The organism is Vibrio sp. S457-15 (genome assembly GCF_000960545.1).
Classification (GTDB): domain Bacteria; phylum Pseudomonadota; class Gammaproteobacteria; order Enterobacterales; family Vibrionaceae; genus Vibrio; species Vibrio parahaemolyticus.
In genome coordinates this window covers 230,686-288,356 of record NZ_JYOQ01000180.1, presented here as the reverse complement: position 1 = coordinate 288,356, position 57,671 = coordinate 230,686, and the positions used below count along the sequence as shown (strand labels likewise).

At 45.6% G+C, this 57,671-nt stretch carries 36 protein-coding genes and 1 pseudogene (2 of these 37 only partly in view); 18 read left to right on the top strand and 19 right to left on the bottom strand.

Annotated elements, in window-relative coordinates; genetic code table 11:
• Window positions 1-861: the 5' portion of a tripartite tricarboxylate transporter substrate binding protein gene (locus UF05_RS23240; protein ID WP_005464323.1), read on the bottom strand. Its footprint begins 111 nt before the window's first position; only the first 861 of its 972 coding nucleotides appear in the window; its start codon is at window positions 859-861; its stop codon lies beyond the left edge, outside the window.
• A 267-nt stretch (window positions 862-1,128) separates the two neighbouring features.
• Here UF05_RS23240 and UF05_RS23235 point away from each other — a divergent pair, with 267 nt between their 5' ends.
• The 10 genes from UF05_RS23235 (at window position 1,129) to UF05_RS23190 (ending at window position 14,845) form a co-directional block, all read left to right on the top strand.
• Window positions 1,129-1,527 carry a GFA family protein gene (locus UF05_RS23235; RefSeq protein WP_025623050.1) on the top strand — a complete coding sequence of 133 codons (399 nt, stop codon included), beginning with the start codon at window positions 1,129-1,131 and terminating at the stop codon, window positions 1,525-1,527.
• A 264-nt stretch (window positions 1,528-1,791) separates the two neighbouring features.
• Complete coding sequence (locus UF05_RS23230; RefSeq protein WP_005464619.1) at window positions 1,792-2,505, top strand: GntR family transcriptional regulator; 714 nt, start codon at window positions 1,792-1,794, stop codon at window positions 2,503-2,505.
• A gap of 12 nt (window positions 2,506-2,517) precedes the next feature.
• A complete protein-coding gene (gene prpB / locus UF05_RS23225; protein WP_045545181.1) occupies window positions 2,518-3,414 on the top strand; it encodes a methylisocitrate lyase in 897 nt (298 codons plus the stop codon).
• Window positions 3,415-3,544: 130 nt separating this feature from the next.
• Entirely contained in the window at window positions 3,545-4,687 is a 1,143-nt protein-coding gene (gene prpC / locus UF05_RS23220; RefSeq protein WP_005500536.1) for a bifunctional 2-methylcitrate synthase/citrate synthase, read from the top strand.
• Between the two features lie 227 nt (window positions 4,688-4,914).
• Window positions 4,915-7,506, top strand: coding sequence for a Fe/S-dependent 2-methylisocitrate dehydratase AcnD (acnD, locus tag UF05_RS23215; protein ID WP_045545180.1), 2,592 nt, complete (start codon window positions 4,915-4,917; stop codon window positions 7,504-7,506).
• Between the two features lie 9 nt (window positions 7,507-7,515).
• The gene (gene prpF / locus UF05_RS23210) at window positions 7,516-8,712 is read left to right on the top strand and encodes a 2-methylaconitate cis-trans isomerase PrpF (RefSeq protein ID WP_045545179.1); all 1,197 of its coding nucleotides are present in this window, start codon (window positions 7,516-7,518) and stop codon (window positions 8,710-8,712) included.
• 57 nt (window positions 8,713-8,769) lie between these two features.
• Window positions 8,770-10,647, top strand: a complete 1,878-nt coding sequence (locus UF05_RS23205) for a propionyl-CoA synthetase (RefSeq protein WP_031818022.1) — start codon at window positions 8,770-8,772, stop codon at window positions 10,645-10,647.
• Between the two features lie 195 nt (window positions 10,648-10,842).
• Window positions 10,843-11,325 (top strand): GNAT family N-acetyltransferase, encoded by a 483-nt coding sequence (locus UF05_RS23200; RefSeq protein WP_005477859.1) that lies wholly within the window; start codon window positions 10,843-10,845, stop codon window positions 11,323-11,325.
• A 199-nt stretch (window positions 11,326-11,524) separates the two neighbouring features.
• On the top strand, window positions 11,525-13,075 hold the full coding sequence (locus tag UF05_RS23195) for a trypsin-like serine protease (protein ID WP_031818024.1): 1,551 nt from the start codon (window positions 11,525-11,527) through the stop codon (window positions 13,073-13,075).
• Between the two features lie 363 nt (window positions 13,076-13,438).
• Window positions 13,439-14,845: a bifunctional NUDIX hydrolase/phosphatase PAP2 family protein gene (locus UF05_RS23190; RefSeq protein ID WP_231583844.1), complete on the top strand. Its 1,407-nt coding sequence runs from the start codon at window positions 13,439-13,441 to the stop codon at window positions 14,843-14,845.
• 95 nt (window positions 14,846-14,940) lie between these two features.
• Here the strand turns inward: UF05_RS23190 and UF05_RS23185 are convergent, their stop codons facing one another.
• Window positions 14,941-15,750: a Cof-type HAD-IIB family hydrolase gene (locus UF05_RS23185; RefSeq protein ID WP_025500785.1), complete on the bottom strand. Its 810-nt coding sequence runs from the start codon at window positions 15,748-15,750 to the stop codon at window positions 14,941-14,943.
• Window positions 15,751-15,915: 165 nt separating this feature from the next.
• Between UF05_RS23185 and queE the strand changes: the two genes are divergently transcribed.
• Together queE and queC are read left to right on the top strand one after the other, a co-directional pair.
• Window positions 15,916-16,566 (top strand): 7-carboxy-7-deazaguanine synthase QueE, encoded by a 651-nt coding sequence (queE, locus tag UF05_RS23180; RefSeq protein ID WP_023623584.1) that lies wholly within the window; start codon window positions 15,916-15,918, stop codon window positions 16,564-16,566.
• Window positions 16,567-16,580: 14 nt separating this feature from the next.
• Entirely contained in the window at window positions 16,581-17,279 is a 699-nt protein-coding gene (gene queC / locus UF05_RS23175) for a 7-cyano-7-deazaguanine synthase QueC (RefSeq protein ID WP_017448988.1), read from the top strand.
• Window positions 17,280-17,287: 8 nt separating this feature from the next.
• Here queC and UF05_RS23170 read toward each other — a convergent pair whose 3' ends face one another.
• From UF05_RS23170 to UF05_RS23155, 4 genes are all read right to left on the bottom strand, one after another.
• Window positions 17,288-19,264 carry a tetratricopeptide repeat-containing diguanylate cyclase gene (locus UF05_RS23170; protein ID WP_025631286.1) on the bottom strand — a complete coding sequence of 659 codons (1,977 nt, stop codon included), beginning with the start codon at window positions 19,262-19,264 and terminating at the stop codon, window positions 17,288-17,290.
• 188 nt (window positions 19,265-19,452) lie between these two features.
• A complete protein-coding gene (locus UF05_RS23165) occupies window positions 19,453-19,806 on the bottom strand; it encodes a DUF2750 domain-containing protein (protein WP_025631287.1) in 354 nt (117 codons plus the stop codon).
• 150 nt (window positions 19,807-19,956) lie between these two features.
• The gene (locus tag UF05_RS23160; protein WP_025631288.1) at window positions 19,957-20,577 is read right to left on the bottom strand and encodes an OmpA family protein; all 621 of its coding nucleotides are present in this window, start codon (window positions 20,575-20,577) and stop codon (window positions 19,957-19,959) included.
• A gap of 2 nt (window positions 20,578-20,579) precedes the next feature.
• Entirely contained in the window at window positions 20,580-21,890 is a 1,311-nt protein-coding gene (locus UF05_RS23155) for a TolC family outer membrane protein (protein ID WP_005464216.1), read from the bottom strand.
• Between the two features lie 511 nt (window positions 21,891-22,401).
• Between UF05_RS23155 and UF05_RS23150 the strand changes: the two genes are divergently transcribed.
• Window positions 22,402-32,823: a tandem-95 repeat protein gene (locus tag UF05_RS23150; RefSeq protein ID WP_082064095.1), complete on the top strand. Its 10,422-nt coding sequence runs from the start codon at window positions 22,402-22,404 to the stop codon at window positions 32,821-32,823.
• Between the two features lie 65 nt (window positions 32,824-32,888).
• On the opposite strand, the gene UF05_RS23145 is transcribed toward UF05_RS23150, so the two are convergent.
• Window positions 32,889-33,506: an OmpA family protein gene (locus UF05_RS23145; RefSeq protein ID WP_005477806.1), complete on the bottom strand. Its 618-nt coding sequence runs from the start codon at window positions 33,504-33,506 to the stop codon at window positions 32,889-32,891.
• A gap of 2 nt (window positions 33,507-33,508) precedes the next feature.
• Window positions 33,509-34,825, bottom strand: a complete 1,317-nt coding sequence (locus UF05_RS23140; RefSeq protein WP_024103885.1) for a TolC family outer membrane protein — start codon at window positions 34,823-34,825, stop codon at window positions 33,509-33,511.
• A 402-nt stretch (window positions 34,826-35,227) separates the two neighbouring features.
• Between UF05_RS23140 and UF05_RS25340 the strand changes: the two genes are divergently transcribed.
• Window positions 35,228-43,321, top strand: coding sequence for a VWA domain-containing protein (locus tag UF05_RS25340; protein WP_048852687.1), 8,094 nt, complete (start codon window positions 35,228-35,230; stop codon window positions 43,319-43,321).
• Between the two features lie 52 nt (window positions 43,322-43,373).
• Here UF05_RS25340 and UF05_RS23130 read toward each other — a convergent pair whose 3' ends face one another.
• Together UF05_RS23130 and UF05_RS23125 are read right to left on the bottom strand one after the other, a co-directional pair.
• A complete protein-coding gene (locus tag UF05_RS23130; RefSeq protein WP_045545175.1) occupies window positions 43,374-44,567 on the bottom strand; it encodes a class I SAM-dependent methyltransferase in 1,194 nt (397 codons plus the stop codon).
• A gap of 184 nt (window positions 44,568-44,751) precedes the next feature.
• Window positions 44,752-46,155 carry a methyl-accepting chemotaxis protein gene (locus UF05_RS23125; RefSeq protein ID WP_005490568.1) on the bottom strand — a complete coding sequence of 468 codons (1,404 nt, stop codon included), beginning with the start codon at window positions 46,153-46,155 and terminating at the stop codon, window positions 44,752-44,754.
• A gap of 91 nt (window positions 46,156-46,246) precedes the next feature.
• Between UF05_RS23125 and yccX the strand changes: the two genes are divergently transcribed.
• Window positions 46,247-46,519 carry an acylphosphatase gene (gene yccX, locus UF05_RS23120; protein WP_005494922.1) on the top strand — a complete coding sequence of 91 codons (273 nt, stop codon included), beginning with the start codon at window positions 46,247-46,249 and terminating at the stop codon, window positions 46,517-46,519.
• A gap of 2 nt (window positions 46,520-46,521) precedes the next feature.
• Here the strand turns inward: yccX and UF05_RS23115 are convergent, their stop codons facing one another.
• Window positions 46,522-46,851: a TusE/DsrC/DsvC family sulfur relay protein gene (locus tag UF05_RS23115; protein WP_005377396.1), complete on the bottom strand. Its 330-nt coding sequence runs from the start codon at window positions 46,849-46,851 to the stop codon at window positions 46,522-46,524.
• 408 nt (window positions 46,852-47,259) lie between these two features.
• Here UF05_RS23115 and UF05_RS26780 point away from each other — a divergent pair.
• A pseudogene (locus UF05_RS26780) lies at window positions 47,260-47,651 on the top strand (chromosome partitioning protein ParB).
• 76 nt (window positions 47,652-47,727) lie between these two features.
• Here the strand turns inward: UF05_RS26780 and UF05_RS23105 are convergent.
• The 5 genes from UF05_RS23105 to UF05_RS23085 form a co-directional block, all read right to left on the bottom strand.
• Entirely contained in the window at window positions 47,728-48,396 is a 669-nt protein-coding gene (locus tag UF05_RS23105) for a Bax inhibitor-1/YccA family protein (RefSeq protein WP_005494926.1), read from the bottom strand.
• Window positions 48,397-48,647: 251 nt separating this feature from the next.
• Window positions 48,648-49,397, bottom strand: coding sequence for an amino acid ABC transporter ATP-binding protein (locus UF05_RS23100; RefSeq protein WP_005457131.1), 750 nt, complete (start codon window positions 49,395-49,397; stop codon window positions 48,648-48,650).
• 23 nt (window positions 49,398-49,420) lie between these two features.
• Window positions 49,421-50,518, bottom strand: coding sequence for an amino acid ABC transporter permease (locus UF05_RS23095; protein ID WP_021448566.1), 1,098 nt, complete (start codon window positions 50,516-50,518; stop codon window positions 49,421-49,423).
• 1 nt (window position 50,519) lies between these two features.
• The gene (locus UF05_RS23090) at window positions 50,520-51,725 is read right to left on the bottom strand and encodes an amino acid ABC transporter permease (RefSeq protein WP_005457120.1); all 1,206 of its coding nucleotides are present in this window, start codon (window positions 51,723-51,725) and stop codon (window positions 50,520-50,522) included.
• Between the two features lie 257 nt (window positions 51,726-51,982).
• Entirely contained in the window at window positions 51,983-53,011 is a 1,029-nt protein-coding gene (locus UF05_RS23085; protein WP_005457119.1) for an amino acid ABC transporter substrate-binding protein, read from the bottom strand.
• Window positions 53,012-53,472: 461 nt separating this feature from the next.
• Here UF05_RS23085 and UF05_RS23080 point away from each other — a divergent pair, with 461 nt between their 5' ends.
• Entirely contained in the window at window positions 53,473-54,393 is a 921-nt protein-coding gene (locus UF05_RS23080; protein WP_015296766.1) for a precorrin-2 dehydrogenase/sirohydrochlorin ferrochelatase family protein, read from the top strand.
• A 127-nt stretch (window positions 54,394-54,520) separates the two neighbouring features.
• On the opposite strand, the gene UF05_RS23075 is transcribed toward UF05_RS23080, so the two are convergent.
• Both UF05_RS23075 and UF05_RS23070 read right to left on the bottom strand, forming a co-directional pair.
• Complete coding sequence (locus tag UF05_RS23075; protein ID WP_005457116.1) at window positions 54,521-55,003, bottom strand: YajQ family cyclic di-GMP-binding protein; 483 nt, start codon at window positions 55,001-55,003, stop codon at window positions 54,521-54,523.
• Between the two features lie 34 nt (window positions 55,004-55,037).
• Window positions 55,038-56,090: a 3-deoxy-7-phosphoheptulonate synthase gene (locus UF05_RS23070; RefSeq protein ID WP_005457114.1), complete on the bottom strand. Its 1,053-nt coding sequence runs from the start codon at window positions 56,088-56,090 to the stop codon at window positions 55,038-55,040.
• Window positions 56,091-56,472: 382 nt separating this feature from the next.
• Between UF05_RS23070 and UF05_RS23065 the strand changes: the two genes are divergently transcribed.
• Window positions 56,473-56,970 carry a DUF4442 domain-containing protein gene (locus tag UF05_RS23065; protein WP_005457113.1) on the top strand — a complete coding sequence of 166 codons (498 nt, stop codon included), beginning with the start codon at window positions 56,473-56,475 and terminating at the stop codon, window positions 56,968-56,970.
• A 17-nt stretch (window positions 56,971-56,987) separates the two neighbouring features.
• Here UF05_RS23065 and UF05_RS23060 read toward each other — a convergent pair whose 3' ends face one another.
• On the bottom strand, window positions 56,988-57,671 hold the 3' portion of the coding sequence (locus UF05_RS23060; RefSeq protein WP_005457111.1) for a hypothetical protein. It continues 669 nt past the right edge of the window; 684 of the gene's 1,353 nt are visible here — the last part of the coding sequence; its start codon lies beyond the right edge, outside the window; its stop codon occupies window positions 56,988-56,990.

Below are 57,671 nucleotides of genomic sequence, written 5' to 3'. Positions count from 1 at the left end.
GTCACGAACGACTTGCCACTCGTCAGTGTTGTACATCTTAGTGAATGCGGCATTCCATTCGTCGATTTTCTTTTGGCTAACGCCCGGTGCAGCAAAGAATCCACGCCAGTTCGCAAATACCGTTTCGTTGCCGTATTCCGTTAAAGTTGGAATGTTCGGCGCGGCTTCTAGGCGTTTTGGCGCAGTGATAGCAAGTACTTTCACTTGGCCAGATTTGGACATTTCCAGTACTTCACCTAAACCTGTTGAAAGTAATTGAGTTTCGCCAGAAAGCAGGGCCGCCATTGCTTTACCACCCGCATCATAGCCAATGTAACGGACTTTACGCGCATCAAAGCCTTCGCCTTTAAATGCCGCCGCAATGACAAGGTGATCCATAGAGCCGCGCGCTGAGCCACCAGCAATCTTCACTTTGCGAGGATCGGCTTCAAACGCTTTTACAGCATCTTCCCATGTGTTGTATGGCGAGTCCGCAGAGGCAACAATCGCGCCGTAGTCTGCAACAGTTGCAGCAACAGGCGTTAAGTCACGGAAGGATTGAGGAAAAATACCGCTAAGAGAACGCACAACGATTGGTGTTGAGTTCACCATGAGCGTGTCTTCTTGGCGATCTGCCGTTTCAATTAAGTGAGCGATGGCTTTACCACCGCCGCCACCTGATAGGTTTTGAAACGACACGTTTTCTACGATGTCTGATTTTACTAACACATCACCCGTACCACGGGCGGTCATATCCCAACCGCCGCCAGCGCCACCTGGGATCAAGAAGTGCATTTTTTCAATATCCGCAGCAAAAGCGTTGAATGAGAATGAAGCTGCGATGATTGAAGCGGCGAGCGTTGGTTTGATTACCTTTAACATGTTCACGTTCCTTATGTTGGCGACTCTATTTTTTGATGAGCCTTATTATTTTGCTCCGTCTTAATGCCGTGTAAGCGTTAAGGCTGAACTTTGTGTAAAGGTTAATTAACTGTTAAATGTCTGTCTTTAAAACGGAGATAAAGAGAATATTGAGCATTGCGGCTATTTTGTTCATAAAGTTCACGACGAGAAACAGGGGATAGGTCACGCGGATTTGCTTATCGGTAGGCCATAATAGGGCGACAACAAATGAATAAGGAAAGAGGAATGAAAGGAACATGTTTGTGCGGTGTAATCGAAGTTATCGCAGAACCCAAGAATGAAGTGAGTCTGTGTCACTGCTCAATGTGTCGAAAATGGTCGAGTGGGGCACTTCATGCCGTGCATTGTGGCCCAGAAGTCACATTTAAAGGTGCAGAGCCAAAACGTTATCAGTCTTCAGATTGGGCTGTACGAGGTTTTTGTGGCGAGTGTGGGACGAACTTGTTTTACCATCTCTTGCCAACCAACGAATACATCCTTTCTGCTGGCTTATTCGATAATCCTGATTTTAAGTTGACGCTAGAAATCTTTACTGATGAAAAGCCGGGTTACTACGAGCTCAATCCTCACTCTAAAAAGATGACAGCGCAGGAAGTCTACGACCAATTTGTGCCAAAAGAGTAGCGGCTCTCGATTTTTTGCTCGGCAATTATACGTCTTTCTTTAATTATCAATAAATTAGAGTGTTTATGGTTGTCGACAATTGTTTCTTTCCATTACAAAAATCTTCTGTAAATCATTAAATCTTCCCAAATTTGTCCATTTCAAACTACGACCTTAGTCTAAATTGTCGACAATTTACTTGATTGTCGACACTTTGATCGTCTATTTTAAATTCAGGTTAAGAAATTGTAGACACTTTGATGTCGATTAAGTGAGTGCCTGAATATGAACTCTGAGTTGAAAGCTCGTTACAAAGTACTGGGTTCTGAGAAAGAACACACCAAGTCCGAAACGCTGACAGAAACACTGATCGAAGTGATCGTAAATGGTGATGTGGAACCGGGTAGCAAAATCTCGGAGCCTGAGCTAGCAAGGAAATACCAAGTCAGCCGTGGTCCGCTACGCGAAGCATTAATGCGTTTGGAAGGGCTTGGGTTGATTGAGCGTATTCCTCATGTTGGTGCAAGAGTCACGACCTTCTCTCCAGCCAAACTGATTGAACTGTATTCGGTGCGCGAAGCTCTGGAAGGCATGGCAGCACGACTTGCAGCACGACACATTACGCAAGAAGAGTTATTAAGCTTGGAAATGCTGTTGTCGACACATTCAAAGCACATCGATCAAGTGGAAGGCGCCTCTTACTTCCATCAGCATGGTGATTTTGATTTTCACTATCGCATCATCCAAGCAAGCCGAAACAGCAAGCTGATTTCTCTGTTGTGCGACGAGCTTTACCACTTGCTGCGCATGTACCGCTATCAGTCACCGCGCGCGCAATCTCGTCCAAATGAAGCGCTGACTGAACATAAATTCATTCTGGAAGCCATTCGCAATCGCGATGAAGAACTTGCAGAAATGTTGATGAGACGACACATCTCAGGAAGTCGAAAGCTCATCCAATCGCAAATTATACATACAGAAAGTTTAGACAAAGACTAGAAGGAATTCGTCATGAGCTTAACACCGGGGGCGAAGTTCAGACTCGCCGTAGAACAAAATAATCCGCTGCAAATTGTCGGCACCATTAACCCGTACTGCGCCATGATGGCGAAGAACTTGGGGCATCAAGCGATTTACTTGTCTGGTGGCGGTATTGCTAACGCTTCATACGGATTGCCTGATCTAGGCATTACAACATTGAACGACGTACTGGTTGACGTTGACCGCATCACCAACGCGTGTGATTTGCCGCTCTTGGTTGACATCGACACCGGTTTTGGCGGCGCATTCAACATCGCTCGCACCATTAAGCAAATGGAAAAAGCGGGCGCGGCAGCGGTGCACATGGAAGACCAAGTTGCGCAAAAACGTTGTGGTCATCGTCCGAACAAAGCAATTGTGAGCCAGCAAGAGATGGTTGACCGCGTGAAAGCGGCGGTGGATGCGCGTAATGACGAAAGTTTCGTGATTATGGCACGCACAGATGCACTTGCTGTAGAAGGCATGGACAGCGCGATTGAACGTGCCATTGCGTGTGTAGAAGCTGGTGCAGACATGATCTTCCCTGAAGCGATGAACAAGTTGGATCAGTACCTTCAGTTCTCAAATGCGCTAGAGCAAGCAACTGGAAAGCACGTGCCTATTCTGGCCAACATTACTGAATTTGGCGCAACACCACTGTATGGCTGTGACGAATTAGCAAAAGCGAAAGTGGACATGGCGCTTTACCCATTAAGTGCGTTCCGTGCCATGAACAAGGCCGCTGAAACGGTTTACAAACACTTACTAGAAGTAGGTAATCAGGAAGCGCTGGTTGATTCGATGCAAACACGCAAAGAGCTGTATCAACACCTGAACTACCACGACTACGAAGACAAACTTGACCAGCTATTCTCTGAAGGGAAATAGCGGGGAAAGAAAAGATAGACGGAAGCCCAAGAAAAGATAATCGGAATTTATCTAATCCAATAACGTGAAATTCGTCTGGCTAAAAACGCTCCGAAAGAGGGCAAAGCCAGACAGAAAAGGAGTTCAAACAATGCCTCAAACTGTAGCAAAGAAAGCAGAGTTAGGTGGCGCTGGCCTGCGTGGTCAAAGCGCTGGAAGCACAGCTTTATGTACTGTCGGTAAAACGGGGACCGGTCTGACTTATCGCGGTTACGATATTACTGACCTTGCCAATAATGCTCAATTTGAAGAAGTTGCACATCTTCTGTTACGCGGTCACTTACCGAACCAACAAGAACTTGATGCGTACAAGACACACCTACTGAGCCTTCGCGGTTTGCCGACCGAGCTAAAGCAAGCTTTAGAACTGATCCCTGCAAGCGCGCACCCAATGGACGTCATGCGTACGGGTTGTTCTGTATTGGGTAACTTAGAGCAGGAAATGAGCTTTGATGAGCAACTGCAAGCGACTGAGCGCATGTTAGCCTTGTTCCCAGCCATCATCTGTTACTGGTACCGTTTTAGTCACGATGGCGTTCGTATCGACACAGAAGATCAAACCGAAGATTGCATCGGCGGTTATTTCTTGCGCTTGCTTACAGATAAAGAGCCATCAGCGCTACACAAGCAAGTGATGCACTGTTCATTAATCCTTTACGCTGAGCATGAGTTTAACGCATCAACCTTCGCAGCACGCGTTTGTGCATCAACATTGTCAGACATTCATTCTTGTATCACGGCTGCAATCGGTACGCTTCGTGGCCCTCTTCACGGCGGTGCAAACGAAGCAGCGATGGAGATGATTGAAGACTGGCAGACGCCGGATGAAGCCGAAGCCAACATCATGCAAATGCTGGCGAATAAAGACAAGATCATGGGCTTTGGTCATGCGATTTATCGAGAAAGCGACCCTCGCAACGCACTGATCAAACGTTGGTCTGAAGAATTGTCGAAGCATGTGGGTGACACGCATTTATACGCAGTATCTGAGCGTGTTGAATCGGTCATGAAGCGTGAGAAAGGCTTGTTCTGTAATGCTGACTTCTTCCATGCATCGGCGTACCACTTCATGGACATTCCGACCAAACTGTTCACACCGATTTTCGTGATGAGCCGTTTAACAGGTTGGGCAGCACACGTGTATGAACAACGCGCAAATAACCGCATTATTCGTCCAAGCGCAGATTACACAGGTCCAGATCATCAAGAGTGGGTGCCTATTGAGAATCGCTAGCGCGAAAGCCAGTCAAAGTCATTACATGCTTTGATTGGTTTATCTCCTCCTTCTTCTGTTTTCACTCTCTCTTGGCAGAAGAAGGAGGACTTCTCGTCACAGACATTACTAGAGCGACTACATCTCAAAAAGTTCTCCAATCAAGTTCTCCAAACTGCTTTGCTAGAGTAGCGTTTCTAGAGTGATGGGGAGAAGGCCAAGATGTACAGATTGAATGGAAGCAAACCATGAGCACAAATATTAATACCCAATTCCGTAAGTCGCTTCCGGGGACTCAACTTGATTACTTTGATGCCCGCGAAGCCGTAAACTCTATCTCTCCTGGAGCCTATGAAACGCTCCCTTATACCTCTCGCGTTCTTGCCGAACAGCTCGTACGCCGCTGCGATCCAAGCGTATTAACAGACAGCCTGAAGCAGCTCATCGAACGCAAACGTGATCTTGATTTTCCATGGTATCCAGCACGTGTTGTTTGTCATGACATTCTAGGTCAGACAGCGCTTGTTGACTTAGCCGGTTTACGTGATGCGATTGCCGATCAGGGCGGTGACCCGTCTAAAGTGAATCCAGTGGTTGAAACCCAGCTTATCGTTGACCACTCGCTTGCGGTAGAACACGCAGGTTTTGATCCAGACGCATTCGAGAAAAACCGTGCGATTGAAGAGCGCCGCAACGAAGACCGATTCCACTTTATAGAGTGGTGTAAAACGGCTTTTGAAAACGTCAGCGTGATTCCTGCGGGTAACGGCATCATGCACCAAATCAACCTGGAGAAAATGTCTCCGGTTGTACAGGCGAAGCAGGGTATTGCTTACCCAGATACTTGCGTTGGTACCGATAGTCATACGCCTCATGTCGATGCACTTGGCGTTATAGCAATTGGCGTTGGTGGTCTGGAAGCTGAAACCGTGATGCTTGGCCGCCCGTCAATGATGCGTTTGCCAGACATCGTGGGTGTGAAACTGACTGGTAAACGTCAGCCGGGTATTACCGCAACGGATATTGTTCTGGCGATTACCGAGTTCTTACGTAATGAGCGTGTTGTTTCTTCATATCTTGAATTCTTTGGTGAAGGTGCAAGAGACCTGACTATCGGTGACCGCGCAACCATCTCCAACATGACGCCAGAATACGGTGCAACAGCGGGTATGTTCTACATTGACGAACAGACCATCAACTACTTGAAACTGACTGGCCGTGATGAACAGCAAGTCGAGTTAGTTGAGAAATACGCGAAACAAACTGGCCTTTGGGCAGATGATCTTGATACTGCGGTTTACGAGCGCGTACTTGAGTTCGATTTGTCATCAGTCAGCCGTAACATGGCAGGTCCTTCAAACCCGCACCGCCGTTTGCCAACTTCTGAACTGGCACAACGTGGTATTTCTGGTGCATGGGAAGAAAAAGAAGGCGAGTTGCCAGATGGTGCAGTTATCATTGCAGCTATCACATCATGTACAAACACCAGTAACCCAAGGAACGTGGTTGCGGCTGGTCTTGTAGCGAAGAAAGCTAATGAGCTCGGCCTTGTACGCAAACCTTGGGTGAAATCGTCTTTTGCTCCGGGCTCTAAGGTTGCGCGTCTTTACCTGGAAGAAGCGGGCTTGCTACCAGAGCTAGAAAAACTAGGCTTTGGTATCGTCGGTTATGCATGTACGACTTGTAACGGTATGAGTGGCGCGTTGGATCCGAAAATCCAACAAGAGATCATTGACCGCGACCTGTACGCTACAGCCGTACTGTCTGGTAACCGTAACTTTGATGGCCGAATTCATCCTTACGCAAAGCAAGCCTTTTTAGCGTCTCCACCATTGGTTGTGGCTTATGCACTTGCAGGGACGATTCGTTTTGATATCGAGCGTGATGCTTTGGGTACTGACCAAAACGGTAAACCAATTTACCTCAATGATTTGTGGCCTAGCGACGAAGAGATTGATGCCGTTGTAGGCAAACACGTTAAACCAGAGCAGTTTAACCAAGTTTATATCCAGATGTTTAAGCTCGATGATGCAGAGAAAAGCGCCAACCCGCTTTACGACTGGCGTCCGATGAGTACCTACATTCGCCGTCCTCCTTACTGGGAGGGAGCGCTTGCAGGTGAAAGAACCCTGTCTGGTATGCGTCCATTAGCGGTTCTTGGTGACAACATCACAACAGACCACTTATCACCATCCAACGCGATCATGGCGAGCAGTGCGGCGGGTGAATACCTTGCCAAAATGGGCGTTCCTGAAGAGGACTTCAACTCTTATGCGACTCACCGTGGCGATCACTTAACGGCGCAACGTGCGACCTTTGCTAACCCGAAACTATTTAACGAAATGGTGAAAGAGAACGGTGAAGTGGTTCAGGGTTCTCTGGCGCGAATCGAACCAGAAGGTCAGGTTGTACGCATGTGGGAAGCGATTGAAACCTACATGAATCGTAAACAACCACTGATTGTTGTCGCGGGTGCAGATTATGGTCAGGGTTCATCTCGTGACTGGGCAGCAAAAGGCGTTCGACTGGCTGGTGTAGAAGCCATTGTTGCAGAAGGCTTTGAGCGTATTCACCGTACTAACTTGGTTGGCATGGGCGTGTTACCACTGCAATTTAAGCCGGGTGTTAACCGCAATACATTAGAACTGGATGGTACTGAACTGTATGACGTGGTTGGTGAAATCAAGCCGGGTGCAGATTTAGCCTTGGTTATTACACGTAGCAACGGTGAGAAAGTCGACGTTCCGGTTACTTGTCGCTTAGATACCGCTGACGAAGTGCACGTGTATAACGCAGGTGGTGTTTTACAACGCTTTGCTCAAGATTTCTTGGCGCAATAAGGAGTGGCTATGGAAAACAATACTCCGAATCAAATGAGCCAAATCAAAGTGCCGGCGACGTACATGCGTGGCGGCACGAGTAAAGGTGTCTTTTTCAATCTTGACGATTTGCCAGCAGAGGCTCAAGTGGCGGGTGCAGCGCGTGACAAACTGTTGTTGCGAGTTATCGGCAGCCCGGACCCTTACGCTAAACAAATCGACGGAATGGGCGGCGCCACTTCTAGCACCAGTAAAACGGTAATTGTTTCGCGCAGCAGCCGAGACGACCACGATGTCGACTACCTGTTCGGACAAGTGTCGATAGATAAGCCATTCGTCGATTGGAGTGGGAACTGCGGGAACTTGTCTGCCGCAATTGGGCCTTTTGCGATTCATGCTGGTCTGATCCCGCAAGATCGACTTCCAGAAAATGGCATTGTGACTGTACGTGTCTGGCAGGTAAACATCAGCAAAACTATTTTAGTTCATGTGCCGATTGTAAACGGATTCGTACAAGAGACCGGAGAATTTGAACTTGATGGCGTGACGTTCCCGGCCGCTGAGATTCAAGTGGACTTTGTTGACCCGGCAGATGGGGAAGGCAGTATGTTCCCAACTGGCAACTTAGTCGATAATTTGGTGGTGCCTGATGTGGGTACGTTTAACGCTACCTTCATCAATGCGGGTATTCCAACCATCTTCATTGATGCTGAGTCGATTGGTTACCAAGGCACGGAGCTGCAAGATGACATCAACAATGATGATGCGGCATTAGCGATGTTTGAATCCATCCGTGCGCATGGTGCGTTGAAGATGGGGTTGATTTCTGAACTTGAAGAAGCTCAAACACGCCAGCATACACCAAAGGTTGCGTTTATATCCAAGCCAAAAAGTTACCAGTCCTCAAGCGGTAAAGCTGTCAATGAGTCGGAAATTGATGTGTTGGTTCGTGCGTTGTCGATGGGCAAACTTCACCATGCAATGATGGGAACCGCAGCCGTTGCGATTGCTTCGGCGGCGTGTGTACCGGGAACGTTAGTCAATCTGGCTGCTGGTGGAGGCGAAAAAGAGTCAGTGACTTTTGGTCATCCGTCAGGGACGCTAAAAGTTGGAGCACAAGCGAAGCAAACTGAACAGGGCTGGGTGGTACAAAAAGCCATCATGAGCCGAAGTGCAAGAATACTAATGGAGGGATTTGTGCGTGTACCCTCTGATGTCTTTGAGTGAAAAGAACGGTCTTTGAATAGAACGAGAGCAATGTCAGGACATACTGGAGGAAGCAATATGTCTTCATACGAAAAAGAATATTTATGGGCGAAAAACGAACCGGAGAGTTTTTGGCGCGCTCAAGCGGAGAATATCGACTGGTTTGAATCTCCTAAAACCATCTTGAAATCTGATGAGAACGGCATCGAACGTTGGTTCTCAGATGGGGTGATGAATACGTCTTGGTTGGCACTGGATTACCATTGCGAACAAGGACGTGGTGATAATACTGCGCTAATTTATGACTCACCAGTAACGGGAAATAAAAAGACTTACACTTACCGAGAGCTACGCGATCAAGTTGCGAAAATTGCCGGTATGCTGTCTGCCCAAGGTGTTGAAAAAGGCGACCGAGTTGTTGTTTACATGCCGATGATCCCAGAAGCGGCGATGGCGATGCTTGCTTGTGCACGTTTGGGTGCGATTCACTCAGTTGTGTTTGGTGGTTTTGCGCCTAATGAGCTGGCGGTACGTATTGAAGATGCAGAGCCAAAAGTCATTATGACGGCATCGTGTGGCATTGAAATCAGCAAAATCATTCCGTACAAACCTTTGGTTGACAAAGCGATCATGGACAGTCGTTGGAAGCCAGAGAAAGTGTTTGTTTTCCAGCGTCCAGAATGTGAAGCCGAGCTAAACCAAGAGAGAGATCTGGACTGGCAGCAAGAGTACAGCCAAGCACTTCCACACGCTTGTGTACCAGTACTGGCGACAGATCCGCTATATATCCTTTACACCTCGGGTACGACAGGTAAACCAAAAGGCGTAGTGCGTGATAACGGTGGTCATGCCGTGGCACTGAAGTACTCAATGAGCGCAATCTACAACATCCCGCAAGGTGGTGTGTTCTGGGCGGCATCCGACGTGGGCTGGGTAGTGGGTCACTCGTATATTGTTTACGCGCCATTAATTCACGGTTGCACCACAATACTGTTTGAAGGTAAGCCAGTCAAAACTCCGAATCCGGGGGCATTCTGGCGTGTGTGTGATGAGTATAAAGTGGATGCTTTGTTCTCGGCGCCAACGGCTTTCCGTGCGATTAAGAAAGAAGACCCGGAAGGCGAGTTCTTAAAGCAGTATGACTTGTCTAACCTGAAAACCATCTTTATGGCTGGTGAGCGTTTAGATCCTCCTACGCTGGAGTGGGTACAGAGCAAAACTGACAAACCGGTAATCGATCACTGGTGGCAAACAGAGACAGGTTGGGCGATTGCGGGGAACCCAACGGGCATTGAAATGATGCCAGTAAAAGCGGGTTCTTCAACTAAGCCTATTCCGGGTTATCAAGTAGAAATCCTCGATGAGCTGGGTGAACCAGTAAAACCTAATCAACAAGGTTTCGTTGCGCTAAAACGTCCACTGCCGCCAAGCTGCTTACCAACGGTATGGCGAAACCATGATCGTTTTGAAACGGGCTACCTAAGCCAATTCCCTAGCTACTATGTGTCGGGTGACGGTGGTTATCTCGACGAAGACGGTTACCTATTCATCATGGGGCGTATTGACGATGTGATTAACGTCGCTGGTCACCGCCTGTCTACTGGTGAGATGGAGGAGATCGTTGGTGGTCACCCAGCCATTGCAGAATGTGCGGTTGTGGGCATTCACGATGATCTGAAAGGGCAGCTACCACTTGGTTTTGTTGTGCTGAAAGATGGCGTGAAGGTTGATGAGTTAGCGCTAGAAGGCGAACTTGTGGGCAAGGTGAGAAATGAGATTGGCGCGGTTGCATGCTTCAAACACGCACTTGTTGTAGATCGCTTACCGAAAACTCGCTCGGGTAAAATTCTGCGTCGAACCATCCGCCAAATTGCTGATGGTGAGCAATACACCGTGCCATCGACGATTGATGATCCAACGAGCCTGAATGAAATAGAGCGAGTGTTACGACGCTAACATTTTATCGTCGTGCTCAAATGAAACCCTGATCCTCGAACTCCGTAGTTTGGTTCTGCCTCTGTATGCTGATTTGTACAGGGGCTTTTTTGCGTTGGTGCTCCAGAAAACAATCGTGAGTAGGCGCTTTTGTGGCTTGCCAAGCCTGTGTTTTCGCAACACACTATACGGACTCAAATTTTGGTAACCCTTAGTATGTCTGCATTTGTAATCAAAGCTGCGAGTTTTGATGATTTAGAAGTGCTCAACGATCTTATGTTCGATTTGCACGATGAGCACCATGTTCAATCCCCTGAATTGTTTAAAACTGCCGAAGAAATCGAGCAAGAGAAAAGCATTGCTCGTTACATCGATAATCCCGAGTGTTTGGTATATGTAGCGAAAGTCGGTGATGAAGTTATCGGTTTTGTCTCTGGTCACTTTTGTGAGTTAACTTCCGTTGTCAGCCAGCCTGTGATGATGGGCAGTGTGGATGAGTTGTATGTGATGCCGGAATATCGAAAGCAAGGAACGGCTCAAGCTTTGCTCGATAAGATAGAGGCTACCTTTATCGATTACGGCGCGACCCAAATGTTTGTTGAGGTTTGGAGTTTTAACCGCCAAGCACTCGCATTGTATGAAAAACAAGGGTTTGGGCATCATATTCATTGTTTGCGAAAGCCCTTAAATCCATCGTAATTAATACGTCTCGTTGACGGTAATTCAGTGACAGAAACCATGTGGAATTGAAATCATTCAGTTCATCAATAGACTTTTGCGTTTAAGTGGCTCGCAAGCTATGAATTTGCTACTCAACTTACATTGGTAACATTGAATTTGTCTGCTTGTTTTATGAGTAGCACGAGGATCGTGCTTACAAAAACAAGAGGATAATACTTTGAAACTATCAAAATCGTTACTTGCTTTGGCAGTCTTGCCAATGTTTGCAAGTGCTGATGATTTATCACAGACGCAAAACCACATCATTCAACCGAAAATCGTGGGCGGCATTACCGCCGATCCAACTGAATGGAAGTTCTACACACAAATTGTAAGTCGCTACAGCAACCGCTCCTATTGTGGTGCCAGTTACATCGGCAATGGCTATGTCTTGACGGCGGCCCACTGTGTGGAAGGCGATTCACCGAGTCAAATCGCCGTGAAAATTGGTGGCGTCGTTTACAACGGCACTGATGGAGTAAGAGCGAATGTGAGTGAAATCCACATGCATCCGTCTTATCGCCGCGCTACACTCTCCTATGATATTGCGGTTCTAAAGCTAGATTCTGTCCCACAAGGTGTATCCGCAGTTGAAATTGCCGACGGCAGCTTAGCGCAATACGCTAGTATTGGAGATTGGCTAACCGTTGCAGGTTTGGGGCGAACGTCAGAAGGCGGTAGTTCGCCAACAAGATTGCAAGAAGTCGATGTGCCGTTAATCTCTGATACGACGTGTCGTCAGGCCGGAGGGAATTACACAACCGTAGGGGATGTGGCATTTTGTGCAGGCGTCCCGCAAGGTGGGATAGATTCATGTCAGGGTGACAGCGGTGGCCCTATCGTCATCAATCGTGGCGGGGTGGTAACGCAACTCGGTGTAGTGAGTTGGGGAATAGGATGTGCACGTCCTGGCAAGTACGGTGTTTACAGTGACATCGCGGCATTACGTAGTTTCGTTGATGGTGTAATAGGTAATACAACGCCTCCTAAGGAAAACGTTTCTGTAGGTTATACTGCGAATCAGACGTTAACCTCGTTTAATGTCGGTGAGCTCAAACAGCATCGGTTTGTGATTAGCAACTCAGGCAATACTTCCTTCACTGTCGAAAATGTACGCATTGGCGGCTCAGGAGTGACTGATGCAGCACTGATTGCCAACGATCAATGTTCTCAAACAACGTTAGCTGCCAATACGAGCTGTCGTGTGGATGTGGAGTTCGGCGCATCACAAGCAGGTGAAGCTAGAGTGACGTTGAACTTTGGCGTTGATAAAACCAGTACGTTATATCAAGCGGTTGTGTCTGCAACAGCCAAATCGGTAACGTCGCCACCAACAGGAAGCTGTGCAAACGAATGGCAAGCCTCATCTGTTTACAATAAAGGCGATACGGTCACGTGGAATGGAAAAGTGTGGCAAGCACAATGGTGGACTCAAGGCGATAACCCAGCAGAATCGGGTTCCTGGGGCGTTTGGCAAGCAGTGAGCGATGCAAACTGTACGTCACATCAAGATCAGGTCATCCCGCCGACTGAACCGCCAGTTGTGTCTGTTCCTTCAAATAACATCTATCAAGCGGGAGCTCAATACCTCGCTGGCGATGTTGTGACTAATCAGGGCTCGTCTTATCAATGTTTACCGTGGCCAAATAGTCTTTGGTGTGGTTCGACGCCAAGCGCTTATGAGCCGGGCGTAGGTTCTGGATGGACTCATGCGTGGATAAAGCTATAAAGTCATACTAATCATAAAGGGGGTTTATTGTTTTCGAATAATAAGCCCATTTTTGTTGTTTTAAATATGAGAACCCACAAAATACCTATGACTTTATCCTGACATTCTGCTTATATAACTGGCAGAATTGCGATCAATATTTCACGTTTTGTCTGATTTTTGTCAGATTTACATTAAGAATTTTCTCCGATGACTTTTTTGACTTGTGCATCATATGCATAACTCGTTACTTAATTTATGTCGAAAAATATTGGTAATACTGCCATCATGCATTGGTCATTATTCTCTTCATTAAAGGTTTATCTTGTGCTGAGACAGTTGTTTTTTCTCACTCTCTTTTCTGCTTTGTTTTCTACGTCTTCGATGACAATGGCAAAATCGGTATCCGGTGCGTCATTGAATGGAATTAAAGGCGCGCTCTGTGTTGTTCGAGCCGACGATAAGCTTGTACTGGTTCATGAAATTCTCACTAACAAAATCTCCTTGCCGGGAGGTACTATTATTGAAGGTGAATCTCCAGAAATTGCCGCGCAACGAGAAACGTGGGAAGAAACGGGGCTTGCAGTAACTGTCGGTAATGAGTTGGGTAGAACCTCAACTGCGATCTTGTTCGACTGCGTATCTGATTCTGAAGTTATCGCTTTTTCTATGAATAACTCATTGGGTGGAAACGAGCTGCCTTCTTGGTTTGCGCCTCATTACGGTGTGGAAGTGGCTTCTGCCATGCTGCTTAACCCAAGTGAACTTACGGCATCTCAATATCGCTATCCGGCTCAATGGCCAGAAGTTGTTAACCTTTTTGCTAATGCAACAAACCAGCCGGTTTCTTACGTTACACAGCTAATTGAGTCTGCACCTACATTCCGTCAGGTCGAGCTCTCTTGGGTGATGGAACTACAAGGTTGGATTGGTGAGCTTTCAGACAACAGTTACAAAGCCGCGTACGACTTTGCAAGCGTAGTGATGGAGCTGACGACGCCGACTATTTTGCTGTTTTTATTCCCGTTCGTCATGATGCGCTTTGATAGTCGCTTTGTGTACCGACTGTTCTTCGCCATTACCGCGACATCTTTAATGGTTTTGGTGGCACAGCAGGGATTTTCTCTACCAAGGCCGCATGTGTACGTGCCTATGGCGGAACTTCCAAACAGTTACGGCTTTAGTTTTCCAAGCTTGCCTATTGCGGTTTGGTTCTGTGTGTTGACATTTTTGTTCCAAAGAACGCACAGCTTTGGATTTAACAGTACCACGGTGTTGATGGCCGCTATTACGCTAATAGTCATGCTGTGCAAGTTCTTCCTAGGTTCTGCGTTTATTCTTGATATGTTATTGGGCGCCTTGTTGGGCATCTTGGTTGCTTGGCACGTATTACGTTTGGAAACGAATCCAGAGGTCAATGTTGATCAACTCCTCAGCTCAAAAGGAGTGTGGTTTACGTTGACTGCTGTGACAGCCGTTATTTCGGTGATTTGGCCGTTACCTGTGTTTGGCAACTGGTTAGCGATGTTGATCACGGCTTCTGCACTCGTACTTACGTTTAAGGAGTCTCAGGTGAGATTAAACAGTAAGCAGATGATTTTTGTCACTTTGGCGTTGATATTGACTCAGCAGGTGTATTTGTTTGCAGCGACGAGCGTCTCTTCCAGCGGTTTTTGGTCATTGGTGTTTATGACGTTCCACTATCCGATATTGATGCTGTTGTTCATCTTTATGGCAAGAAGATTGACTCATCAAAATCAGTACCAAGAAGAGCTCAATCTGTCAGAATAATAAGTACTTCGGTATCAAGTAAAAAGCCTCGCAATCGCGAGGCTTTTTGTGTTTTAGGTGCTTACTTCTGTAAAGCTACTTTTATAAAGCGAGAGCTAAGCGTTAAGAACAAATTTCTCAATTGCTTTCGCTACGCCGTGGTCGTCGTTACTTTCAGTGATGTAATCTGCGATTTTCTTGGTTTCTTCCATCGCATTTGCCATCGCGATACCAAGGCCTGCGTACTTCAGCATGTGGTGGTCATTTTCAGCATCACCCATACAGATCACTTCTTCTGGTTGAATTCCTAAGTACTCAGCAATCGCTGCAACTCCGATGCCTTTGTTGCTCGCTGGGTTAAGAAACTCTAGGAAGAATGGGGCACTTTGAACAACAGTAAACTCTTCACGCATTTCAGGCGGAAGCGCAGCGATGACCTCGGTGAGTTTACTTGGCTCGGCAACCATCATTGCTTTGATGATTGGATGATCATCTTCTAGCGATTCAAAATTCATCTCTGTCACGTCTAAGCCATTAATGTTGGCTTCGATGTCAGTGTATGGGTTGTTCTCATTAGTGATCAAGCCGTGCACTTGGCTGAATGCGTGCACATAAGCGCCTAATTCTTTCGCTTTACGAGCGACTAATTTAGCAGCTTTACCATCAATGATTTGCTGGTGGATAATTTCGTTTGTACCTACGTTTTTAACCATAGAACCATTGTAGAAAAGGACAAAATCTTTATCGGAATGAATATTCAGCTCATCCAATTTTGCCTGCATGCCTTCAAGTGGGCGGCCAGAAGCCAAAACGACAGTAACGCCAGCTTCACGAGCTTTCGCGATAGCGTGTTTGTTTTCTTCTGAAATCGCTTTGTCGCTGTTTAATAACGTGCCGTCCATGTCTAGGGCGATCAGTTTGTACATCTTTACTTACCTTAAAATAATGGGAACCTGAGTATGAAACTACAAAATGGGCTATTTTAACAATTAATTTTTGGTTTGAATTGACCTAGACACGCCTCTCCATTAAGGTCTTCGCCTCGAAGTTTTATGAGTTAAGTGAGTTCTGCGTTGTATAAGCTAAATGAGATGTTTGAAACCATCCAAGGGGAAGGGATCTTTACTGGTGTTCCTGCCGTTTTCGTTCGCTTGCAAGAGTGCCCAGTGGGGTGCAGTTGGTGTGATACAAAACAAACGTGGGATGCCGAAGAAAAGGATCTGCGTCCTATTGGTGATATTTTGGTGAAGACGGAAGATTCTCCGACTTGGTGCACGGCATCGGCTGAAGACATCGTAGAACAATACAAACAGCAAGGCTTCAATGCGAAGCATATTGTTATCACTGGTGGTGAGCCGTGTATTTACGATTTGCGTCCGTTGAGCAAAGCGTTTGAAGATATGGGCTGTCAGTGCCAGATTGAAACCAGTGGGACATCAGAAGTCGTCACGTCTGAAAAAACGTGGGTGACAGTGTCACCGAAAGTGGCGATGAAAGGTAAATTGCCTGTACTGAAAAGTGCGTTGGAGCGTGCTAATGAAATCAAGCACCCAGTCGGTACGCAAAAAGACATCGATCATCTTGATGAATTACTTGCAAACGCTGATATAAAGACAGAAACGGTGATCGCTTTACAACCAATCAGCCAGAAGCCTCGCGCAACTCAGTTGTGTATCGAAACGTGCATCTCGCGCAATTGGCGTCTATCTATTCAAACTCATAAATACCTAAGTATTGCTTAAGCTCGGAGAGTAAAATGAAAAAAGCTGTTGTTGTTTTCAGTGGCGGGCAAGACTCGACAACCTGTCTCGTGCAAGCCCTCAAAGAGTTTGATGAAGTGCATGCAATCACTTTTGATTATGGCCAACGTCATAAACTGGAGATCGAAGTTGCGCAAAAGATCGCCAAAGATCTTGGTGTAAAAGCGCATAAAGTGATGGATGTTGGTTTACTGAATGAACTTGCTATCAGCTCTCTGACGCGTGATGACATTCCTGTTTCTCACGAATTACAAGAGAATGGCTTGCCGAACTCGTTTGTGCCTGGCCGTAATATTTTGTTCTTAACTCTTGCTGGCATTTACGCTTACCAAATCGGTGCCGATACGGTGATTACTGGCGTGTGTGAAACGGACTTTAGTGGCTACCCAGATTGCCGAGACGATTTTGTGAAATCAATGAACACGGCGTTGGTGAAAGGTATGGATCGAGCTTTGACGATCAAAACACCGCTGATGTGGCTCAACAAGGCAGAAACATGGGCGTTAGCGGATCAATACAATGCGTTGCAACTGGTTCGTGAAAACACGCTAACTTGCTACAACGGCATCATCGGTGATGGTTGTGGCGATTGCCCATCATGTGATTTACGCAAAGCCGGGCTCGATGATTACTTGAATAACAAAGATGCAGTTATGAAATCTTTGGTTCAAAAGCAGGAATCAGAAGGTCTGTAAACAGACCTTCACGAATTTGCAAATTCTGAACTCAGGTTAATTGGCTCATTGTACGCATCAACAACCGCGTTTTTGCCATTTCTCTTCGCCTGATATAAAGCTTGGTCTAATATCGAGTACAGCTCATCGAAGTTGGTGAGTGGCATTGATGTCGATAGATAGGCCAAGCTTGCCGTTACACGAAGGTCTTCATTTCTTTCCGTTTTGATTTGCTTTTCCGAAATGGTTTTATGCAAGCTTTGAACTCGGAAAGGTACATCAATTTCATCAACGTTTTTGAGTAAAAGAACAAATTCCTCTCCACCTAAACGCCCGATGTATTCACCTTTGTTGAGTTTTACGCGGATGCTTTGACAAACGTGTTTCAAAACCAAATCGCCTGTAGGGTGGCCGTAGGTATCATTGATGGCTTTAAAGTTATCTAAGTCAATTAAAGCCAGAACATATCGCATCTCTTGATGAGTTTTCGAGGTTTGACTTTTGATGGTTTCAATGATCGCGGTTCTGTTTAAGGCGCACGTTAAACTGTCTATCCGTGCTTTGTTTCGAGTTTGTCGCTGAGCCATTATTGCCAACACCAAAAGAAGCACTAAGCAGGCAACCACGAAATTGTACGCGCGTTTTTGATCTGTAAGCTTTTCAAACTCGCTCTGCTTTAAATTCCGCTCGTTCGCAAGTTTGATCAGTTGCAGTTCGTATTCGTACTCATTTTTGGTGAGGTCGAGAGCTTCCATTGCCTTGATGTTGCTAGTATCTCGGTTATCTAGTTCTAATGTAGAATACGCTTCATAGTGACTTAGCGCCGCTTTGTAATCCCCAAGCTCTTGGTAGGCATTGGACAGCAACAGTTGTGCTCTCGCTTGTAGCAATGGCCTTGAGTTTTCCATTGCTAGTGTGAACGCTTCTTTACCGTGCTCGATCGCCTTTTCTGGCGCGTCATTTTTCAGATAAGCAAAACCAGCGGCTAAATGCCCCTCGGTTTGCAAATGGTTGTTTTCGTATCGCTCGCCCAAACCGAGTGCTTTGTTAATGTATTTGACGGCTTGTTCAAGGTTGCCAATTTCAGCAATAGCGGAAGCAAGCCCCAAATACGCCAAGCCTTGTCCATACGGATAGTGCAGCTCTTCCAAGATTTTCAATGAGTTCTGGTAGTGGTTAATGGCCTTATCGAAATCTTTCGATTTGTTATACATCCGAGCTAGGCTGTGTTCGACTTGCGCCACTTTGAGTGGGGCCTCCTCAAGTTGACGCGCAAGCAAGGATTGGATGAGGTATTGCTCCGATTGCTCAAACTGTCCTAATTCGGCGAGTAAATTGCCGACATCGTTATAAATACCAGATGGGTCGCTTTGATAAGACATATTGGCAAGCAGGCGGCGGTACAGGCTCAGAGCCTTTTCGTAGTCGCCACGATAATTGTAGTTGTTCGCTACGACTCGCAACGCCAAGTCTGCAGGAAAGACCTCTGCGTGCTTATCGTCTAAATGGCTTTCGAGAGATGAGCAAAAGAAGTTTGCTTTGTGGTAACGGCCTTGCTGGTTTAGCGTGTAGCAAAGCTGGTAATTCATCAACGCTTTACCTTCCACGTCACCATTTTGTTTCATCTTTTGCCTTAACGAGTTGAAACTGGCAACAGAAGCGTCATAACTGCCATGTTTACGTTCGTTTAAAGCGAGAATGTACTCAGACTCTAACTTCGCGAAATCATTGTTTAAGATTTGGCTACTTCCGTAATAAGGCTGCTTGATGTTAGCCATGTACTCATAAATCAACCCACTGACGTAAAGTCTCTCGCTGTCAGATACGGAAGTATGATAACGGTCTTGAAGCATGCTAAGAGCAGAAGCCGCATCGTTGTGTAACGTTGTTTGATAGACAGCGTGCCATTGCGTAAAGTTTTGGGTGTGTTCAATCTCGGTAGAGTCACTTGCGTATATTTGACTGCAAAAAAGCAGTGACGCAAGCAAAGGAGACAGCGCGCGCATAAGGAAGTAGCCTTGTGTTTTTCTTATATAATCTTTTCAGTATGTTATACCCATTATCTTATAGGCGATGTGACCACGTGAAGTGAATAAACAATACTGAATGGAAAAACTATGAAGTGGGTCGATATTTGTGTTGAGAACTAGGGGAGGGAATAGAAACCCCGGCACACGTGCCGAGGTCAACGCGATTAGTCTACGTATAGCTTCGCTAGATCTTGAGGCTCCATTTCTTTGCCTTCTAGCTGAGCATTCCAGTTTGTACCAACAAGAACGCCGTCTTCAGCAAGAGTCAGAAGCCAATCTTCTACAAAGATATCTAGTGGAATTTCAAGAACAGTAAAATCTGCCCACTCTTCAACGTTGTGCGCTTCAGCATCTTCTTTTGAAGACCAGAAAGGCATTACTTCGCTATTTTCGAACTCAGTTGAATCGCAAGACAACCAACCTTCTTCATTGCGTAGACCCCAAACGAGTTGGCTTTCTTTCGTTTCTGCTACGAAAAGATCAAGGTTTGCTTGGATATCTGATGTAAGTTTGCTCATTTCAAAACTCTCATTGTTATGACGCCGCTAGATTACCACTAAAGCGCCGATTCCTAAAGCATAATACGGCTTCAAGCCACTATGAAAAGAAAAGGAGCCGAAGCTCCTTTTGTCAAATCTGAGTGCGATGTGAGAGTGTAAAAGTTTAGATTAGCTTTCTGCTTGAGGAAGCGTCGTAAAGATCGTCCACTCTTTTTTAACTTTACCTTTGTAACCAACAACAGATGCGGTCACTCGGCGGTTAAGTGCGTGGCTTACCTGATCGGTGCCTTGCTCTGCTAGATGTGTGTCACCAAAACCAATGATGCGAACACGATTTGGTTCAATACCGTAACTTAGTAGCGCGTCACGCACGTTTTTCGCTCGTCGTTCAGAGAGATCTTGATTGTGTTTTGAACCACCTGTTTTACTCGCGTAACCTTGTAGTTCAATCGAGGTCGTTGGGTAATCCTTCAAGAAGTCAGACAACTCACGAATTTGACGACGAAATACCGGATTGATCTCATCAGAATCGTTGGCAAATAGCACACGAACCTGCATTTTCTCAGATGCTTTGATGTATTCGCCACAGCCATCATTGTCAACTTCAGAGCCAGCTGGCGTCCCCGGACATAGGTCGCGAGCGTTAATCACACCGTCGTTATCTTCGTCTTGTAAGTCAGCAATTTGCTCTGCGGTAGGGAATGCACGGTAATCGTACTCATCTTCAGCGATTGCTTGTTGCGTAACGGCGATAATGCTTAATGCCAATAGCAGTTTCATCGGTTTCATGATTAGTACTCCACCTTCTGGTTCCATTCTGTTGGTACATCAACACGCAAGGCATTCAACAGTTGACCCGTAGCATTCATCACTCGGTACTTCGCGTATTGTTCCGCGTATTTAGCGTCTAAATAGTTCTTTCTTGCTTCGAACAGTTCGTTTTCAGTGTTTAAAAGGTCAAGTAGAGTACGCTTACCAATGCGATATTGCTTTTCGTAAGCAATGACCGTTTCAGAAGCTGAGTCTACGTGGTCAGCTAAGAACTCTTTTTGTTGCAGAGTTAAATCTAACGCACTCCAAGACAAGCGAAGTCCTTCTTCGACATTTCGGTATGCACGCTCTCGTAGATCTTTCGCTTTGTTTAACTGATATGCAAAGCTTTCTGCGTTCGCAACATCACTACCACCGTTGAACAAGTTGTAACGCATTCGAAGCATTGCTGTCGTTTCATCGCTGCTGCCTTCAATACCGCCGGCATCGTTGCGCCATGTTTGTGCTGCTTCTACAGAAATGGTCGGGTAGTAAGTTCCTTTCGATTGTTTGTACTGGAACTTCGCAGAATCCACATCTGCAACCGAGATTTTGATGACAGGGTGAGATTCAAATGCCAAGTCAATCGCCTCATCGATTGTGTATGGGATGAAGTTTTGATCCGCGCGTGGGAAGATCAATCCTTGTGGCGATTGTCCGACAAGACGCGTAAACATCGTTTGGCTATCAAACAGGTTATTTTGAGCCGCAACTAAGTTACCGTGCGCTTTTGCTAAACGCGCCTCAACTTGAGTCAGGTCTGCGGTCGAGCCGATACCTGAGTTGACACGTTTTTTAATGTCTTCATAAATTTTCTTATGAACTTTCAGGTTGTTCTCTGAAAGAGAAAGAATTTCATACGCTTTAACGGAATCTAAGTACACCTTAGTCACTTCCAACGCAGTGTCTTGCGCATCCGCAAGTAGTTGGTATCGCACAGATTCTGCATCTGCAGCAGTACGGTCCATATCATTAAGAGTGGCAGAGCCATCCCAAATCAATTGCGTTAAAGTGATAGTGGCTTCTTTACGAGTCAGATCGGTTGAGTCTCGTCCTGATTCTGCAGGATTTATACCTTCGTAACCGATACCTGCGTCAAGATCGACGGAAGGGAGGTAAGCACCGCCAGATGCTTCATTCACATACTGCTTGCTAACGAATTCATTGAACGCGCTTTTAATATCGGGATTTGTTTTTAGCGTATTTTCTACGGCTTGCTCTAGTGTTTGCCCAAAAGCATGACTAGCGGCGAATACACCAATACAAAAGGCGTTGGCACGAGTCCACTTCACTGTGATTCTCCTAGATGGTTATGTAATTTCTCGAGGCGAGAGGGCTTATAAGTGGAATACCTATAAGGGCGTCAATAATTTAGCGCACAATACCACTAATAATCGACGATGTAACCAATCGCTTTGTTTAGAATGTGTTTCAAAAGTGATACGAAAATACGCCTAACTGGGGCTTAACTTCGAACTAATATCACCTTTATTTGGTTTTGTTACATTTTATAGTTGCTTATACAAAGATCTCAATCACCCACCAACTGAAAATCGACAATATGGAAAAATTGTGACTTATAAGTTGAAAATAGGCATCAAATTACTGTTATTGCAGTATATATTCGGGCAATATATAGCAAATTAGTATCATTAGTCAAAAAGTTGACAGTAATTTGGGGTGAAGTTTTATATGGATCGTACAGCGTTAGTTTCACTCGGCAATCAAGTCGTTGTAATAGGATTAGATGGGAAGCTGAGAGTACTAACGGAGGGACAACAGCCACTACCAGGAGAAGTGGTTGTGACATCAACAGATGTTGGCCCTCTGGATTTAAACGTGCAATTGACTCAAGAGCAGGGTTCTAAAGATGTCACTGATGATGTTTTACAAATTATTAGTGCAATCGAACAAGGACAAGACCCTTCTGCTGTAGATGAAGAGTTTGCGCCAGCAGCTGGTGAGAACGGCGGCTCTAGTCTGCAAACCAGTGCGACAATTGTTCGCGATGGTACTGAACTCTTGGCATCCACCAGTTTTGAAACCATTGGTATTGAGTCTCTAGGACTATCGCAAACACAAGTTCTAGCACTGAACGATCTATTCCGAAGTAATCTTCAAACGAGTGCTGACAGCACTGATAAACCTTTGGCAACAACGCCAGTTACTCTAGATGCGATTGAAGAGGATGGTGGTTCAATCATCATTACGACGGAAGAGTTACTGTCAAATGTTGATGATGAAGACAAAGACACATTATCTGTTGAGAACCTCATTATCGATAAAGGGAATGGCACTCTTGTCGACAATGGTGATGGAACGTGGACTTTCACTCCTCAAATCGATGACGACACAGAAGTCTCTTTCACTTTCGACATTATTGATGACGAAGACCAAGTGGTATCTGGTTCTGCAAATCTCGATATTCTGCCTATCAATGATGCGCCAAACGCAGAAAACGATGTAATTACGACAGAAGAAGACACCTCTGTTACGATTGATGTTTTAGTCGATGATAGTGATGTTGAAGGTGACGCACTCAGCATTCAATCAGCATCAGTTCCTTCAGAGCAAGGCTCAGTTGACATTGTCGACGGCAAACTGGTGTTCACGCCAGCTGAGAACTTCAATGGTGAAGCGACCATCACTTACATCGTAACTGATGGCGATTTGACGGACGAAGCGAAAGTAACTGTTACGGTTACGCCTGTAAATGACAGTCCTGTTGCAGTTGATGACACCACATCTATACAAGAAGACACCGCGGTTACTATCGATGTTCTGCCAAACGATACTGATGTGGATGGCGATAAGTTGTCGATCCAATCTGCGTCTGTTCCTGAAGCACAAGGCAAAGTCGAGATCGTTGATGGCAAATTGGTGTTCACACCGGCAGAAAACTTCAATGGCGACGCTGAAATTGCCTACATCGTAACGGACGGTCAATTGAACGACGAAGCGAAAGTGACTGTTACCGTTAACCCAGTGGACGATGCGCCAACCATCAAGGTTGATGCAGTAGAGAGCATCACTGAAGATGCAGTGAGCACTGATACGGTAGTCGCAACCTTAACGGTTCGCGATACTGACACGCCAGAAGACCAACTAACCGTTTCTTTAGAAAATAACTCAAACGGCTACTTCGTGTTGGTTGGCAATGAAGTCAAGTTGACTCAAGCGGGTGTTGACGCGGTTAACAACGATGAACTCAACCTTAAAGACCTGGCTATCAGCGCGTCAGTGTCGGATGGTGTAAATCCAACGGCTAGCGACAGTGACAGTTTGGTTGTGAATCGTGTTAACGATGCACCGACTGTTGAAAATGCCATTGCAGACCAAGTGTTATCGGAAGATTTCGATGCATACACGATCGACTTGAATGAAGTATTCAAAGATTCTGATTCCTCGCTAGAATTCTCAGTGTCTGGCAACAGCAACGTGTTGGTTTCGATTGAAAATGGCATCGTGACCATTAGCCCAACGGCAGACTGGAACGGCTCAGAAATCCTAACGTTTAAAGCTACCGATCCAAGCGGCGAAAGCATTAGCCAAACCGTAAACTTCACGGTTGCGCCTGTGGCGGACATCGTGGCAGACAAAGCGACGGTTGTAGAAGACACGCCAACCATCATCAAGGTCTTAGGTAACGACACGTTCGAAGGCGACGGTAAAGTGGTGTCGCTAGATACCAATAACGGCCCAGCCAACGGCACGGTCTCGGTCAATCCTGACGGCAGCGTGACTTACACACCAAATGATAACTACGTCGGTAAAGATACTTTCACTTATGTCGTGACATCAGGCGGTGTGTCTGAATCCACCGCCGTTGAAGTCAATGTGACACCGGTCAACGATGCGCCAGTGGCGAAAGATGACATCGCTACGACACAAGAAGACACCGCAGTTACTATCGATGTTCTGCCAAACGATACTGATGTGGATGGCGATAAATTGTCGATCCAATCTGCGTCTGTTCCTGAAGCACAAGGTAAAGTTGAGATCGTTGATGGCAAACTTGTTTTCACTCCGGCCGAGAACTTCAATGGCCACGCTGAAATCATCTACACCGTAACGGACGGTGAATTGACCGACGAAGCGAAAGTAACTGTTACAGTAAATCCAGTGAACGATGCGCCAACCATCAAGGTTGATGCAGTAGAAAGCATCACTGAAGATGCAGTGAACACTGATACGGTAGTCGCAACCTTAACGGTTCGCGATACTGACACGCCTGAAGAGCAATTAACCGTTTCTTTAGAAAACAACTCAAACGGCTACTTCGTGTTGGTTGGCAATGAAGTCAAGCTGACTCAAGCAGGCGTTGATGCAGTTAATAATGATGAACTTAACCTTAAAGACCTAACTATTAGCGCGTCAGTATCGGATGGTGTTAATCCAACGGCTAGCGACAGTGATAGTTTGATTGTGAATCGTGTTAACGATGCACCGACTGTTGAAAATGCCATTGCAGACCAAGTGTTATCGGAAGATTTCGCGAGCTACACGATTGATTTAAACGACGCATTTAAAGATAGCGACTCCGCGCTGAACTTCTCTGTGTCTGGTAACAGCAACGTGTTGGTTTCGATTGAAAATGGTATCGCGACCATTTCACCAACAGCAGACTGGAACGGCTCAGAGACCCTAACCTTTACTGCCACTGATCCAAGCGGCGAAAGCGTTAGCCAAACGGTGAACTTCACGGTTGCGCCTGTGGCGGACATTGTGGCAGACAAAACGACGGTTGTTGAAGACACGCCAACCATCATCAAGGTCTTAGGTAACGACACGTTCGAAGGCGACGATAAAGTGGTGTCGCTAGATACCAATAACGGCCCAGCCAACGGCACGGTCTCAGTCAATCCTGACGGCAGCGTGACTTACACGCCAAACGACAACTACCACGGTGCAGACAGCTTCACCTACATCGTCACTTCCGGTGGCGTCAGTGAGTCCACCACGGTGAACGTCGATGTGACGCCTGTGAACGATGCGCCAGTGGCGAAAGATGACATCGCTACGACACAAGAAGACACCGCGGTTACTATTGATGTTCTGCCAAACGATACTGACATCGATGGTGATACGTTACGCATTGACTCGGCGTCTGTACCTAAAGAGCAGGGTACGGTTGAAGTGGTGAATGGCAAACTTGTTTTCACTCCGGCCGAGAACTTCAATGGCGACGCTGAGATCACTTACACCGTCACCGACGGCGCACTGACTGACCAAGCAACGGTCAAAGTCACCGTGAATGCTGTAAACGACACGCCTGTGGTTGAAAGCAACATCGCAGATCAAGCCTTGGCAGAAGACTTCACGCCATACACCATCGATCTAAATACCGCTTTCAGCGATGTGGATAACGTTGATGGCGAGTTAACGTTTAGCGTCTCTGGCAACAGCAACATCCAAGTGGCGATCGTCAATGGCATTGCCACGATCACTCCAACGGCAGACTGGAACGGCTCAGAAACCCTAACGTTTACTGCTACTGATCCAAGCGGTGAAAGCATTAGCCAAACCGTAAACTTCACAGTTGCGCCTGTAGCGGACATTGTGGCAGACAAAGCGACGGTCGTTGAAGACACGCCAACCATCATCAAGGTCTTAGGTAACGACACGTTCGAAGGCGACGGTAAAGTGGTGTCGCTCGATGCCAATAACGGCCCAGCCAACGGCACGGTCTCGGTCAATCCTGACGGCAGCGTGACTTACACACCAAACGACAACTACCACGGTGCAGACAGCTTCACCTACATCGTCACTTCCGGTGGCGTCAGTGAGTCCACCACGGTGAACGTCGATGTGACGCCTGTGAACGATGCGCCAGTGGCGAAAGATGACATCGCTACGACACAAGAAGACACCGCGGTTACTATTGATGTTCTGCCAAACGACACCGATGTAGATGGCGATAAGTTGTCGATCCAATCTGCGTCTGCTCCTGAAGCACAAGGTAAAGTCGAGATCGTTGATGGCAAACTCGTCTTCACTCCGGCCGAAAACTTCAATGGTGACGCTGAAATTACCTACACCGTAACGGACGGTCAATTGACCGACGAAGCGAAAGTAACTGTTACAGTAAATCCAGTAAACGATGCGCCAACCATCAAGGTTGATGCTGTAGAAAGCATCACTGAAGACGCGGTGAGTACCGATACGGTAGTTGCAACGTTGGAAGTCGCTGATACTGATACGCCAGAAGACCAATTAACCGTTTCTTTAGAAAACAACTCAAACGGTTATTTTGTGTTAGTTGGCGATGAAGTCAAGCTGACTCAAGCGGGTGTTGACGCGGTTAACAACGACGAACTCAACCTTAAAGATCTGACTATCAGTGCGTCAGTATCGGATGGTGTTAATCCAACAGCTAACGACAGTGACAGTTTGGTTGTGAATCGTGTTAACGATGCACCGACTGTTGAAAATGCCATTGCAGATCAAGAGTTATCGGAAGATTTCGATGTATACACGATCGACTTGAATGAAGTATTCAAAGACTCTGATTCCTCGCTAAAATTCTCAGTTTCTGGCAACGATAACATCCAAATCTCTATTGTGAATGGCGTCGCCACTATCACTCCGACAGCGGATTGGAATGGCAAAGAGACAATTACGTTTACAGCTAAAGACCCAAGCGGTGAAAGCGTTAACCAAACGGTGGACTTTACGGTTGCACCAGTAGTCGACATCGAGGCTGATAGCGCGGATGTAGTCGAAGACACACCAACCATCATTAACGTCTTAGGTAACGACACGTTTGAAAGCACTGATAAACTGGTGTCACTGGACGCTGAGAATGGTCCTAAAAATGGCACCGTCATCGTAAACAACGATGGTACGGTGACCTACACACCAGATGATAACTACGTAGGTAAAGATACTTTCACTTACGTCGTGACATCAGGTGGAGTGTCAGAATCCACCACCGTTGAAGTCAATGTAACACCGGTCAACGATGCACCAGTGGCAAAAGATGACACGGCGATTACTGACGAAGACACACCAGTGACGATTGATGTCCTGCCAAACGACAACGACATCGATGGCGATAAGTTGTCGATCCAATCAGCGTCTGTTCCTGAAGCACAAGGTAAAGTCGAGATCGTTGATGGCAAACTCGTCTTCACTCCGGCAGAAAACTTCAATGGCCAGGCTGAAATCACCTACACCGTAACGGACGGTCAATTGACCGACGAAGCGAAAGTAACTGTTACAGTAAATCCAGTGAACGATGCGCCAACCATCAAGGTTGATGCAGTAGAAAGCATCACTGAAGATGCAGTGAACACTGATACGGTAGTCGCAACCTTAACGGTTCGCGATACTGACACGCCTGAAGACCAATTAACCGTTTCTTTAGAAAATAACTCAAACGGCTACTTCGTGTTGGTAGGCAATGAGGTCAAGCTGACTCAAGCGGGCGTCGATGCAGTTAACAACGATGAGCTCAACCTTAAAGACCTAACTATTAGCGCGTCAGTATCGGATGGTGTTAATCCAACAGCTAACGACAGTGACAGTTTGATTGTGAATCGTGTTAACGATGCACCGACTGTTGAAAATGCCATTGCAGATCAAGAGTTATCGGAAGACTTTGCGACCTACACGATTGATTTAAACGACGCATTTAAAGATAGCGACTCAGCGCTAAACTTCTCAGTGTCTGGCAATAGCAACGTGTTGGTTTCGATTGAAAATGGCATCGCGACCATTTCACCAACAGCAGACTGGAACGGCTCAGAGACCTTAACGTTTACTGCTACCGACCCAAGTGGTGAAAGTGTTAGCCAAACGGTGGACTTTACGGTTGCACCAGTAGTCGACATCAAGGCTGACAGCACAAATGTAGTCGAAGACACACCAACTATCATTAACGTCTTAGGTAACGACACGTTTGAAGGCAAAGATAAAGTGGTGTCTCTGGACGCAGAGAATGGTCCTAAAAATGGTACCGTCATCGTAAACAACGATGGCACGGTGACCTACACACCAGATGATAACTACGTCGGTAAAGATACTTTCACTTATGTCGTGACATCAGGCGGTGTGTCTGAATCCACCACCGTCACGGTCAATGTGACACCAGTAAACGACAAGCCTGAAAGTGAAGACTTTACGCATGTCGCCGATGATCAGCTTACGCAAGTTGTGTTTGATACCGATACGAAACCTTTGGGTAGCGGTGACTCTAAGGATCATATCGCGGATGTTGAAGACGACTTAAAAGGCAATGATCTACATGTCCGGATTACTGAACTGCCAACATCAGGTACGTTGTTCTTTAAAGATAGTGACGGTGAGTTGCACGAAATTAAAGAAGTAAGCGATACGCTTTATGACAAAGACAGTCTTTACTATGAAGCTGATAATGTTGGCTTCTTATTAGGTATCAAAGATCGTCCAAATACGCCTAATGGCTCAGAATCTACATCAGATTTCAATAACTGGGGATTAAGTGAGGATGGTGGACCATCACATTCCCGTATTGAGCATTTAGCAAATGGAGCCTCTATCACGATTTCCTCTGATAGCGGTGAACTTGCGCAATACAACCGTCAGGTGTCACATATCGGCAATGGTATCGCTGACAATGACGGGCAGGGTATTGAGAAGGGTGAAACGATTACGGTCGATTTGTCTAATAATCCTGTGGGCTCCGTAAACCTTGGTCTAGATGGATTAGGTGGATTGTTTGATTACGGTGATGACAACGCAGCGCTTATTACGGTTACATACTTAGATTCAAATAATGTCCAACAGACTCAAACGTTCGAGTTTTTGAAGCCTGAAGGCAACTTCATGCTATTCCAAGAAACAAGCGTTGGTTATGGGAAAGATCTAGCTCTTCCTGAAGGTTCGGTCATTACTCAGTTAGATTTTTCTACGAAAAATGAAGGTAACTGGGAGTTACGTTATGTAGAAGGTGTTCCTGCCGAAGACAGCTTTGGATATGTGGCAGTCGACTCTGAAAGTGGCGTTAGCGATCCATCTACAGTCAATATCGTTAACGAAATGCTAGATGGTAATGTTGCGGAAAATGGACCTGCGGTGCAGAGCATTACAGGTGTTACTGTTGTTGAAGGTGACGATGTCACGTTTTCTGTTTCTCTAAATAACGCAACAGATCAGACCGTTAAGTATCAAGTGGATTTCTCTGCAGAGGGTTCTAGTACGAGCTCTCAAGACATTGATTTGTCGAACGCAACTTTTACTAATGGCGTGAAGTATTTGGGCGGATACCTTATTGTTCCAGCCGGTGTGAATGGCTTTGAGATTACCATTCCAAGCATTGATGATCAGTTGGTTGAATCAACAGAAAGCCTTGTGATTAAAGTCGGAGATGTATCTGGCGTTGGCTATATTGATGATAATGATGTTCCGCCAACGGTTCAAAGCAACGAAATTTCCGGATTAGAAGACGAAGCGATTGTTATCACACTAGAACATTTAGGAGTCGTTGACAGTGGGGTAAGTGTTGAGTTTGACACTTCTGCTCTAAATGGCTCACTACAAGTGAAGGGTTCTGATGGTTGGGAAGCGGTTTCTGGCAGTGTACTCGCTTCTGATATCGAAAATGGTCTTGTTCGCTATGTTCCTGCTGAACATGAATCTGGTGCAGATGTTTTCGATAAAGACGGTGTTGGGAACGGCTTGGATACTTACGAGCAGATTCATTTCACTGTTAGTGATGGCAATTCTTCTGCTTCAGGTACGTTGAGTATCGACATAGAGCCTGTCGCGGACCCAATTAAGATTGACCTTACTTTCGGTCCAGTAACGTCTGTACCTGTGACATTAGGCGGAAGCTGGTCTACAGACGAAGAACTTAAAGATCTGCTTGAGGCAAGTAATTTACCAGGGCTTGACTTTGAACATGTGGTGACACAAGCGTTTAATAATGGTCATGCTGGTAACGACTTAATGTTAAGCGGAGACACTGAATCACCACTGAGTTTTGTAGGTGATCAACAAGCAGGTGCCAACGTTGATGCTCAAGGCAGTGATATCTTTGTGACTGGAGGAGGTAATGATTCTATCTATGGCGGTATTGGTTCATTAGATGATCAAGCTGAGACTGACACAGTTGTTTACTCTGGTAAGTTGTCTGATTACGACTTCAGCTATTACCCAGCATCTGACCACTCAGAAGTCCCGTATTGGATTGTCGAAGATAGTCGATTTATTGATACAAAAGATGTTGTTTCGAGCACTCATAAAGAGTCGGGTGACCACCTTTATGAAATTGAACAGCTTATCTTCCAAGATGCCATTATCAAGCTAGATAACAACACAGGAGAGTATGTTGTTCTTACAGAGCAACAAGTCTCTTTTGAGCTGAACCTTGATCTTATCGATGTGGATGGCAGTGAGTCATTCATTAACGATAGCGTCACCTTAACGGGAATCCCTTCAGGGCTAACATTAGAGGTGAATGGCAAAACGGTTACTGAAAACAGCGATGGTTCTTACACGGTTGACCTTTCAAGTGAACCAAATCAAACCAGCCATCAACTAAGCGGTACGATTACTGTACCAGCAGATTACAATGGCTCGTTAGATTTTGATGTAACAGCGACGGCAGGAAGTGTTGAAGTTAATAACAATACTCAAATGGGAGCGGACACGGCTTCTGTTTCAGTCCGTGATTATGAGTTTGTTTCTGGTACGCATGGCGATAACAACATAGTTGGGTCCGATGATAACGACGTGATCGTTGGTGATGTTCAAGGGTTACAAATTGTCGAAGGTCAGGATTACAACATTGCCTTTATGCTCGATACGTCTGGCAGTATGGGTTACGACGTTGGCCGTGCGGTAACTGAACTAAAAACAGTGCTGAATACTCTGATCGAAAGTGCAAGTGGACCTCATTCGGGCAAAGTGAACGTTTTATTAACCACTTTTTCCACTGAGAGCAAACAGGTGCTCGAATTGGATTTGAGCTCTGACAACGCTAAGTCTCAAGTAGAATCAATATTGGACGCAATTGTGAAGCTCGGTGACGGTAACACAAACTATGAAGCAGGCTTCCAATCAGCATTGAACTGGTTTGAGAATGCTGATAGTGGCGCAACGAATTTAAGCTATTTCATTTCTGATGGTCGTCCAAACCAAGCTACTGTGAATGATGCAAATAACATAAACCAAATGGATAGCATTGTTCTTGGAGTGGAAAACAACAAACTGGTAACGTTAGCTGATGTGTTGCCAGCGGATTACAAAACTGGTGATGTAGTAACTTACGACAATAAGACGGTGATAGATAGTAACTCACTCGTTTATTCGCTTTCGACAGGTGAGTTGTTAGGGAAGATGACAAGTAATCATAGTTATTACGATTATGAAACGTATGTACTTCATCAAGCAAATAACGCATATCAGGCATTGGAAGAACTTAGTGAGGTTCGATCGATCGGTCTTGGTCATGACTTAGATGAAGATTCGTTGAAACACTTTGACTCTGATGGTGTTGTAAGAACTAACATCGATGTTAATCAACTTGCAGAAGTGATTCTTGGCAAAGAAGTGTCATTAATGCAAGGCAAGGATGAGATTAGTAGCCTTGATGGAAACGACATCATTTTTGGTGATGCGATTCGTTTTGATATCAATGGAGAGCAAGGTGTTTCTGCGCTACAAAACTATGTAGCTTCTCAACTGGGGAAAGATGTTGCTCTGGTAACGAAGGAGGAAGTTCATCACTACATTACTGAAAACCAAGCTGAGTTTGAGCAATCTCGTTATTATGACCAAGCGGACACCATTTATGGTGGTGCAGGAAATGACATCTTGTTTGGGCAAGGTGGAAACGACAAGCTGTTCGGTGGCGCAGATAATGACATTTTGATTGGTGGTTTAGGCAGCGACATTCTGACTGGCGGTGATGGTGAGGACATCTTCAAATGGATCGATGTGGCCAACGAACGCGACACTGTCACAGATTTTTCTAGCAGTGAAGACTCTCTAGACTTCTCCGATCTGTTTGATGATTTATCGAAAGATGAAGTAGGCGATCTGTTAAGTGATTTACAATCAGGTAGTCATACAGGAGACGCTGGCGGCTATCATGTTGAAGTAAGTCAAGATGGCAGCGCAGATACGAATTTGAGTATTACTAAAGGTAGCTCAACATTAGATATCCACTTCAATAGCGCAAGCGTGGATGATATCACACAGCATTTGATTGCGAGTCTCGATTCTCAATACAAAGACATGTAGTGACAAATCAGCCTCTAATAAAAAGGTCTAGCAATTGCTAGACCTTTTTTGATGTTCTTGAATAGTTAGCTTTTTGGAAGTGTGGTGAAAATGGTCCATTCTTTTTTCACTTCACCTTTATGTCCTACTACTGTTGCGGTCACACGTCGGTTCAAAGCATGGCTTACTTCGTCTGTTCCGGTTGTTGCTAAAACCGTATCGCCGTAGCCAACAATAGTAACTCGATCAGGAGTAATACCGTTCTGTAGCAGTGCCTTTCTTACGTTCTCTGCTCGGCGTTTGGAGAGATCTAAATTGTGCTCAGATCCACCTGTACGGCTCGCGTAACCTTGCAACTCAATGGATGTGCTTGGGTATTCTTTCAAGAAATCTGAGAGTTCTCGAATCTGCTTCGCGAAAACCGGGTTGATTTCATCTGAATCATTTGCAAATAACACTCGAATTTGCATTTGTTGTGATGAGTTTGCGTAAGATCCGCAGCCATCATTATCAATTTCCGCACCTAATGGTGTGCCCGGGCATAAATCGCGCTGGTTAATGACGCCGTCGCTGTCGTCATCTTGGTGGTCGGCCCATTGATCTGCAATAGGAGTGTCGATGTAATCGTATTCGTCGCCTCGATCACTCGAAGAGCTACATGCAGCAACAACTAATGACAGTGCAATAATAGTTATGTTTTTCATAATTAATACTCCACTTTTTCTAGCCATTCTTTCGGCATTTCGACTCTTAACGCACTCAACAATTGGCCAGTTGCGTTCATCACACGATATTTGGCATATTGCTCTGCATATTTTGAATCAAGGTAATCTTTACGCGCTTCAAACAACTCGTTTTCAGTGTTCAGAACGTCTAGTAAGGTTCGTTTACCGATTCGATATTGCTTTTCATACGCGATGACCGTCTCAGCTGCCGAATCAACGTGGTCTGCTAAAAATTCTTTTTGTTGCAGCGTTAAGTCCAGAGCACTCCAAGATAAGCGAAGTCCTTCCTCAACATTACGGTACGCGCCTTCACGTAAGTCTTTCGCTTTGTTGAGTTGGTATGCGAAGTTTTCTGAATTTGCCGCATCGCTACCGCCGTTGAACAAGTTATAGCGTAAACGCAACATGGCGAGAGTTTCATCGCTTCGACCTTTTAAGCCATCCGCATCGTCTTTCCAAGTTTGAGAAGCTTCAATCGAGATCGTCGGGTAGTTAACGCCTTTCGATTGTTTGTATTGGAACTTGGCAGAGTCCACATCCGCCAATGCGATTTGAATTACGGGGTGTAATTCAAATGCCAAACCAACCGCTTCATCGACGGTGTAGGGGATAAAGTTCTGATCAGCTCTTGGAAAAATTAACCCTTGTGGCGTTTGCCCCACCAAGCGGGTAAACATTGTGTGGGAGTCGTAAAGGTTGTTTTGTGCAGCTGCCAGATTACCATGCGCTTTCGCTAAACGTGCTTCAACCTGTGTTAAGTCCGCAGTAGAGCCGATGCCGGAAGTGACGCGTTTTTTGATGTCCGTATAGATGTCTTTGTGAACGGCAAGGTTGTTCTCAGACAGCTTTAAGACTTCATAAGCCTTTACCGCATCTAAGTAGACTTTAGTGACTTCTAATGCCTTGTCTGAAGCATCAGCTAACAGTTGGAATCGCACCGATTCTGCATCAGCAGCGGTACGGTCAATATCGTTTAATGTCGCGCTTCCATCCCAAATTAATTGGGTTAGGGTGATAGACGCTTCTTTTCTCGTATAGTCAGTGTTGCCTCGTCCGACTTCATCAGATGGGTCGAGGCCTTCGTAACCAATGCCCGCATCAAGATCGAGAGAAGGCAAATAGGCGCCTGTTGACGCCTCATTGATGTACCTTCGGCTCTCAAATTCATTAAATGCGCTTTTGATATCTGGGTTATTTTTTAACGTTAATGCCACGGCTTGCTCTAAAGTTTGACCGAAAACGGGTATAGACACTATTAAGCTACAGCAGCAAGCAATACTTAGTCGGTTCCATTTCACGGTGTTTCTCCTAAAAAATCGTGTTGCTTTTTGCTGTTTCATCTCACATTTGAGATAAAACATCACAAATAACAGTGTTTGAGTAAGTAAATTATCAACCTACTGTTAAACCTAGGCTTTTGTTTAGAATATCCAGAAGTTCGCCTGATTAAACCTTAGCACATGTGCAAAATGTTGCTTGGCAACCGTTTGTGTTTAAGCAAGAGAAAAGCTTGATTTCTTAATATCATAGCATTCCACGACCTGTGCAATTCCTTGCTGCACCTGTAACCCCGCCCCTTGAGTTAATCAGCACATCGCCCCTTGCACATACAACGAAAATATGAAGATTTTGACTAAACTATAGACGTAAATATTGGGGTGACAAACTTTTGACTTAGTTCAAAGTGGGGCGAGGTAGATATGGAACGAGTAACTTTTGGCTCATTGATGAGTAATATTGTAGTTATCGGTCTCGATGGGGAAATTAGAACCCTCGAACAAGGACAGTTGCCTAAACCAGGGGAACTAATTATTAACGAAGTTTCAGACACTTCAGAACTGGTCATTGAGCAAGTGACACCGCAAGGCAGTTCCATCAATGTAACTGGTGATATTACAGCGTTGATAGAAGCTATTGCAGCGGGACAAGACCCGACCCAACTAGGTCAAGAGTTTGAAACCGCAGCGGGCGAAGCAAATGGGTCTAGTCCTCAGACAACAGGGAATGTTGCGCGAACAGGGACAGAATTGCTCGCCAGTACCAACTTTGAGACAGTTGGCACTGAAGGAGCGGGGTTTTCAACCACTCAGATTCTAACTTTATTGGACATTCTCCCTCCAACTCAGGCACCAGCTCCGACAGGAATTCCGATTCCAGTAACAATTACGGTGCAAGATATTTCTAGCCCTGCAGTAGATGAAGGGCAGCAAGTCTCTTTCGACGTTACCCTTAATCAACCAACGGAAGAAGAAACTACCATAGAGTTTACCCTTAATGATGGTTCTGCTGTAGGCGGGGCGGCGAGCGATGTTGGTGCAGATTATGTAAATACAACGGTTTTAATTACATTATCCGACGGAACCACCCAAGAAATTCAGGTGAATGATGATGGATCGTTCACTGTTTCTCTTCCGATCGGGGAAGAGTCTTTTACGGTTAGCTTGGATACCATCGATGATAATTTAGCGGAAGGATCGGAAACCTTCAGTTTGTCTGGGTCAACGCCAGATCAGCCTACTCCAGTTACGGGTGTTGCAACGATTACAGATGAGGCAGAGCAAGGGCCAGAAGATACTGTAACCGTTAATATGACCGGCCCGAATAGCGTTTCGGAAGGTGAAACTACTTCCGAATACACCGTGACACTGAGCGATCCGGCGCCCGTCGGTAGTATCGTGACCTTAGCTTATAGCTACACTACTGCATCCGGTGATGACATCACGGAAACCACCCAAGCGATTATTGGGGCGGATGGCGTAACTGCCACGTTTACCATTGATACGGTGGACGATGTGTATGCGGAAGGCGATGAAGTATTCCGTGTTAGCGTGTCAGGCATTGTCGACAGCGACAGCAATCCTATATTTGAAGCACTGAATTTAGACAATGCCTTTGTCGACACCACCATCAGCGATGAAACCGACCCGGGTCCGGAAGATACGGTCACCGTGACCATGACCGGTCCAGCGAATGTGGTGGAAGGCGATACCACCACGGATTACACCGTGACACTGAGCGATCCGGCGCCAGTGGGTAGCATTGTCACGTTAGCTTACAGCTACACCACCGCATCCGGTGATGACATCACCGAAACCACCCAAGCGATTATTGGGGCGGATGGCGTAACTGCCACGTTTACCATTGATACGGTGGACGATGTGTATGCGGAAGGCGATGAAGTATTCCGTGTTAGCGTGTCAGGCATTGTCGACAGCGACAGCAATCCTATATTTGAAGCACTGAATTTAGACAATGCCTTTGTCGACACCACCATCAGCGATGAAACCGACCCGGGTCCGGAAGATACGGTCACCGTGACCATGACCGGTCCAGCGAATGTGGTGGAAGGCGATACCACCACGGATTACACCGTGACACTGAGCGATCCGGCGCCAGTGGGTAGCATTGTCACGTTAGCTTACAGCTACACCACCGCATCCGGTGATGACATCACCGAAACCACCCAAGCGATTATTGGTGCGGATGGTGTGACCGCCACGTTTACCATCGATACGGTGGACGATGTGTATGCCGAAGGCGATGAAGTGTTCCGTGTCAGCGTGTCAGGCATCGTCGATAGCGACAGCAACCCGATTTTTGAGGCGTTAGATGTTTCAAATGCCTTTGTCGACACCACCATCAGCGATGAAACCGATCCGGGTCCGGAAGATACGGTCACCGTCACCATGACAGGTCCAGCGAGTGTTGTAGAAGGCGACACCACCACGGATTACACCGTGACACTGAGCGATCCAGCGCCAGTCGGTAGCATCGTGACGCTCGCTTATAGCTACACCACCGCGTCAGGTGATGATATCACCGAAACCACCCAAGCGATTATTGGTGCCGATGGTGTGACCGCTACGTTTACCATTGATACCGTGGATGACGTTTACGCTGAAGGCGATGAAGTGTTCCGTGTCAGCGTGTCGGGTATTGTCGATAGCGACAGCAATCCTATCTTCGAAGCGTTGAATCTAGACAATGCGTTCGTCGACACCACCATCAGTGATGAAACCGACCCAGGGCCAGAAGATACCGTTACGGTCACCATGACGGGTCCAGCGAATGTCGTAGAAGGCGATACCACCACAGAGTACACCGTGACGCTGAGCGATCCGGCACCTGTGGGTAGCATTGTGACCTTAGCTTATAGCTACACCACTGCGTCAGGTGACGACATCACTGAAACCACCCAAGCAGTGGTTGGTGCCGATGGTGTGACCGCCACGTTTACCATCGATACAGTGGACGATGTTTACGCGGAAGGTGATGAAGTGTTCCGTGTCAGCGTGTCAGGCATCGTCGATAGCGACAGTAATCCAATCTTTGAAGCACTGAATTTAGACAATGCGTTCGTCGACACCACCATCAGTGATGAAACCGACCCAGGTCCAGAAGATACGGTTACGGTAACTATGACCGGTCCAGCGAATGTCGTAGAAGGTGACACCACCACAGAGTACACCGTGACACTGAGCGATCCGGCTCCTGTGGGTAGTATCGTCACGTTAGCTTACAGCTACACCACGGCATCGGGTGATGACATCACTGAAACCACTCAAGCCATTATCGGTGCCGATGGTGTGACCGCCACGTTTACCATCGATACAGTGGACGATGTTTACGCGGAAGGTGATGAAGTGTTCCGTGTCAGCGTGTCAGGCATCGTCGATAGCGACAGTAATCCAATCTTTGAAGCACTGAATTTAGACAATGCGTTCGTCGACACCACCATCAGTGATGAAACCGACCCAGGTCCAGAAGATACGGTTACGGTAACTATGACCGGTCCAGCGAATGTCGTAGAAGGTGACACCACCACAGAGTACACCGTGACACTGAGCGATCCGGCTCCTGTGGGTAGTATCGTCACGTTAGCTTACAGCTACACCACGGCATCGGGTGATGACATCACTGAAACCACTCAAGCCATTATCGGTGCCGACGGTGTGACCGCCACGTTTACCATTGATACGGTGGACGATGTGTATGCCGAAGGCGATGAAGTATTCCGTGTTAGCGTGTCAGGCATCGTCGATAGCGACAGCAACCCAATCTTCGAAGCACTGAATTTAGACAATGCGTTCGTCGACACCACCATCAGCGATGAAACTGACCCTGGTCCAGAAGATACCGTTACGGTAACCATGACTGGTCCAGCGAATGTTGTAGAAGGTGACACCACCACGGACTACACCGTGACACTGAGCGATCCAGCACCCGTCGGTAGCATCGTCACGCTCGCTTACAGTTATACTACTGCATCGGGTGATGACATCACTGAAACCACCCAAGCGATTATTGGGGCGGATGGTGTAACTGCCACGTTTACCATTGATACGGTGGACGATGTGTATGCCGAAGGCGATGAAGTATTCCGTGTTAGCGTGTCAGGCATCGTCGATAGCGACAGCAACCCAATCTTCGAAGCACTGAATTTAGACAATGCGTTCGTCGACACCACCATCAGCGATGAAACTGACCCTGGTCCAGAAGATACCGTTACGGTAACCATGACTGGTCCAGCGAATGTTGTAGAAGGTGATACCACCACAGACTACACCGTGACGCTGAGCGATCCGGCACCTGTGGGTAGCATCGTGACCTTAGCTTACAGCTACACCACTGCATCGGGTGATGACATCACTGAAACGACTCAAGCGATTATTGGTGCCGACGGCATAACTGCCACGTTTACCATCGATACGGTAGATGATGTTTACGCGGAAGGCGATGAAGTGTTCCGTGTTCGCGTATCGGGTATTGTCGATAGCGACAGCAATCCTATCTTCGAAGCACTGAACCTCGATAATGCGTTCGTCGACACCACCATCAGCGATGAAACGGACCCAGGGCCAGAAGATACCGTTACGGTCACCATGACGGGTCCAGCGAATGTCGTAGAAGGCGATACCACCACGGATTACACCGTGACACTGAGCGATCCGGCACCTGTGGGTAGCATCGTGACCTTAGCTTACAGCTACACCACTGCATCGGGTGATGACATCACTGAAACGACTCAAGCGATTATTGGTGCCGACGGCATAACTGCCACGTTTACCATCGATACGGTAGATGATGTTTACGCGGAAGGCGATGAAGTGTTCCGCGTCAGCGTGTCGGGCATTGTAGATGGTGACAGCAATCCGATTTTTGAGGCATTAGATGTTTCAAATGCCTTTGTTGACACCACCATCAGTGATGAAACCGACCCAGGGCCAGAAGATACGGTCACCGTCACCATGACAGGTCCAGCGAATGTCGTAGAAGGTGACACCACCACAGAGTACACCGTAACACTGAGCGATCCGGCTCCTGTGGGTAGCATTGTCACGTTAGCTTACAGCTATACTACTGCGTCAGGTGATGACATCACCGAAACCACTCAAGCAGTGATTGGTGCGGATGGCGTAACAGCGACGTTTACCATCGATACGGTGGACGATGTGTATGCCGAAGGCGATGAAGTGTTCCGCGTCAGCGTGTCGGGTATTGTCGATAGCGACAGCAATCCGATTTTTGAAGCACTGAATCTAGACAATGCGTTTGTGAACACAAGTATTACTGATAACGACGCTCCTCCTTCTATTTCAAATGTTGTGAATGCAGTTGTTTCGGAAGAAGGTTTAGCTAATGGTATCCCTGATAATACCGGATCACCTTCAGACACCACTAACTCCGCAAGTTTCTCAGGAACATTCACAGTTGCCGATCCAGACACGGCGAATGTTTCAGTGGTATTGGCCGGCCCTAACAACCTAACATCAGGAGGGGAGCCTATATCGTGGACGTGGGACAACAGTACTCAAACGCTGACTGCGAAAACCGCTCACCTGAGCGTTGTTGCTACTGTTGTGCTGAGCGAGCCTTCAGCCTCAGGTCAAGGCTCTTGGGACTATACTATTACTCTGTTTGAGCCACTTGATCATCCTGTTAATGATGTGGAAGACATCATCAACTTTGATTTACAGATTTCTGTAAGTGATGGACAAACAACGACATCTCAAAGCTTAAATGTGGTCGTTGAAGACGATTGCCCATACGTGCCTGTGGTTGTTCAACCCGTTGATGTGTCGCTTACTGATGCACCAATCGTTCTGACAGGGCGTATAGATTTTGCAGGAAGTGAGGCAGATGCAACCAGTCGAACATTTGGGGACGTTGTTGTGACTGCAAACGGTTTTGTGTCTGACGAATCTGCGATGCTGGGAACAGCTGAAATCAATCAATCATCAGAAGGGATTGGCGTTAAAAGTTCTGGTAACAACGGCTTCCAGTTAGAAAACGAAGTCGATTATCGATTCGCGGGTAATGAGGGTGTATCAGAGCAGTTAATCATAGACTTAGGCAATAAAGTTGCTTATGGAGCAGAAATAGAATTTGAGAAAATGTTTGGTGGTGAACTTGAGAAAGGAATCGCATCTTTTTATAGAGATGGTGTATTAATTGCTCAGCAATCGTTCAGCTCTGACGCAAGCAGTGGTGATTACGCGGCGAATTTCAATGTTCAACAGGGGGGCTTTGATAAAATCATCCTCGAAGCGGCCAGTAATGGCAATGGCCCGGATACTGAAGACAACAGTGACTTTACCGTTAAATCAATAACCTTTACAGGTGCGTACTCCGGCGTGCCAATTGCTAGTGCGGATGGGAACCTCGGTGCTGTATATGGAGCTGATGGCCCTGGTTCTATAGTCTTAAATGGAGGCGAGGCTGGTTTAGAGACTCTAGATGGTCAAGACGTGTTGATATATGTCGACCCACAAAACTCTAATAGACTGATTGCAGAGGCTGATGGAGAGCTTGCATTCGAAGTTCAACTTACACCTAGCACTGGAAAATGGGAGTTCTTCCAATACTTGCCTTTGACCTCACCTTATGGCGATGGGGATATCGATTTTAACTACACGATTACTGATAATGATGGAGACAGTAAAACGGGGTACTTTTCTGTCAACCCTTACGCCCCACCAATCGTAGAAGGTGTAACACTAAACGTTTCTGAGGAAGGATTAAGCAACGCCATTGCTGATGACTCTGCTCTAAACGGCTTTGATGACACAACTGACTCGAGTTCTGATGTAGAACAATTGACGCTGGGTCAAACCGTTGATTCTGTTACGCTCAGTGAACCATCTACAGCTCTTACTAGTAACGGGATCTCTGTAACGTGGGCGTTATCAAATAACGACCAAATGCTTATCGGTTCAGCAAACGGTAAAGAGGTTATCAAAATATCAGTCAATGATACTGGAATGGTATCTACGGAGCTTCTTGGCCCAATTGATCACTCCAACGCATCTGGAGAAGACGCCTTAAATATTGAGGTGCCTGTGCTTGTCTCGAATGCTCGTGGTCTTACTAACTCCACAACGGTCAACGTTATTGTGGAAGATGACTCACCAGATTCTGCATCCATTATTCACGATGTAGTTGCAGAAACTAAAGAAAGTGCCAACGTTCAGCTCATAATGGATGTCTCGGGTTCTATGCGAACGGATAATCGCTTGCAGATAATGAAAGATTCGGCAACTCAGTTATTGAATCAATATGAGTCTATCGGTCAAACGCGAGTTCAAATTATTACTTATAGCAGTACAGCATCCACTTACGCTATAGGTGCTGCGACGTGGCTGACGGTCGACGAGGCCAAAGCGTATATTGAGACGCTAACTGCAGGTGGCGCGACTAACTATAATAACGCGCTAAATGAAGCAAAACAGTCATGGGATGATGTAGGTAAGTTAACCAGTGCGTCGAATGTTAGTTACTTCTTGTCAGATGGTCAGCCAAACCCTGCGTCATCATTTATAAACGACGCTCGTGAGCAGAGTTGGATCGATCACCTAACCGATCCTGATAATCAGATAACAGCCCTAGCGTATGGTATGGGCGTTAATCTTATGCCGGAGCAATTAGATCGCGTAGCATATGATGGCTTCTTGAATCAAGATCTTGATGGTGTTGTGGTTCCTGACGTAACTCAATTACCTCCGGTTATGTTGCAGTCAGTGATTCAACCTGTTGGGGGGAACTTGATGTATACCACTTCTCCAGATACAGGTATTGGTGCAGATGGTGGTTATATTAGCGAAATAGAACATGACGGTGTCACTTATTCGTTTGATGGTACAGACCTAATAGTTACTGACAATAACGATGGTATTTCGCATGCATTTGACGACACAACGATGCAGCTTACTATCTATATCGACAGCAAACATACTCTGGAAATCGACCTAAACGATGGTGCGTATGCATTTTATGGCGCGGTGGGTGATACAGTTGAAACGTTAGACTTCGATTATGTATTGACGGATAACGATGGCGATCAAAGTGAGAATACCCTGCAATTCGTTATTGATGAAAACGGAGGAGTAAATGCTTCAAGTAATGGCTCTGCAAATATTATTGAAGCTGAAGTAGACGTAAGTCATGACATCTTGATCGGCAATGATAACGAGGCAGATATCTTTAAATGGGTCAACGACTCCTTGGATACAGGAACAGATCTAGTTAGAGGCTTTGAGAGAGATTTGGACACCTTAGATCTGAGTGAAGTCGTCGAAGATGCAGGGCACAATACAATAGAAGAACTTCTTAATAGTATTGACTTGAACATTGATGGTGATGACTTGTCTCTAGAAATAACCCATAACGATGGAAACTCAATTCAAACTATCGTAATAGAAAACGGGGCGACAGAGTTTAGTGACTTAATCGTGGGGAATGCGGACTTTGAGAGAGATGTGTTATCCGCGCTAACTAAGGTTAACTTAGAGCCATAATGAAAAGGGCCAATAGGCCCTTTTCTTCTGCTTTGTCTTACTTATTCTTAGCCTAAAGCACTTTACAAGCAAAGCCTTTTAGGTAGAAACCTTCTGGGTATGCCGTATCGGTTGGGTGATCTGCGGCTTGTTCAAAGCGCTCAACAAATTTCACTTGGCGGTTTGCGTCTACCGCTGCGTCAGCAATGATTTTTTGGAACAAAACTTGGTCCATTAAGCCAGAGCAAGAGTAGGTCAGTAGCGTGCCACCAGGTTTTAAAATTTGCATCGCCAACATATTGATGTCTTTGTAACCACGACATGCGCCATTTAGTTGCGCTTTGCTTTCTGCAAACTTAGGTGGATCCATGATAACCACATCAAACTGAGTACCTTGGTCTCGGTATTCACGAAGCAGTTTAAATACATCTGCGTTTAAGAAAACAGCGCGCTTTTTCGAGATATCAAACTCGTTCAGTTCTGCATTGTATTTTGCTGTGTCCAATGCTGGCTGAGATACATCCGCATTAATTACGCGTTTTGCGCCGCCTTTCAGTGCGTAAAGACCAAAGCCACCCGTGTAAGAGAAGCAGTTCAGTACTTCTTTACCTTTAACGTACTTCATCGCTTGTTGACGACTGTCACGCTGGTCTAGGTAGAAGCCTGTTTTATGTCCCCCTACAATGTCGACACTGATTTTTACGCCGTTTTCTTCGATGACGACAGATTTTGGAGGCATTTCACCGTGCAATACGCCAGTGGTCTCTTTCAAACCTTCTTTCTTACGTACTGCTACGTCAGAACGTTCGTAGACATTGCAATCAGGGAAGCATTCAACCAAGGCATCTACAATCGCTTGCTTGTTGTATTCTGCGCCTGCGCTGAGTAATTGACATACGAAGAAGTTTTGGTAGCGGTCAATCGTCACGCCCGGCAAGCCGTCAGATTCAGCGGCGATGAGTCGGTAACCTGTTAAACCATCACGTTCAATCACGTCTTCACGAAGAAGTTGAGCATTTTGAAAACGCTTCACGAAAAACGCTTTGTTGATTTCTTCTTTTTCAAAACTCCAAATACGAGCGCGGATTTGAGATTCTGGAGAATATGCCGCTTTTGCTAGCCATTTACCGTCGTGAGTGAACACATCAACTGTTTCGCCAAGAGCGGGTTCGCCCTCAACTTTACCGATGCCTCGAGAGAAGATCCAAGGGTGCTTGCGCTTAACCGATTTCTCACGACCTTTAACCAAATAGATAGCAGCTGTCATTTCATTTGCTCTTGTTGAATTTTGAAAGGGGCGTATTGTCCGGGATGTTGAGGGCAAAAGCAATATCCCTCAACAATCCAGTCATTTGCTAAACGGTCGGTATCGTTAGTCATTATCGTCGGCATAGCTGCTAGCAGGCATAAAAAAAGGGCCACTTGCGTGACCCTGATAAACTGATATTTGCTTATGCTCTCAAACCTGTGAGGAGAGATTCCATCGTATCGCTTTGCTTACGCAACTGTTCGACGTTTTGCGAGGTCGTGCTGATCATATTGCACACATTATCTGCTTGAACTCGGATTTCTTCGACGCTTGCGGCGATGTTATCTGCAACGACACCTTGTTCCTCAGCTGCAGTCGCAATTTGAATACTGCTGTCTGAGATGGTTTGGTTTTTATCGGCAAGCGAGCCAATCTCTTGGTTTACTTCTGCCATCAGGTTTTGACCTTCGTTGGCATTGTTTACCGTAACTTCCATAAGTTTGGTGAGGGATTGGCTGTTACGTTGTAATGATTCAATCATCGCTTGAATCTCAACGGTTGCTTGTTGAGTACGGCCTGCAAGAGCACGGACTTCATCAGCAACAACCGCAAAGCCACGACCTTGTTCACCTGCACGAGCCGCTTCAATTGCAGCGTTCAAGGCGAGTAGGTTAGTTTGCTCAGAGATGCCGTTGATTGTTGTCACGACTTCATCAATTTGCGCTGCATTTGCATCTAGCTCTTCAACCGCTTGAGAAGCAGATTGAATCTCATTCGACAGATTTGAAATCGAGTGAAGCGTGTTTTCGACCTTCACTTGGCCTGACTGAGCCACACTACGTGCATCATCCGTTTGTGTGCTTGAATCGTGAGCCAGTGTCGCAACTTCACGAATCGTTGACGCCATCTGCTCCGTGGCACTTGCAAGAGAGTTGAGGTGTTCTTGTTGCGTCGCAGAAATTTCAGAACTGTGGTGAATCGATTGATTCAAGTCCGAGCTGATTTGCTGCATAAGAGCGACAGACTCTTGGATGGATTGAACCATTTTTTGTTCACGCTCCGCGACTTTATCAATCGTGATGGCGATTTCACTGAACTCATCACGAACAGGGAAGAAATTCATCCGCGCGGTTAGGTCGCCATCAGCAAGCGTGTTTAGCGCCTTGTTCATGGTGAACATTGCGCCACCGATGAACGTCATGATGTAGTAAACACCTAACGCGAGAACAAACAAGCTCACGCAGATGATGCTCACTTGAGTCATTGATAGGGCAGTCCACAGAGAAAGCTCATGATTTGCAACCAAACTGAATGCACCATTCAATACCGATACAGATTGCGGTCCTGTACCAATAGAGACCGTCTCTGAACCCGCAATAAGATTTGCTACTTGAGCTTGAGAAAGATTGCCAGCCTCTATCAGCCCTTTCATGAGCATCAACTCTTCCTGATACATACCTGAGATCAGAGAATTAGCCGCGCTATTGAGGACGAGAGTAAGAATGACTAGAGCAAGAAGAGGAAGAATGAAGAGCAAGTAGAACTTTTCTTGAATCTTTAAGTGAATGAGATACTTATCAATCCAGCGGAAAGGAATTTCTTTCATAATTATTATAACCATACGAAAACCCACTATCCTTAGTGGGGTGAATAAGACAAAACGAATATATCACTCAATAATCAGATGCGGTACAAAGATGAACGTAAAGTGTGAGAGATTTATAGTTAAAGGTCACGTTCAAGGGGTTGGCTTTCGTTACCATACTTCGCACCAAGGTTTAAAGCTTGGTTTAACGGGCTACGCGAAAAACTTGAACAATGGCGATGTAGAAGTGATGGCTTGTGGGCCTAAAGAGCAAATTGACCAGTTTTGTGAATGGTTACAAGAAGGTCCGCGGACGGCGACAGTAGAAAGCGTTACGCGAGAGAGCGTATCGTACAAACCATTCCGCGGATTTAAAATTCTATAATATTACAGGCACTTAGCTGGTTTAGGTAAACCTGCTAGCTTTGTTGCTTGTTTTGCTGGGCCTTTTTTGAACAGCTTGAACAAATATTTGCTGTTGCCTTTTTCTGGGCCGTGCGCCTTTTCCATTGCTTTGACAAGCATTCGCACTGCTGGAGAGGTATTAAACTCTTCATAAAAGTCGCGCACAAAATGCACAACTTCTAAATGAGCATCAGTAAGTTCGATGTCTTCTTCTTTTGCTAAAAGCTCAATCATGCCTTCTTCCCACTGAGTATGATCCAGTAGATAGCCTTGAGCATCAGTTTCAATTTCTTTGCCGTTGTAAACGAACATAACGTCTTATCCGTTAAGTGAACATGGATGTTTATAGATTAGCGCACACGTTAGGAAGTTCTCAACAAAAGAATCCTGAAGTCGTACTGAGCGAAGCAAAAGCATACAAAGTAGCAGGGCTTTAATGGATGCTGATGATGTGTCCAAAACTCACTGCTATGCAGAAAAATAATAAATTATTCAGCTTGTTAAAAATTTACCGGGGGTAATACCAAGACATTTGCATTTATATTCGGATTTATTCATTTTTATTATCGTTTTTTGATAATCAGCTGTCTAATTAATGAAATTTTGTTTAAGGATGAATCGGTTACGACGTTGTGTTTATTCCTTTGGGTCGATATTCTCTGGGTTTGATAACCGACCTGTGCTCAGGTTAGAAACAACACTCATGACAAGGAGTCAGTCATGTCGACACAACGTTACATTGAGATTAATGACAACGTAAAATCCACTTGGTCTATTGAGCGTATTTGGAAGCTTGCAGAATCCTTACCCGTAGAAGAAATTTCTATTGATGACATTAAAGGTCCGAATGAGGTGACCTGGTTTAGTGATGAAGGGCCGCAGCCAACCTGTCGTGAAATCGCGAAACATTGCCAACGCATCAACATTGCCAACGCATCAACAATGCCGATGTATCGTATCCCGTGATCTTAACTAGTGACTACCGAGTCTTTGATGGTATGCACCGAATCGCCAAGCAAATCATGTTAGGAGAGGAAACGATCAAAGTGAGACGCTTTAGAGAAAATCCAGAAGCTGACGAAGTTATCGAGTTGTCTGTAGAGCAGGCGTAATACACTGAATTGCACACAAAGAAAAAGCCCGAAGGAATTACCTTCGGGCTTTTTGATTTTACTTAACGAGAAACGATTAATCGTCGTTCATGATGCCTAGAATGCTTAGTAGGCTAGTGAACAAGTTAAGGATGTTTAGGTACATCGAAATTGTTGCACTGATGTAGTTTGTTTCTTCGCCACGAACGATACGACTTGTATCGAATAGGATGAAACCAGAGAACACGAGTGCAGAAACACTGCTGATTACTAGGTGAGCCATTGTTGAACCCACGAAGATGTTAATCAGCGCTGCAACGATCACAATGATCAAACCTGCCATCAGGAAGTTGCGCATGAAAGAGAAATCTTTCTTGCTTGAAATGGTGTAAGCCGATAGGCCAAGGAACACCATACCAGTCAAACCTAGAGCTTGAGCAATGATAGTAGGACCGTTTGGAATTGATGCGTAGTAGTTAAGCATTGGACCTAAAGCACCACCCATTAGAGTCGTGAAAACGAATGTCCAAACGATACCAGATGATGAGTTGATTGCCTTTGGCATAACAAAGAACAAAATACCAATCGCGGCAAGCTGCATCACAATCGCCATGATTGGTGAAATTTGCATTGCCATAGTCGCGACTGCTGCGATAGCACTGGTCATCAGTGTCATCGACAGTAGGAAGTAAGTGTTTTTCAGTACTTTGTTAGTTTCTAGTGTATTAGGAACACTTGTTGAACGAGTAAACATTGGACTGTTCATAATTATCCTCAATAAGGGAGTTTACTATTGGTACATTTATGGGGCTGAAAGTTCAAAAAATCAAGCCCTTTCCATGCATATCCTAGATAAAATGATAATGGAAATAAGATGTTATGTATGTGGCAACTTGTAACACAATATTACCACCAAGAATTTTTGCGTTGGTGCTCACAACGATTGGTGATGTAAATGACAAAAAGCACTGACTTCGTTCGAAATCAGTGCTTTTAAAGCGTTCTCTGCGTTGATGATTAATGATGCAGGATTTGCGCTAAGAAGTTTTGCGTGCGATCCGATTGAGGATTCTCAAAGAAGTCGACAGGGTTGTTCTCTTCTATGATTTCTCCTGCGTCCATAAATATCACGCGATCGGCGACTTCTTTAGCAAAGCCCATTTCATGGGTTACACACAGCATGGTCATGCCTTCTTCCGCCAATTCGACCATAACGTCCAACACTTCACGCACCATTTCAGGGTCGAGCGCGGAGGTTGGCTCATCAAACAGCATGACTTTAGGACTCATACACAATGAACGGGCAATCGCTACACGCTGTTGCTGACCACCAGATAACTGACCTGGGTATTTATCGGCTTGGTCTGGGATTTTAACGCGTTTGAGATATTTCATCGCAACCGCTTCCGCTTCCTCTTTCGGCATCTTTTTCACCCAAATTGGCGCAAGTGTACAGTTTTCCAAAACTGTTAAGTGTGGAAAGAGGTTAAAGTGTTGGAAGCACATTCCGACTTCACGTCGCACGGCTTCGATGTTTTTCAAGTCTTCCGTAAGCTCTGTTCCAGAAACAAAAATGCTGCCTGCTTGATGCTCTTCAAGGCGATTGATACAGCGAATCATGGTCGATTTCCCTGAACCTGAAGGGCCACAGATAACGATTTTTTCGCCTTTCTTTACATTTAAGTTGATGTTTTTTAGTACGTGAAACTCACCATACCATTTGTTCATGTCCTTCAACTGGATCATATAGTCTTGTTGTTGCGTCATAATACGTCCTTGATCTTGATGAGTTATCGTTTGTGACCGGTATGAAGTTTGTTTTCGAGCCATATTGAGTAACGTGACATACCAAAACAAAATACCCAGAACACTAACGCGACAAATACATAACTTTCGGTAGCAAAGCCGAGCCATTCGGGGTCGGTGTTTGCTGCTTGTCCAATACCGAGCACATCGAACATACCGATGATCAGTACCAGACTGGTATCTTTAAATAGGCCAATGAATGTGTTTACGATGGAAGGAATGGTGATCTTAAGTGCCTGTGGCAAAATGATCAGGCCTGTTTTCTTCCAGTAGCTCAAACCTAACGCATCGGCAGCTTCATATTGTCCTTTTGGAATGGCTTGCAAACCACCACGTACCACTTCTGCCATGTAAGCCGCGCTGAACATGACCACACCAATTAAGGCACGAATAAGTTTATCCGTTTCGGAACCTTCAGCTAAGAACAGCGGTAACATAACGGACGCCATGAATAGTACGGTAATCAGTGGAACGCCACGCCATACTTCAATGTAAATCGTACAGATGCTGCGTATGATGGGCATATCAGAGCGTCGACCTAGAGCCAGTGCGACACCGATCGGTAATGAAACCACAATACCAACAAGCGCGATGATCAGTGTGACCAGCAATCCGCCCCATTTATGCGTTTCAACCACCTCCAAGCCAAACACGCCACCGTAGAGAAGCGCAGCAACGATAAACGGATAGATGTTGACAAAGAACAGCCAAATCCATAAACGTTTTGGTGTTTTTTCATAGGCAAGAAGCACAGTGAAAATCGCGAGCGTGATGTAAAACAGGCGAGGACGCCAAAGTTCTGCTTCTGGGTAGAAGCCGTACATGAACTGATCCCAGCGAACACTGATGAACACCCAGCATGCACCTTCTCGGCTACAGTCATCACGCGTTGAGCCTATCCAGTCAGCATTAATGAATGCCCAATCGACAATGTGCCAAAGCGCATTAAAAACGATATAAGCAAGAATAAGCGTGACAATGGAGTTGACTGGGCCATTAAACAAATTCTTGCGTAACCACCCAACCACGCCAACGGTATTTGATGGTGGCGGGAGATCGGGTTGAAATTGGTGTGTACTCATATTATCTCTCCACCAGCGCAACTTTGCGGTTGTACAAGTTCATCAACGCAGACGTGAGCAAGCTCAGCGTTAGATAAACGCCCATTGTCATTGCGATGATCTCAATGGCTTGTCCTGTCTGGTTCAAGGTTGTACCAGCAAACACAGAAACCAGATCCGGATAACCAATAGCCATTGCCAACGAAGAGTTCTTCGTTAAGTTCAAGTATTGGCTTGTGAGTGGAGGAATGATGATTCTCAAAGCTTGAGGGATAACAACCAGCTTGAGCGTTTTAGCACGAGGCAAACCAAGTGACATCGCGGCCTCTGTTTGACCATGACTCACCGCGTTGATACCGGAGCGTACGATTTCCGCAATAAAGGCGGCGGTGTAAACACTTAACGCCAATAGCAGAGCTGCCAACTCAGGAATGATACTGATCCCACCTTTGAAGTTGAAACCTTTCAGTTCTGGGTATTCCAAAGAAATTGGCATACCAGAAACGAAGTAAACCAGCAGAGGCAAGCCAACGAGAAGCCCTAAACCAATTCGTCCCATCGGGGTTTGTTGGCCTGTTAGGCGTTGTTTGTTTCTAGCCCAAATAGAGATAGAGATCGTAGCGATAAGCCCGATAACAAACGCAGCAATTACAACACCACTGCCCTCATTAAACACAGGCGCAGGAAAATACAGCCCACGCACGTTTAAGAAGATAGCTTCGCCAAGGCTCAAACTTTGTCTTGCCGATGGTAATGCTTGCAGTACTGCGAAATACCAGAAAAAGATTTGCAGAAGAAGGGGGATATTTCGAAACGTCTCAATGTAAACCGCAGCTAAACGGCTAACCAACCAGTTTGTTGAGAGACGCGCTACACCCATCGTAAAACCAATCGCGGTGGCGAGAATAATACCCAGCACAGAGACTAATGCTGTATTTAAAAGACCCACGATAAACGTTCTGCCGTAAGAATACGTTTCGTTATACTCAATGAGAGTTAACCCGATACCAAAACCAGCTTCTTGGTTCAGGAAACCAAAGCCTGTCGCGATACCCCGAGCATCGAGGTTATTTAACGCATTGTTGATGATGGTATAAAAGAAAAATACCAGTGCAGCTATAGCAATGATCTGGAAAATAGCAGAACGAAAGGCAGGATTATAAATCAAGCTCTTGCTTCCGCTCGGTTTGGACATCGTACTTGGCGATGTATCTTTAGTCGGTTTCATACAGCGATAACCTCAAAAGTCGGTTTCATACAGCGATAACCTCAAACCTTAGTTATAGATATCACTCTGTATAAATAAGTGGTTGTCCCTAAAGGCTTAACCTAGTGTTAGCTTGCAATAGATTTGTAGCGCGAGTTACTCGCCCAAACCCATATCATACTGACCAAGGCTTATTCCAGCCAATGAGCGATCCTTACTCATCCAGATTGATATATTCAAGAAAAAGGGCGGCATGAACCGCCCTGATTAACTCGTTTCTAACGGATTGGTGGCGCGTACATGAAGCCGCCGGCATTCCAAAGTGCGTTAACACCACGAGCGATCTCTAAAGGCGAACCTTTACCAACTGTGCGCTCAAAGCTTTCGCCGTAGTTACCCACTTGTTTGACGACTTGGTAACCCCAATCATCACGAATGCCGAGGCCTTTACCTTTCGGACCATCAACACCCAAAATACGTTTGATGTTTGGATCTTGAGATTTCAACATCTCATCCGCATTCTTAGAGGTAATGCCGTATTCTTCCGCATTCACCATTGCTGCTAACGTCCACTTAGCGATGTTGAACCACTGATCGTCGCCTTGACGAACCACAGGCCCAAGTGGCTCTTTAGAAATGATTTCAGGAAGAACCGCTGCAGAAGAAGGATCTTTCAGATTCAAACGAAGTGCGTACAGACCCGATTGGTCAGTCGTTAGCACGTCACAGCGTCCGGCATCGAAACCTTTTGAGGTTTGCGCCGCCGTATCAAACACCACAGGTTTGTACGACATGCCACTGTTGCGGAAGTAATCCGCTAAGTTGAGTTCGGTTGTTGTACCTGACTGTACGCAAACTGACGCACCATCAAGCTCTTTAGCGCTAGAAATGCCAAGATCTTTCTTGACCATGAAACCTTGACCGTCATAGTAGTTAACGCCAACAAAGTTTAGACCTAGCGCAGTATCTCGGTGTAGTGTCCAGGTAGTGTTACGAGAAAGCACATCGATTTCACCCGATTGAAGTGCAGTGAAACGTTCTTTCGCGGTTAGGGGTACATATTTAACTTTCGTTTTATCCCCAAGAACGGCTGCAGCCAGTGCTTGGCAATATTCTACGTCGATACCTTCCCATTCACCTTTTGAGTTAGGGTTTGAGAAACCAGGTAGACCGGTACTTACGCCACAAGTAAGGAAACCTTGTTTTGTGACTTTGTCCAGAGTCGTGTCTGCTGCTTGTGCTGATGTCGCCATCATGGCAGTAGAAGCCGCTACGACGGAAGCAAGAATTGTTAGTTTGTTTGCCATTTGTATCCTTCCTGTATGATCCATGTTTAATCAGGAGTGACCTGAAATAACTTGTCCAATTTATTAGTATTTATTGTCCTACGTGGTTGATTTTCGAAGAAACGGCAATCGATAAATCAACCAGTTATAAGCGTAGGAAAGGATCTGTTAATTCTCAAATATATAATTTAAATAGAGTTTTGAGAGAACTTCCAAAGCTCCTTGAGAATTAGAATGACGAAATGTTAATTGTTTGTAAATAGTGCAAAACTCGGTCAATTTGGTGCATCAGAACAATCAATAGAAGAGTGAATAAAATGAGAGAATAAAAAGTTGTTATTAAATCTATCATTAGCCTAGCTCGACTGAGTTACGCAAAAATTTGAACAAAAATTATTTGTGATGTCGAAACAGGGTGATGTGTTTGCCCCATTTTTGGTAGCATGAGTAGCAATAGCAAATAAGAGTAATCATGGATTGAAATGCGATATTTTCCTCTGTTCTTAGATTTAGTGAATAAACCAGTACTTGTTGTTGGTGGTGGAGAAGTGGCGAGCCGTAAAGTGGAAGCGCTACTCAAGGCTGGGGCGAATGTCACCATTGTTTCTCCAACTTTGGTTGAGTTCTTATCAAGGCTTGCCGATGAGCACCAAATCCATTGGGTACAGCGCTTTTATTCAAGTGACCTTGTCACAAAACGTTTTGTGCAAGTGTGGGCCACCACTGATAACCCAGAGTTGAATCACCAGGTGTATAAAAATGCCAAAGAGCTTGGCATTTTGGTCAACGTCGTAGACGACAAACCGTACTGTGACTTCATCACACCTTCAATGATCAACCGTGGCAGAATCCAGATTGCAATTTCAAGTGGTGGAGCGTCTCCGGTACTGATTCGCAATATTCGTGAAAAGCTTGAAGCGATTCTTCCTCAGAACATGGGTTTGATGGCCGAGTTTGCCAACTCGAAACGTAATTCGATCAAAGAAGCGTTACCAAGTGTCGATTTACGCCGTAAGTTCTGGGAGCAATTTTTCTCTAACCCTGATGTTGAAAACGCGCGTAATAACCGCGAGCTTGAAACCATCTATCAGGCAACGATGGCAAACCCATTGGATGAGAAGGGCAGCTGTACTTGGATTCATCTCGGAAAAGACGTCGAAATGCTGCCAATCAAAGCTGTTCGCTACATGCAGCAAGCCGAACTCGCGCTGTATTCGACTAAGTGTGAATCAGACGCAATGGAGCTGGTAAGAAGAGATGCCGAACGTGAGGCCTTTTCAAATGCGGCAGAACTGTCTGATAAGTTAGCCAAAGCGAAAAAAGACAACTTACGCGTGTGCGTGTTCATTCCTCAAGGCACAAGCGAATTCATGTTGCTGCAAGGGCAAGATCTTGTGATTTAGTTTGTGAAGCTTTATCAAAAACAACGCTCTCCCAAATACTGACAATAAAAAAGCGCCGACGAAAAATACGTCGGCGCTTTTATTTTGCTTCTTCTAACTGGTATCGAATACCAATTAGCAAAACATATTAATCACGGAAGTTGTTAAACTGGAACGGTTGGCCTAGCTCCGCTTCACGGATTGCAGCGATAGTTGCTTGCAGGTCATCACGTTTCTTACCAGTTACACGTACTTTGTCGCCCTGGATAGACGCTTGTACTTTTAGCTTCGCATCTTTGATTAGCTTAACCAGTTTTTTCGCTGTCGGTGTATCGATACCTTGGCGGAACAGGATGTTTTGATGCCAGTTTTTACCCGTTACTTCTGGGTTTTGAGCGTCCATTGCATTTGCATCAACATTACGTTTTGCCAAGTGGCCACGTAGGATGTCGCGCATTTGCTTAAGCTGGAAGTCACCTTCCGCAGACACTTTTACGTTTTCTTCTACTAGCTCAAAGCTCGCATTTACGTTGCGGAAATCGAAACGAGTAGACAGTTCACGGTTAGCGTTATCAACGGCGTTACGTAGTTCAACGGTATCGATTTCTGAAACAATATCAAACGATGGCATGAAGATTCCTTGATTATCTCGTTATATGGATGAATTACTTAGTGGATTTTACAGCTTCTGCCAGCATATCTAGCATAGTTACTGTATCGTCCCAACCTAAACAAGGGTCAGTAATTGATTGACCGTAAGTTAGGTTGTTAATGTCAGTCATTGGCTGGTTGCCTTCCATAATGAAGCTTTCCGCCATGATACCCGCAATGCGAGTGCTGCCTGACTTAATTTGAGTACAAATGTCACTTGCAACATCAAGCTGTTTTCGGTGCTGCTTCTGACAGTTTGCATGGCTGAAGTCTACAATAAGACGCTCAGGTAAACCAAACTCAGCAAGTGAATCACACGCTTGCTTCACAGACGCTTCGTCAAAGTTTGGACCTTTTTCGCCGCCACGCAAAATAATATGACCGAATGGGTTGCCACTTGTGCGGTACACCGTCATACGACCATTCTTATCTGGCGAGTAGAAGTAGTGTGAAGCTTGAGAGGCACGAATCGCATCAATCGCGATCTTCACATTACCGTTTGTGCCATTTTTAAAGCCAACAGGGCAAGATAGCGCTGATGCCATTTCACGGTGAATTTGAGATTCTGTCGTACGTGCGCCAATTGCGCCCCAAGTGATCAAATCGGCAATGTATTGGCCAGTGATCATATCAAGAAACTCAGTAGCAGTCGCAAGACCAAGCTTGTTGATATCCAGTAGCAGTTTACGAGCTTTGTGAAGGCCAGCTTCAAGCGCGTAAGAACCGTCTAGGTTAGGGTCGGTGATAAGACCTTTCCAACCAACTACTGTACGAGGCTTTTCAAAGTAAGTACGCATAACGATAAATAGCTCGTCTTTGTACTTATCTTGGATTTCACTCAGGCGTTTCGCGTAATCAATTGCGGCTTCAGTATCGTGAACAGAACATGGACCAACGATAGCAAGAAGGCGATCGTCTTCACCTGTTAAAATGTTTTCAATCTGACGACGAGATTGAGCGATGCGATCTGCAACGTCATCCGTGATCGGATGTACACTACCTAGCTCCGCTGGGGTAGGCATTGGACCCAAAGGTTGGGTTCTCAATTCATCTGTTTTTATAGGCATGTTATAGCTTTATTCTCTATTGCGAAGGGGTAAAGATAACGGAATTACAGGCAGGAATAAACCGTTTCACGGGAATCTTCCCCAGGAAATACCGAATTGTATACAAAGGTGTTGGTATTCATTTAAATGACTTATGTATAAATGACAAAACTTGATCATTAAATCAATATATATACATTTGAATTTATAACCTTTTCTTCTATCTCACCTTCGGTCAAGCGAGTTTAGTGCGACGAATCTCATGCTTCTCTATTCGAGCGAGGTGACGCTGTCACTAGAAGCATGCTCAATAACTGTCTAGATCTAGCTTTTGTTAACATTTCTTTGACATCTATTTCGTTCGTTGATTAACTGGTCAGAGTAGTTTGGTAAGGAGACCAAAATGTTATCAGCAGTACGTCGCGCAAATTTGTATCTCAATCTCTTTGGCTTTTCGAAAGTGCCTCTGATTTGGCTGTGTCACCCAAAAATTATCGCCATTGATAGTAAGCACGTTGAAGTGCGCATTCCACTTCGACGACGAACAAAGAATCACCTAAACAGTATGTATTTTGGTGCATTAGCCGTTGGTGCTGATGTGGCTGGTGGTTTTCTTGCGATGAGCAAAGCTCAAGAAAAAGGCGAGGCGATTTCTTTAGCATTTAAAGGAGTGAAAGCGGAGTTTTTAAAACGTCCAGAAGCGGATGTTCATTTCGTTTGTAATGACGGCCATGTCATTGATGAGATGCTAGACCATACCATTGCCACTGGTGAACGTGTTAATCGTGATGTGAAGATCATTGCACTGTGTCCGAGCCTACATGGGCAGGAGCCGATGGCAGAGTTTGCGCTTACTCTATCCATAAAAAAAGCAGCTCAACATACAAAGAAGGCTGCTTAATAGTTTGAATCCGTTTTTTAATTGAGCTCGATTTTCTCGATAGAGACTATTTTCGAGCGGTTTAGCACGACTTTCCAACGGTAGTAAACGGGCGCATCAGTGTGGTTGTCTTCTTTGACGATCACATTGAGTAAATGACGTTTCTCTACAGACTCTTTGGTCACTTGCCCTTCATTTAGACGATAAACGCGGTTTGAGCTCTTATCCATTAGGCGGATGATCGGGCGCAAACTGATGTTCAACGTTTCTCGAGTCTGTTCATAACCACTTAAAAAGAGCGACGTCGCCATTTCTGTTTTTTCATGGTAGTGAAGAATTTGTTCTTCTCTTTGAACGACGCGTTTTTTACGAATCTGTTGAATCTTGTCTGGCAAGCTCGATAGCGTTTTATAATCAAGCCATTCTAATTTTTTACCGACGACTTTCTTCGTCGTCGGGTCGATGTACTTTTTACGCCACTTAGGTTTGCCTTTACGAATCCAACGCCACATCGCATCACGAAGATCATCTTTAAAAATCTCGCGTAAAGCATAGATAAAAGACATCGCTATAATGAAAGATGCAGAAATCTCGCCAAGGTAGTCTCGGGCTAGAATAACGGTCGATGTCACTACGACCATAACCAAGCCCGTCGCAATCCCTTTAATCGCTCGCTTGATGTTGTTACCCATGGAGATAGTTTGCTCACGCAAAACAATAGG

What these genes read in the sequence shown, in the direction of transcription:
- UF05_RS23235 (WP_025623050.1), top strand. Translation starts at nt 1,129, where the DNA reads ATGAAAGGAACATGTTTGTGCGGTGTAATCGAAGTTATCGCAGAACCC.
- UF05_RS23230 (WP_005464619.1), top strand. Translation starts at nt 1,792, where the DNA reads ATGAACTCTGAGTTGAAAGCTCGTTACAAAGTACTGGGTTCTGAGAAA.
- prpB (WP_045545181.1), top strand. Translation starts at nt 2,518, where the DNA reads ATGAGCTTAACACCGGGGGCGAAGTTCAGACTCGCCGTAGAACAAAAT.
- prpC (WP_005500536.1), top strand. Translation starts at nt 3,545, where the DNA reads ATGCCTCAAACTGTAGCAAAGAAAGCAGAGTTAGGTGGCGCTGGCCTG.
- acnD (WP_045545180.1), top strand. Translation starts at nt 4,915, where the DNA reads ATGAGCACAAATATTAATACCCAATTCCGTAAGTCGCTTCCGGGGACT.
- prpF (WP_045545179.1), top strand. Translation starts at nt 7,516, where the DNA reads ATGGAAAACAATACTCCGAATCAAATGAGCCAAATCAAAGTGCCGGCG.
- UF05_RS23205 (WP_031818022.1), top strand. Translation starts at nt 8,770, where the DNA reads ATGTCTTCATACGAAAAAGAATATTTATGGGCGAAAAACGAACCGGAG.
- UF05_RS23200 (WP_005477859.1), top strand. Translation starts at nt 10,843, where the DNA reads ATGTCTGCATTTGTAATCAAAGCTGCGAGTTTTGATGATTTAGAAGTG.
- UF05_RS23190 (WP_231583844.1), top strand. Translation starts at nt 13,439, where the DNA reads ATGACAATGGCAAAATCGGTATCCGGTGCGTCATTGAATGGAATTAAA.
- UF05_RS23185 (WP_025500785.1), bottom strand. Translation starts at nt 15,750, where the DNA reads ATGTACAAACTGATCGCCCTAGACATGGACGGCACGTTATTAAACAGC.
- queE (WP_023623584.1), top strand. Translation starts at nt 15,916, where the DNA reads ATGTTTGAAACCATCCAAGGGGAAGGGATCTTTACTGGTGTTCCTGCC.
- queC (WP_017448988.1), top strand. Translation starts at nt 16,581, where the DNA reads ATGAAAAAAGCTGTTGTTGTTTTCAGTGGCGGGCAAGACTCGACAACC.
- UF05_RS23170 (WP_025631286.1), bottom strand. Translation starts at nt 19,264, where the DNA reads ATGCGCGCGCTGTCTCCTTTGCTTGCGTCACTGCTTTTTTGCAGTCAA.
- UF05_RS23165 (WP_025631287.1), bottom strand. Translation starts at nt 19,806, where the DNA reads ATGAGCAAACTTACATCAGATATCCAAGCAAACCTTGATCTTTTCGTA.
- UF05_RS23160 (WP_025631288.1), bottom strand. Translation starts at nt 20,577, where the DNA reads ATGAAACCGATGAAACTGCTATTGGCATTAAGCATTATCGCCGTTACG.
- UF05_RS23145 (WP_005477806.1), bottom strand. Translation starts at nt 33,506, where the DNA reads ATGAAAAACATAACTATTATTGCACTGTCATTAGTTGTTGCTGCATGT.
- UF05_RS25340 (WP_048852687.1), top strand. Translation starts at nt 35,228, where the DNA reads ATGGAACGAGTAACTTTTGGCTCATTGATGAGTAATATTGTAGTTATC.
- UF05_RS23130 (WP_045545175.1), bottom strand. Translation starts at nt 44,567, where the DNA reads ATGACAGCTGCTATCTATTTGGTTAAAGGTCGTGAGAAATCGGTTAAG.
- UF05_RS23125 (WP_005490568.1), bottom strand. Translation starts at nt 46,155, where the DNA reads ATGAAAGAAATTCCTTTCCGCTGGATTGATAAGTATCTCATTCACTTA.
- yccX (WP_005494922.1), top strand. Translation starts at nt 46,247, where the DNA reads ATGAACGTAAAGTGTGAGAGATTTATAGTTAAAGGTCACGTTCAAGGG.
- UF05_RS23115 (WP_005377396.1), bottom strand. Translation starts at nt 46,851, where the DNA reads ATGTTCGTTTACAACGGCAAAGAAATTGAAACTGATGCTCAAGGCTAT.
- UF05_RS23105 (WP_005494926.1), bottom strand. Translation starts at nt 48,396, where the DNA reads ATGAACAGTCCAATGTTTACTCGTTCAACAAGTGTTCCTAATACACTA.
- UF05_RS23100 (WP_005457131.1), bottom strand. Translation starts at nt 49,397, where the DNA reads ATGACGCAACAACAAGACTATATGATCCAGTTGAAGGACATGAACAAA.
- UF05_RS23095 (WP_021448566.1), bottom strand. Translation starts at nt 50,518, where the DNA reads ATGAGTACACACCAATTTCAACCCGATCTCCCGCCACCATCAAATACC.
- UF05_RS23090 (WP_005457120.1), bottom strand. Translation starts at nt 51,725, where the DNA reads ATGAAACCGACTAAAGATACATCGCCAAGTACGATGTCCAAACCGAGC.
- UF05_RS23085 (WP_005457119.1), bottom strand. Translation starts at nt 53,011, where the DNA reads ATGGCAAACAAACTAACAATTCTTGCTTCCGTCGTAGCGGCTTCTACT.
- UF05_RS23080 (WP_015296766.1), top strand. Translation starts at nt 53,473, where the DNA reads ATGCGATATTTTCCTCTGTTCTTAGATTTAGTGAATAAACCAGTACTT.
- UF05_RS23075 (WP_005457116.1), bottom strand. Translation starts at nt 55,003, where the DNA reads ATGCCATCGTTTGATATTGTTTCAGAAATCGATACCGTTGAACTACGT.
- UF05_RS23070 (WP_005457114.1), bottom strand. Translation starts at nt 56,090, where the DNA reads ATGCCTATAAAAACAGATGAATTGAGAACCCAACCTTTGGGTCCAATG.
- UF05_RS23065 (WP_005457113.1), top strand. Translation starts at nt 56,473, where the DNA reads ATGTTATCAGCAGTACGTCGCGCAAATTTGTATCTCAATCTCTTTGGC.